General features: G+C 75.3%; 17 protein-coding genes and 1 pseudogene (2 of these 18 only partly in view). 14 read left to right on the top strand and 4 right to left on the bottom strand.

Annotated elements, in window-relative coordinates; genetic code table 11:
- From ACQKM2_RS22465 to ACQKM2_RS22410, 12 genes and pseudogenes are all read left to right on the top strand, one after another.
- Window positions 1–8,783: the 3' portion of an SDR family NAD(P)-dependent oxidoreductase gene (locus ACQKM2_RS22465; protein ID WP_427712256.1), read on the top strand. 3,367 nt of this gene lie to the left of the window's left edge; only the last 8,783 of its 12,150 coding nucleotides appear in the window; its start codon lies off the left edge, out of view; it ends in the stop codon at window positions 8,781–8,783.
- Window positions 8,783–10,018 (top strand): macrolide family glycosyltransferase, encoded by a 1,236-nt coding sequence (locus ACQKM2_RS22460; RefSeq protein ID WP_427712254.1) that lies wholly within the window; start codon window positions 8,783–8,785, stop codon window positions 10,016–10,018. The genes ACQKM2_RS22465 and ACQKM2_RS22460 overlap by 1 nt, the downstream gene beginning before the upstream one ends.
- Window positions 10,015–11,592 carry an FAD-dependent monooxygenase gene (locus ACQKM2_RS22455; protein WP_427712251.1) on the top strand — a complete coding sequence of 526 codons (1,578 nt, stop codon included), beginning with the start codon at window positions 10,015–10,017 and terminating at the stop codon, window positions 11,590–11,592. Before ACQKM2_RS22460 ends, ACQKM2_RS22455 begins: the two co-directional genes overlap by 4 nt.
- Before the next feature lie 5 nt (window positions 11,593–11,597).
- Entirely contained in the window at window positions 11,598–13,757 is a 2,160-nt protein-coding gene (gene pabB, locus ACQKM2_RS22450; protein WP_427712248.1) for an aminodeoxychorismate synthase component I, read from the top strand.
- Complete coding sequence (locus ACQKM2_RS22445; protein ID WP_427712245.1) at window positions 13,754–16,117, top strand: glycoside hydrolase family 3 protein; 2,364 nt, start codon at window positions 13,754–13,756, stop codon at window positions 16,115–16,117. The genes pabB and ACQKM2_RS22445 overlap by 4 nt, the downstream gene beginning before the upstream one ends.
- Window positions 16,114–17,304 (top strand): 4-hydroxybenzoate 3-monooxygenase, encoded by a 1,191-nt coding sequence (locus ACQKM2_RS22440; protein WP_427712244.1) that lies wholly within the window; start codon window positions 16,114–16,116, stop codon window positions 17,302–17,304. Before ACQKM2_RS22445 ends, ACQKM2_RS22440 begins: the two co-directional genes overlap by 4 nt.
- A gap of 70 nt (window positions 17,305–17,374) precedes the next feature.
- Entirely contained in the window at window positions 17,375–29,956 is a 12,582-nt protein-coding gene (locus tag ACQKM2_RS22435) for an SDR family NAD(P)-dependent oxidoreductase (protein ID WP_427712241.1), read from the top strand.
- A gap of 44 nt (window positions 29,957–30,000) precedes the next feature.
- Entirely contained in the window at window positions 30,001–34,791 is a 4,791-nt protein-coding gene (locus ACQKM2_RS22430) for a type I polyketide synthase (RefSeq protein WP_427712239.1), read from the top strand.
- Between the two features lie 53 nt (window positions 34,792–34,844).
- Window positions 34,845–39,566 (top strand): type I polyketide synthase, encoded by a 4,722-nt coding sequence (locus tag ACQKM2_RS22425; protein ID WP_427712236.1) that lies wholly within the window; start codon window positions 34,845–34,847, stop codon window positions 39,564–39,566.
- A gap of 1 nt (window position 39,567) precedes the next feature.
- Window positions 39,568–50,553: pseudogene (locus ACQKM2_RS22420) on the top strand (SDR family NAD(P)-dependent oxidoreductase); the annotation flags it as partial.
- 44 nt (window positions 50,554–50,597) lie between these two features.
- Window positions 50,598–52,022: a DHA2 family efflux MFS transporter permease subunit gene (locus tag ACQKM2_RS22415; RefSeq protein ID WP_427712233.1), complete on the top strand. Its 1,425-nt coding sequence runs from the start codon at window positions 50,598–50,600 to the stop codon at window positions 52,020–52,022.
- Window positions 52,023–52,035: 13 nt separating this feature from the next.
- Window positions 52,036–52,365 (top strand): chorismate mutase, encoded by a 330-nt coding sequence (locus ACQKM2_RS22410; protein WP_427712231.1) that lies wholly within the window; start codon window positions 52,036–52,038, stop codon window positions 52,363–52,365.
- On the opposite strand, the gene ACQKM2_RS22405 is transcribed toward ACQKM2_RS22410, so the two are convergent.
- The gene (locus ACQKM2_RS22405) at window positions 52,314–53,078 is read right to left on the bottom strand and encodes an aminotransferase class IV (protein WP_427712228.1); all 765 of its coding nucleotides are present in this window, start codon (window positions 53,076–53,078) and stop codon (window positions 52,314–52,316) included. The two genes, ACQKM2_RS22410 and ACQKM2_RS22405, sit on opposite strands and share 52 nt — an antisense overlap.
- A 141-nt stretch (window positions 53,079–53,219) precedes the next feature.
- On the opposite strand from ACQKM2_RS22405, the gene ACQKM2_RS22400 reads away from it, so the two are divergent.
- Complete coding sequence (locus ACQKM2_RS22400; protein ID WP_427712225.1) at window positions 53,220–54,710, top strand: MFS transporter; 1,491 nt, start codon at window positions 53,220–53,222, stop codon at window positions 54,708–54,710.
- 88 nt (window positions 54,711–54,798) lie between these two features.
- On the opposite strand, the gene ACQKM2_RS22395 is transcribed toward ACQKM2_RS22400, so the two are convergent.
- Both ACQKM2_RS22395 and ACQKM2_RS22390 read right to left on the bottom strand, forming a co-directional pair.
- Window positions 54,799–54,969 carry a hypothetical protein gene (locus tag ACQKM2_RS22395; RefSeq protein ID WP_427712222.1) on the bottom strand — a complete coding sequence of 57 codons (171 nt, stop codon included), beginning with the start codon at window positions 54,967–54,969 and terminating at the stop codon, window positions 54,799–54,801.
- Window positions 54,970–55,197: 228 nt separating this feature from the next.
- Window positions 55,198–56,091, bottom strand: coding sequence for an aminoglycoside phosphotransferase family protein (locus ACQKM2_RS22390; RefSeq protein ID WP_427712220.1), 894 nt, complete (start codon window positions 56,089–56,091; stop codon window positions 55,198–55,200).
- A 136-nt stretch (window positions 56,092–56,227) separates the two neighbouring features.
- On the opposite strand from ACQKM2_RS22390, the gene ACQKM2_RS22385 reads away from it, so the two are divergent.
- Window positions 56,228–57,499 carry a helix-turn-helix domain-containing protein gene (locus tag ACQKM2_RS22385; protein WP_427712217.1) on the top strand — a complete coding sequence of 424 codons (1,272 nt, stop codon included), beginning with the start codon at window positions 56,228–56,230 and terminating at the stop codon, window positions 57,497–57,499.
- A 141-nt stretch (window positions 57,500–57,640) separates the two neighbouring features.
- Here the strand turns inward: ACQKM2_RS22385 and melC2 are convergent, their stop codons facing one another.
- Window positions 57,641–57,671, bottom strand: partial view of a tyrosinase MelC2 gene (melC2, locus tag ACQKM2_RS22380; protein ID WP_427712215.1) — the 3' portion only. The gene runs 794 nt beyond the window's last position; 31 of the gene's 825 nt are visible here — the last part of the coding sequence; its start codon lies beyond the right edge, outside the window; the stop codon is at window positions 57,641–57,643.

The raw sequence follows: 57,671 nt of genomic DNA, 5'->3' as shown, positions 1-57,671 counted from the left end.
CCCTCGGCGACCCCATCGAGGCCCAGGCCCTCCTGGCCACCTACGGTCGGGACCGGGCGGAGGCCCGGCCGCTGTGGCTCGGCTCGGTCAAGTCGAACCTGGGCCACACCCAGGCCGCGGCGGGCATGGCCGGCGTCATCAAGATGGTCATGGCGATGCGCCACGGCCTCCTGCCCCGCACCCTGCACGTCGACGCCCCCACCCCGCACGTGGACTGGACGGCAGGAAGCGTCGAGCTGCTCGCCGAGGACGTCACCTGGCCGGAGACCGGCCGCCCGCGCCGCGCGGCCGTGTCCTCGTTCGGCATCAGCGGCACCAACGCCCACGTCATCCTGGAGGAAGCCCCGCGGCCCGTCACCGCGGAGGAGCCGGCACCGACGGCCCCTGCCCCCGCCCCCACGCCCGTATGGCTGCTGTCGGGCCGTGACGCGGACGCCGTCCGCGCCCAGGCGGGCCGGCTGCTGGAGCGGGTGACGGCCGACCCGGAGCCGGCCCCGGCCGACGTGGCCTTCTCGCTGGCTTCCTCGCGGGCCGCGCTGGGCAGTCGCGCGGCCGTGGTGGCCGGAGACCGTGCGGGTCTGCTGGCCGGGCTGGAAGCCCTGGCCGAGGGCCGCTCGGCGTCGGGCGTGGTCGAGGGCGCGGTGTCCGGTGGGAAGTCCGCGTTCCTGTTCTCGGGGCAGGGTGCTCAGCGTCCGGGGATGGGCCGTGGGCTGTACGAGGCGCAGCCGGTGTTCGCGGCGGCGTTCGACGAGGTGTGCGGTCACTTCGACTTCCCGCTGAAGGAGATCGTCTTCGGGGGAGGGGACGAGGTCCACCGCACCGAGTTCACCCAGCCCGCGCTGTTCGCCGTCGAGGTGGCGTTGTACCGGCTGCTGGAGTCCTACGGCGTCCGTCCGGACTTCGTGGCCGGGCATTCGATCGGTGAGATCGCCGCCGCGCACGTGGCCGGTGTGTTCTCCCTCGTGGATGCTGCGGCGCTGGTCCGCGCCCGTGGAGCGCTGATGGGTGCGCTGCCGGAGGGCGGGGCGATGGTGTCCGTCCAGGCGGCCGAGGACGAGGTCCGTCCGCTGCTGTCGGCGGATGTCGACATCGCTGCGGTCAACGGCCCGCAGTCCGTGGTGATTTCGGGTTCAGAGCAGGCCGTCCTGGCCGTGGCCGCGCAGCTGGCGGAGCAGGGCCGCAAGACCAAGCGGCTGACGGTCTCGCACGCCTTCCACTCGCCGCTGATGGAGCCGATGCTCGACGCGTTCCGCGAGGTCGCCGAATCCCTGGCCTACTCCGAGCCCGCGATCCCGGTCGTCTCCGCCCTCACCGGGGACGTGAGCTCGCCCGACTACTGGGTGCGGCACGTCCGTGAGGCCGTCCGCTTCCACGACGTGATGCGGCAGTTGGAAGCCGCCGGGGTCGACACCTACCTCGAACTCGGCCCGGACGCCGTCCTGACCGCCATGGGCCAGGCCTGCCTCGACGAACCCGCCGCCCTCCTGCCCCTCCTGCGCCGCGACCGCTCCGAGACGTTCACGCTGATGTCCGCCCTCGCGGGCGCCTTCGTCCGCGGCGTCGAGACCGAGTGGACGCGCCTCCTGCCCGGCCGCCGCGTCGACCTGCCCACGTACGCCTTCCAGCGGCAGCGCTACTGGCCCGCCGCACCCATGGCGGCCGCGGCCGGTCACGGCGACGCCGCCGACGACCTGCTCTACCGGGTGGTCTGGGAGCGGCTCGAAGACCCCTCCGACCCCTCTGCGACCGCCGCCCCCCTCGGCGGCTCCTGGCTGGTCGTCACCGACGCCGGCCACCCGGCCGCGTACGCCGACACGGTCATCGCCGCGCTGGCCGACCGGGGCGCCGACGTCGTGCCGCTGCCCCTGACCGCCGCCGAGCACGACCGGACCGCACTCGCCCGGCGGCTGGCCGAGAAGGTCCCGGCGGACGGCCTCTCCGGCGTGCTGTCCCTGCTCGACCCCGACGGCGCCGACGCCACGGCCGCCACCCTCGCCCTGCTCCAGGCCCTCGGCGACACCGGCCAGCCGGCCCCCCTGTGGGTCGCCACCCGCGGCGCGGTCTGCGTGGACGAGCGGGAGGACGGCCCCGTACGGCCCCGCCAGGCCCAGCTCTGGGGCCTGGGCCGGGTGGCCGCACTGGAAGCCCCCGCCGGCTGGGGCGGCCTCGTCGACCTGCCCGAACAGCTGGACGCCGACGCCCTGCGACGGCTCTGCGCCCTCCTCTCCGGAGCCGCCGACGAGGACGAGACCGCCCTGCGCCCCTCCGGCACCCACGCCCGCAGGCTGGTGCGGACCGGCTGGTCGGCGCCCGCCCGGGACTGGTCGCCGCGCGGCACCGTCCTGGTCACCGGCGGCACCGGAGCCCTCGGCGGCCACGTCGCCCGCCGGCTCGCCGAGGCCGGCGCCGACCACCTGCTGCTGGTCAGCCGGCGCGGCGCGGACGCCCCGGGCGCCGCGGAACTCGCCGACGGGCTGTCCGCGCTGGGCGCCCAGGTCACCCTCGCGGCCTGCGACGTCTCCGACGGGGACGCCCTCGCCGCGCTGCTCGCGGCCGTTCCCGCCGAACACCCGCTGACGGCCGTCGTACACACCGCCGGGGTCCTCGACGACGGCGTGCTCAGCGCCCTCACCCCCGCACAGCTCACCCGCGTACTCGCCGGCAAGACGGACGCCGCCCTCACCCTGGACCGGCTGACGCGCGGCCTCGACCTCGACGCGTTCGTCCTCTTCTCCTCGCTCGCCGGCGTCATCGGAGCGGCCGGACAGGCGAACTACGCCGCGGCGAACGCCGCCCTGGACGCCCTCGCCCAGCAGCGCCGCCGCGAAGGCCTGCCGGCCACCGCCGTCGCGTGGGGCGCCTGGGAAGGCGACGGCATGGCGGCGGCCGACGCCGTCGTCCGCGAGCGCATGCGCCGCACCGGCTTCCGCCCGATGAGCCCGAGCCGGGCCCTGCGCCTGCTGGAGGGCGCCATCCGCCACGGCGAGACGGCGGTCCTGGCCGCCGACATCGACTGGGACCGGTACGCGCAGGCCCACGGCCCGGCGGCACGGCGCCCCGTACTGCGGGCGCTCACCGGCACGGCGGCGCCCGCGCCGGCCACCGGCTTCGCCGCCACGCTGGCCGGCCGCGGCCCGGACGAGCAGCGCGCGGCCCTCGTCGGGCTGATCCGCGGACACGCCGCCGAACTGCTGATGCACCCGACGCCGGACGCCATCGCCCCCGAGCGGTCCTTCCGGCAGCTGGGCTTCGACTCGCTGGCCTCGGTGGAGCTGGCCGGCCGGCTCGGCGCCGTCACCGGGCTGCGCCTGCCCGCCTCCCTCGCGTTCGACTACCCCAGCCCGGTCGCGCTGGCCGAGTTCCTGCGCGGCGAGCTCGTCGGCTCGGCGCAGCAGGCCGTCGTGGCGGGCCCGGTCGCGGACGCCTCCGACCCCGTGGTGGTCGTCGGGGTGGCCTGCCGCTTCCCCGGCGGGGTGTCCTCGGCCGACGAGCTGTGGACCCTCCTCGCCGACGGCGCCGACGCGGTGGGCCCGTTCCCGCAGGACCGCGGCTGGGACCTGGCCAACCTGTTCGACGCCGACCCCGACGCGCCCGGGACCACGTACGCGACGGCCGGCGGCTTCCTGGAGGGCGTGGGCGACTTCGACGCCGGCTTCTTCGGGATCTCCCCGCGCGAGGCCCTCGCCATGGACCCCCAGCAGCGCCTGCTGCTGGAGACCTCCTGGGAGCTGTTCGAACAGGCGGGCGTCGACCCGGACTCGCTGCGCGGCAGCCGCACCGGCGTCTACATCGGCTCCAACGGCCAGGACTACACCGCCCTCGTGGCACGGTCCGCCGAAGACCTGGAGGGCTACCTCGGCACGGGTGGCGCCGCGAGCGTCGTCTCGGGCCGGATCGCGTACAGCTTCGGCTTCGAGGGGCCCGCGCTGACCGTCGACACGGCGTGCTCGTCCTCCCTCGTCGCCCTGCACCTCGCGGCGGAGGCGCTGCGGCGCGGCGAATGCGAGCTGGCGCTCGCCGGCGGCGTGACCGTCATGTCGACCCCGGACGCGTTCGTCGACTTCAGCCGCCAGCGCGGCCTGTCGCCGGACGGCCGCTGCCGGGCCTTCGCGGCGGCCGCCGACGGCACCGGCTGGTCCGAGGGCGTCGGCATGCTCCTGGTGGAGCGGCTGTCGGACGCCCGCCGCAACGGCCACGAGGTCCTCGCCGTCCTCAAGGGCTCCGCCGTCAACCAGGACGGCGCCTCCAACGGCCTGTCCGCGCCCAACGGCCCCGCCCAGCAGCGCGTCATCCGCCAGGCCCTCGCCAACGCCGGCCTGACGGCCGGACAGGTCGACGTGGTGGAGGCGCACGGCACCGGCACCCCGCTCGGCGACCCGATCGAGGCGCAGGCACTGCTGGCCACGTACGGGCAGGACCGCCCGGCGGAGCGCCCGCTGTGGCTGGGCTCCCTGAAGTCCAACCTGGGCCACACCCAGGCCGCGGCCGGCGTGGCCGGCGTGATCAAGATGGTGCTGGCGATGCGGCACGGCGTCGTACCGAAGACGCTGCACGTGGACGCCCCGACCCCGCACGTCGACTGGACGGCGGGCGAGGTGCGGCTGCTGACCGAACCGCTGGCCTGGACCCCGGCGGCGGAACCGCGCCGCGCGGCCGTGTCCTCGTTCGGCATCAGCGGCACCAACGCCCACGTCATCCTGGAGGAGGCACCGCGGCCCGTCACCGCGGAGGAGCCGGCACCGACGGCCCCCGCCCCCGCCCCCACGCCCGTATGGCTGCTGTCGGGCCGTGACGCGGACGCCGTCCGCGCCCAGGCGGGCCGGCTGCTGGAGCGGGTGACGGCCGACACCGGGGCCGACCTGACGGCCGTGGGCCGGTCCCTGGCCGTGAGCCGCAAGGCCTTCGAGCACCGCGCCGCCGTGGTCGCACAGGACCGGGACGAGACCCTGGCCGCCCTGGCCGCCCTGGCCGAAGAGGCCACCGACGCGGCCACCCCCGGCCGGACCGCGTTCCTCTTCACCGGCCAGGGAGCGCAGCGCCCGGGCATGGGCCGGGAACTGTACGACGCCCAGCCGGTGTTCGCGGCCGCCTTCGACGAGGTGTGCGGACACTTCGGCTTCCCGCTGAAGGAGATCGTCTTCGGCGAGGGCGAGGACGTCCACCGCACGGAGTTCACCCAGCCCGCGCTGTTCGCCGTCGAGGTGGCCCTCCACCGGCTGGCGGAGTCCCTGGGCCTGCGTCCCGACTTCCTGGCCGGCCACTCCGTCGGCGAGATCGCCGCCGCGCACGTCGCCGGTGTCCTCTCCCTGGCGGACGCCTCGGCACTGGTCCGCGCCCGCGGCGCCCTCATGGGCGCCCTGCCCGAGGGCGGGGCGATGGTGTCCGTCCAGGCGGCCGAGGACGAGGTCCGCCCGCTGCTGTCGGCGGATGTCGACATCGCGGCGGTCAACGGCCCGCGGTCAGTGGTGATCTCGGGTTCAGAGCAGGCCGTCCTGGCCGTGGCCGCGCAGCTGGCCGAGCAGGGCCGCAAGACCAAGCAGCTGACGGTCTCGCACGCCTTCCACTCGCCCCTCATGGAACCGATGCTCGACGCGTTCCGCGAGGTCGCCGAATCCCTGGCCTACTCCGAGCCCGTGATCCCGGTCGTCTCCACCCTCACCGGCACCCTCGCCGGCGCCGACGAGCTGACCTCGCCCGCCTACTGGGTGCGCCACGTCCGCGAGGCCGTCCGCTTCCACGACGCCGTCCGCCACCTGGAAGCCGCCGGGGTGCGCACGTACCTCGAACTCGGCCCCGACGCCGTCCTGACCGCCATGGCCCAGCAGTGCGTCACCGAGGCCGCCGCCGACGCGTCCGGCTTCGTCCCCCTGATGCGGCGCGGCAACGACCCCCGGCACACCGTCGCCGCCGCCCTGGCCGCACTGTTCGCCCGGGGCACCGACCCCGACTGGCCGGCGTACTTCGGCCCCGGCACGCGGGCACCCGAAGTGCCCGGGTACGCCTTCCGGCGGACCCGCCACTGGCCGCGCCCCCGCCCCGCCGGGGCGCACGGGGCCGCCGCGCACCCGCTGCTCACGGCCGTCCTCGACCGCGCCGACTCCGACGAGGTGGTCCTCTCCGGCCGCCTGTCGGCCCGTACGCACCCCTGGCTGGCCGACCACGTCGTGGGCGGCACGGTCATCGTGCCCGGGACCGCCTTCGTGGAGATGGCCCTGCGCGCCGGCCGGGAAGCCGGCTGCGACACCCTCGACGAGCTGACCGTCCTCGCCCCGCTGCGCCTGCCCGACACCGCCGTCGTCGACGTCCAGACGCTCCTGGCCCCCGCCGGTCCCGACGGGGAGCCCGGGTCCTGGACCGTGACCGTCCACGCACGGCCGGCCGACGCCCCCGACACGGCCTGGACCCTGCACGCGAGCGGGCTCCTCAGCGGCACCACGCCGTCCTCCGGCCCGTCCTCGGGCCCGTCCGCCGGGCCGCTCGTGTGGCCGCCGGCCGACGCCGAACCGGTCGAGGCGGGCGACACGTACGTCCGCGCCGCCGCCATGGGCTTCGACTACGGCCCGGCGTTCCAGGGCCTGAAGGCCGCCTGGCGCCGGGGCGACGAGATCTTCGCCGAGGTCGCCCTGCCCCCGGCGGACGCCGACGACGCCGCACGGTTCGCCTTCCACCCCGCGCTCTTCGACGCCGCCCTGCACACCGGCTTCATCGAGTCGCCCGGCGGGTCCGACGACTCCGGACGGCTGCCGTTCACCTGGCAGGGGATGACCCTCCACCGGGCCGGCGCCGCCACCGTACGGGTACACCTGACCCGGACCGACGCCGACACCCTGTCGCTGGAGATCACCGACGGGCTCGGCGAACCGGTCGCCTCGGTCGCCTCGCTGACCCTGCGCCGGATGCGCCCCGAGGACCTCGCGGGCGACACCGCCGCCCTGCTGGAGACCCACTGGCAGCCCCTGGACCCCGCCCCGGCCCCCACCGGCCCCTGCGTGCTCCTCGGGGACGGCCGGGCCGCAGGCACCGCCGTGCCGGCCTCCCTCGGCGGCGTACCCGTCACCGCCCACCCGGACCTGGAGGCACTGGAGCGGGCGGCCGACACCCCCGCGACGGTCCTGTACCTGCTGGACGCGTCCGAGCCCGCCGACCCGGACGACCCGGCCCGCCACGCCCGCGAGGCGTCCTGGCGGACCGCCGGCCTGCTGCGCCGGTGGACCGCGTCCCCGCTCGCGGAGACGGCCCGCCTCGTCCTGCTGGTCCCGGCGGGCGACCCGGCCGGCACCACCCGGGGAGCGGTCCGCGCACTGCTGCGCACCGCACAGGCCGAACACCCCGGGAAGTTCCTCGTCGTCGAGGTCGACGGGCAGCCGCAGTCCTGGAACGCGCTGCCGGGCGTCCTCGGCGCCGACGAGCGGGAGGCCGCCGTCCGCGACGGGCGGCTGCTCGCCCCCCGCCAGGTCCGCCGGCCCGAGACCGCGCCCGGCGCACCGGCCCCCGCCCGGCCCGCACCCGGATTCGCCGGGACCGTCCTGATCACCGGCGGCACCGGCGGCCTCGGCGCGGTCGTCGCCGAGCACCTCGTACGCCACCACGGCACCACCGACCTGCTGCTGCTCAGCCGCGGCGGCGCCACCGACCCGCGGGGCGGGGAAGTCGCCTCCGCCCTGCGCGGCCTCGGCGCCCGCGTGACCCTCGCCGCGTGCGACGTGGCCGACCGCGAAGCCCTGGCGGCCGTCCTGTCCGGCGTCTCGCCCGACCGCCCCCTGAAGGCGGTCGTCCACGCGGCGGGCGTCGTCGACGACGGGCTGCTCGCCACCCTGACGGAGGACCAGTTCGAACGGGTCATCCGGGTCAAGGCGGCCGGCGCCGTCGCGCTCCACGAACTGACCAAGGACTCCGGCCTCGACGCGTTCGTCCTGTTCTCGTCCGCGGCCGCCGTCATGGGCAGCCCCGGCCAGGCCAACTACGCCGCCGCCAACGGCTTCCTGGACGCCTTCGCCCACCACCGCCGCTCCCTCGGACTGCCCGCCCAGTCCCTCCAGTGGGGCCCCTGGGCCGAGGAACGCGGCATGGCCGGCCGGCTCGGCCCCGAGGCCGTCGCCCGGATGGCGCGCAACGGCACCGCACCCCTGGCCAACGAGGAGGCGCTCGCCCTGCTCGACGCGGCGCTGGCCCTGCCCGGCGTACCCAACCTGGTCGCCGCCCGCCCCGCGGCCGCCCCGGCCCGGACCGGGACGGCCAGGACCGCGGGCAGGCCGGCCGCCCCCGAGCGCGGCGCGTTCACCCGCAGGCTCGCCGGAGCCGACGCGGACACCCGCCGCAGGCTCCTCACCGACCTGGTGCGCACCCAGACCGGCTCCGTCCTCGGCCACGGCACGTCCGCCCACGTACCGGCGGAACGCTCCTTCCGGGAACTGGGACTGGATTCGCTGGCCGCCATCGAACTGCGCAACCGGCTCGGCGCGGAGACCGGCCTGCGGCTCTCACCGACGCTCGTCTTCGACCACCCCAGCCCGCTGGCACTGGCCGCCTTCCTGGACCTGGAACTGGCCCCCGCCCCCACTGCGGACCAGCCCGACCCGGCCGTGGTCCGCCGGCTCGACGACCTCACCGCCGGCCTGCGCACCACCGCACCCGACCCCGCCACCGCCCGCTACCTGGAGGACCGCCTGCGCGCCCTGCTCGCCGAGGTCGGCGGGCCGGTCCGGCCGCCGGCCGCGACCGACGTGGACGACGTCACCGACGAGGAGCTGTTCGACATTCTGAACGGAGAGATCGGCATCTGATGGCACACATCGCATTCTTCAGCGTGGCCGCCCACGGGCACGTGTCGCCCACCCTGGGCATCGTCGCCGAGCTGGTCTCGCGCGGCCACCGGGTCACCTACTTCACCACCGGGGCCTTCGAGGAGCAGCTCACCCGGCTCGGCGCGCAGGTGTGCCGCTACGACGTCGCCACCTCGCCCGGACAGTCGCCGCGCGCGTTCACCGAGAACGACCTGAGCGCCCTGCCCCTGTTCTTCCTGCACGGCAGCGCCGACCGGATCGCCCTCGCGGAGTCCTTCGTCGCCGCCGACCGCCCCGACCTCGTCGTGTACGACAACACGGTGCCGTTCGCCGGACGCGCCCTGGCCCGCAGATGGGGGGCGCGCGCCGTGCAGTTCTTCCCCTCCCTCGCCTCCAGCCGCTCCTGGGCGCTGATGGACGCCATGCTGGCCCGCACCGGCCGCTCCGCCTCCCACGAGGCCAACGGCGCGGAGTTCGACGCACGCCTCGCCGAGTTCCTGCACGGGGCCGGACTGGACGGGGTCCGGGCCGAGGAGTTCATGGACTTCGAGGAGGAACTCAACCTGGCCTTCCTGCCCAGGGAGTTCCAGCCCGAGGCGCACACCTTCGGCGGGCACTACCGCTTCGTCGGCCCCAGCCTGGGCGGCCGCGGGGCCGAGGGCACCTGGCGCCCCCGGGACCCGGACCGCCCGACGGTCTTCGCCTCCCTCGGCACGGTCTTCAACCGGGCCACGTCCTTCTACCGCACCTGCGTGGAGGCGTTCGCCGACAGCGGCCACCACCTGGTGCTGTCCATCGGGCAGCAGGCCGACCCGGCGGACCTCGGCACCCTGCCGCCGCACTGCGAGGTGCACCGCAGCGTCCCCCAGCTGTCCGTCCTCGGCCAGGCCGCCGCGTTCGTCACGCACGGCGGCATGGGCAGCACGATGGAAGCCCTGTCCTTCGGCACGCCGATGGTCGTCGTCCCGCAGATGGTCGAACAGGAGATCATCGCCGACCGCGTCGCCGAACTGGGCCTGGGCCTGCGCCTCGACCCGGCCGACGTCACCGCCGAACGCCTGCGGGCGGCCGTCGAAACCGTCACCGCCGACACCGGCACCGCCGCCGCGGCGGCCCGCTTCCGGCAGCTCGCCCACGACGCGGGCGGCGCCCCCGCCGCGGCCGCGGCCATCGAAGCACACCTGGCGGGCACCGGCACCGGCACCGCCGCACAGACGAAGGCGGCAGCGATATGACCGGGCAGAACGTCCTCATCGTCGGAGCGGGCGCCGTCGGCACCCTGCTCGCCTGCGACCTCCTCCAGCAGTCCGTGCCGGTGCGGATCGTCGACGCCAGACCCCCGCAGGAGGAGTACGACCCGCACTCCCGCGCCGTGATGATCTGGCCCCGCGTCCTGGAACTCCTGGAGAAGGTCGGCATCGCCGACGAACTCGTCTCCCGCGGGTTCCGGGCCGACGACGTCAGCTTCTTCTCCCGCGGACGCCGGCTCGGCACCGTACCGATGACGAAGCTGGGCGCCGCCCGCCCCTACGGCCTGGGCATCGTCCAGAGCGAGCTGGAAGTGCTGCTGCACCGCCGCCTCGCCGAACTCGGCGGCACCATCGAGTACGGGACCGAACTGACCGCGCTCGACACCTCCGGCCCGCACCCCGCAGCCACCCTGCGGCACGCCGACGGCCGCACCGAACAGGCCGGGGCCGACTGGCTGATCGGCGCCGACGGAGCCGGCAGCGTCACCCGCCGCCTCCTCGGCATCCCCTACCCCGGCGTGCCCTTCCCGCTCGGCATCGCGCTCGGCGACTTCCCCGTCACCGGGCCGCGCGTCTCCACCGTCGAGTACCACTACGCCGACAGCGGGCTGCTGCCGCTGGTCCACCTCCCCGACGGCGTCTGCCGGCTCGCCACCATCGTGGCTCCGGGGGAGACCGACTGGTCGGACCGCCCGCTGCCGGACTGGCAGCGGATGGTCGACGAGCGCACCAGCCTCCCCTACCGGCTCGGCGAACCCCTGTGGACCCGCACCTACCACCCGCGCCCCGGTGTCGCCGAACGCTTCCGCGAAGGCCGGGTCGTCCTGGTCGGCGACGCCGCCCACTCGGTGGTCCCCCTCGGCGGACAGGGCCTCAACCTCGGCCTCCAGGACGCCGTCAACCTCGGCTGGAAGCTCGCCGGCGTCGTCCACGGCGTCTGGGACGAGCGGATCGTCGACACGTACGACACCGAACGCCGCAAGGCCGTCGAGCAGGTCCGCACGGTCATCCGCACCGAGATGGAACTGTCCGGCGCCCCCACCGCACGGGACCGCCGCCTGCGGGACCTGAAGGTGGCCGCGGCCCACCGCACCGGCCTCCTGCGGCACGTCGCGGCCCCCCTGATGAGCCAGGTCGGCCTCGGCTACGCCGCCGGCGACGAACCGCTGTGGCGCTCGGTCCTGCACCGCAGGGCCCGCCCCGGGGACCGGCTGCCGTTCTTCCACCGGACCCGGCAGCACGCCGGGGCCCCCGTCCTCGACCAGCGGGACCACATCGCCCTGCTCTGGCCCGGCCGCCGGCCGGCCGCCGGCTGGCAGACCGTGGCGGACGGCGCCCGCCGCGTCCTCGGGGACCGCCTCCCCGTCCACGACCTCGCACGGCTGTCGCCGTCCGGACGCACCGCGCTCGGCCCGCTGTTCGGCAAGCAGCCGCTGATCGCCCTGGTCCGTCCCGACGGCCACCTGGCCCACCTCGCCGCCGCCCACCGGCCGGCCGAGTCCCTGGGCCACCTGGACCGGCTGGTGTCCCGGCCGCTGACCCCCTCGCGAAGCAGGTGAGCCCCATGCGGACCCTCCTCATCGACAACCACGACTCCTACACCTACAACCTGTTCCAGCTGCTGGCCGAAGTGAACGGCGAGGAACCCGTCGTCATCGCCAACGACGCGGCCGCCGTCGCCGACCTGGACCTCGACGCCTTCGACAACATCGTCATCTCGCCCGGGCCCGGCCATCCGGCCCGCTCCCGCGACTTCGGCGTCTCCCGGGACGTCCTCGTCAAGGCGAGCATCCCCGTGCTCGGCGTCTGCCTCGGCCACCAGGGGCTCGCCGTGTGGGCGGGCGGCGAGGTCGTACCCGCACCCGTACCCGTGCACGGGGAGGTCGCCCGGGTCCGGCACGACGGGGACGAGCTCTTCGCGGGGATCCCCGAGGAGTTCGGCGCCGTCCGCTACCACTCCCTGTGCGTGGCCCAGCCGCTGCCCTCCGACCTCCAGGCCACCGCCTGGTCCGAGGACGGCGTCGTCATGGCACTGCGCCACCGGCTGATGCCCCGCTGGGGCGTCCAGTTCCACCCGGAGTCCATCGAGACCGAGTACGGCCGCCGGATGCTCGCCAACTTCCGGGACCTGACCCTGGCCGACCGCGCCGAGCGCACCGGCGGCCGCCCCGCCGCCACCGCACCCGCCCGGACCGCCGCCGCCCGCACCGCGGACACGCCGGCACCGGTCCGGACCGCCGCCGGCCCGGGGGACCGCACGCACTACGCGCTGCACCTCGCCGAACTGGACACCGCGGTCGACACCGAGACCGCGTTCGCCTCGCTCTTCGCCGGATCCCCGCACGCCTTCTGGCTCGACAGCGCCCGCGTCGAGACCGGCCTGTCCCGGTTCTCCTTCCTGGGCGACGCCCGCGGCCCGCTCGCCGAGACCGTCCGCTACCGCGTCGAGGACGGCGTCGTCGAGGTCGACTCCGCCACCCCGGGCAGCCACCGCGAGTCCGTCTTCGACTACCTCCAGCGGGAACTCGCCCGCCGGGTCATCGACGCCCCGCCGCTGCCCTTCGACTTCACCGGCGGCTACGTCGGCTACTTCGGCTACGAACTCAAGGGCGACTGCGGATCCCCCAACCGGTACACGTCCCCCACCCCCGACGCCGTCTGGATCTTCGCGGACCGGTTCCTCGCCGTCGACCACCAGGAGGGCCGCACCTACCTCCTCGCCCTCAGCACCGACCCGGCCACCGCCGACGGCGCCACCCGCTGGCTCGCCGCCACAGCCGACGCCCTCGCCCGGCAGGAAACCGCCCCGGCCCCCGCACCCGCCCCCGCCGGCGGGCCCGCGGTCTCGGTGGAACCCCTGCTGGCCCGCGGCCGTGACGCCTACGTCCAGGACGTCCTGCGCAGCCAGGAGTACCTGACCGCCGGCGAGAGCTACGAGATCTGCCTGACCAACGTCGCCGAGGTCCCCGCCACCGACGACGGCTTCACCGCCTACCGCCGGCTGCGCCGCGCCAACCCCGCACCGTACGCCGCCTACCTGCGGCTCGACGGCACCGAAGTGGCCTGCTCCTCCCCGGAACGCTTCCTCAAGATCACCGCCGACCGGGTCGCCGAAGCCAAACCGATCAAGGGAACCGCCCCGCGCGGCGCCACCCCCGCCGAGGACGACCGCGCCCGCCGCGAACTCGTCGCCAGCGCCAAGACCCGCGCCGAGAACCTGATGATCGTCGACCTGATGCGCAACGACCTCGGACGCGTCTGCGAAGTCGGCTCCGTCCACGTCCCCGTCCTGATGGCCGCCGAAAGCTACGCCACCGTCCACCAGCTCGTCTCCACCATCCGCGGCACCCTCAAGGACGGCAACGACGCCATCGACTGCGTCCGCGCCTGCTTCCCCGGCGGCTCCATGACCGGCGCCCCCAAACAGCGCACCCTGGAGATCATCGAGTCCCTGGAGGGCCGCGCCCGCGGCATCTACTCCGGCGCCATCGGCTACCTCTCCTGCAACGGCACCACCGACCTCAACATCGTCATCCGGACCATGGTCCTCGCCGACGGGCACTGGCGGATCGGCGCCGGCGGCGCCGTCGTGCTCGGCTCCGACCCCCACGACGAGTACGACGAAATGCTCCTCAAGGCCGACGCCCCCGCCCGCGCGCTGCTCCCGGCCCGCCCGGACACCACCCAGCCCGCCCCCGAACGAACCGGAAGTGACCAGCGATGACCCCGCAGACCCCCGTCGACGTGACCGCCCTCGTCCAGGCCATGACCCTCGACGAGAAGCTCTCCTTCGTCCACGGCTCCGACGACCCCGAGGCCCTCGGCCAGTCCGGCTACATCCCCGGCGTCCCCCGCCTCGGCATCCCGGAACTGCGCATGACCGACGGCCCCGCCGGCGTCCGCATGAAGCGCAAGACCACCACCGCGCTGCCCGCCCCCATCGCCCTGTCCTGCACCTTCGACGACGAACTCGCCGCCCGCTACGGCGAGTACCTCGGCCACGAAGCCCGCGCCAAGCGCCAGGACGTCCTCATCGGCCCGATGATCAACGTGCTGCGCCAGCCCTTCGGCGGCCGCAACTTCGAGCTGTACGGCGAGGACCCGCTGCTCGTCACCGCCATCGGCACCGCCGTCGTCAACGGCATCCAGTCCCAGGGCGTCATCGCCATGCCCAAGCACTTCGCGGCGAACAACCAGGAAGAGAACCGGATGGCCGTCGACACCGTCGTCGACGAACGCACCCTCCGCGAGATCGAGTTCCCCGCCTTCGAGGCCGCCGTCCGGGCCGGCGCCGGCGCGTTCATGGGCGCCACCAACAGCGTCAACGGCCACCCCAGCTGCCAGAACGAGACCCTCCTCACCACCGTCCTGCGCGACGAGTGGGGCTTCGAGGGCTGGGTCATGTCCGACTGGGACGCCGTCCACGACACCGCCGCCATCGAAGCCGGCCTCGACCAGGAGATGCCCGACGGCGCCCACCTCGGCGAGCCGCTGCGCGAGGCCATCGCCGAAGGCCGCATCGACGAGGCCGTCCTGGACCGCGCCGTCGCCCGCATCGTCGGCCAGATGGCCCGCTTCGGCCTCATCGGCGACGACACCCCCCGCCCCGAGACCACCCGCGACGCCGAGCGCGGCCGGGCCCTGGCCCTCGAAGTCGCGACCGCCGGCTCCGTCCTCCTGCACAACCCCCGGGGCGTCCTGCCGCTGTCCGCCGACAAGCTCACCGAGCCCGGCCCCGCCGCACACGGCCTCGCCGTCATCGGCCGGCCCGCCACCGTCCCCAAGACCGCCGGCGTCGGCAGCGCCCTCGTCGTCCCCGAGCACGCCGCCACCCCCCTCGACGTCCTGCGCACCCGCCTCGGCGACGACGCCGTCGAATTCCGCATCGGCGAGGACCCGGCCGGCCGCCCCATCCCCGAATCGGCACTCGTCCCCGCCTTCCGCGAGGGCGAGGTCCCCGCCGGCCCCTCCACCGAGCCCGACTACTTCTACGAGGGCGAACTCACCATCGAGACGGAGGGCCGCTACCGCATCGCCGTCACCGCACTCGGCGGCTACGCGGCCATCGACCTCGAAGGCCACCCCCGCGTCTTCGCCGGCAGCTCCTTCGGCGACACCGCCGGCCTCACCGTCGACCTCCTCCCCGGCACCTACAAGCTCGTCCTCTCCGCCCTGCCGATGCCGGGCAACCCCGTCCACCTCACCCTCGGCTGGGTCACCCCCCAGCAGGCCCAGGCCGACATCGACGAAGCCGCCGAAGCCGCCCGCGGCGCCCGCGCCGCCATCGTCTTCGCCTACGACGAGCTCGCCGAACTCATCGACCGCCCCGCCCTCCCCCTGCCCGGCCTCCAGGACACCCTGATCTCCGCCGTCGCCAAGGCCAACCCCAACACCGTCGTCGTCCTCAACACCGGCTCCTCCCCGACGATGCCCTGGCTGGACGACGTCGCCGCCGTCCTCGACGTCTGGTACCCCGGCGAGGCCGGCGCCGAAGCCACCGACGCCCTCCTGTTCGGCGACGCCAACCCCAGCGGCAAGCTCACCCAGAGCTTCCCCGTCGACGCCGACCACACCTCCGTCGCCGGAGACCCCCTGCGCTACCCCGGCGTCGACGGCCGCGTTGAATACCAGGAGGGCATCTTCGTCGGCTACCGCTGGCACGACGAGCACGCCGTCGCCCCCCTCTTCCCCTTCGGCCACGGCCTCAGCTACACCACCTTCGGCTACGAGGACCTCCGCCTCACCGCCCACGGCCGCGAACTGACGGTCACCTGCACCGTCCGCAACACCGGCGACCGCGCCGGCCGCGAAACCGTCCAGGTCTACCTCGGCAGCAGCCCCGACGTCACCGCCCCCCAGGCCCCCAAGGCCCTCGCCGGCTACGCCACCGCCCACCTGGAGCCCGGCGCGACCACCACCGTGGACATCGTCCTCGACGCCCGCCGCTTCGAGTACTGGAACACCGGCACCGGCACCTGGACCGTCGCCGCCGGCCCCCGCACCGTCTCCGTCGGCCGCTCCTCCGCCGACCTCCCCCTCACCGCCACCGTCCACGTCGACCCGGCCGGAACGGTGAGCCCGTGACCCCGGCCCCCCAGCGGATCCACACCCCGGTCTGCGTCATCGGCGCGGGCCCCGCCGGCCTGCTCCTCGCCCGGCTCCTCGAACTGAACGGCATCGACTGCGTCGTCCTCGAACGCCGCGGCCGCGACCACGTCGAACGCCGCGTCCGCGCCGGCCTCCTCGAACAGGGCACCGTCGAAGCCCTCCGCCGGGCCGGCGCCGCCGAACGCCTCGACCGGGAAGGACTCGTCCACGAAGGCTTCGAACTCCGCCTCGACGGCGACGTCCACCGCCTGCCCTTCACCAAACTCACCGGCCAGTCCGTATGGATGTACGGACAGCAGGAAGTCGTCAAGGACCTCATCGCCGCCCGCACCGCCACCGGCGGCGCACTCCACTTCGACGTCGACGACGTCCGCGTCGACCGCCTCGCCGGCGACGGCGCGACCGTCACCTGCACCCTCGACGGCCGCCCCACCGAGATCACCTGCGACTTCGTCGCCGGCTGCGACGGCTTCCACGGCGTCAGCCGCACCGCCGTCCCCGCCGCCACCCTCACCACCAGCACCCACACCTACCCCTACGCCTGGCTCGGCATCCTCGCCGCCGCCCCGCCCATGACCCCCGAACTCGTCTACGCCACCGGCGAGCGCGGCTTCGCCCTCCAGAGCATGCGGTCCACCACCGTCAGCCGCCTCTACCTCCAGGTCCCGCCCGGCGAAACCGCCGACACCCGCACCGACGAGGAGATCTGGACCGAACTCGACCTCCGCCTCGCCGGCGGCACCGGAGCCCTCCCCACCGGCCCCGTCCTCGAACGCACCCTCGTCCCGCTGCGCAGCTTCCTCTGCGAACCCATGCAGCACGGACGGCTCTTCCTCCTCGGCGACGCCGCACACATCGTCCCGCCCAGCGCCGCCAAGGGACTCAACCTGGCCGTCGCCGACGCCGAACTCCTCGCCGGAGCCCTCGCCGTCTGGTACGGCACCGGACGGCGCGACGCCCTCGACGCGTACTCGCCCACCGCCCTGCGCCGCGCCTGGCTCGGCCAGGAGTTCTCCCGCTGGATGACCGACCTGCTGCACACCGGCCCCGGCGACACACCCTTCGACCGCGGCCTGCGCCGGGCCCGCTTCGACCACCTGACCGGCTCCACTGCCGCGGCGACCGACTTCGCCGAGCAGTACGTGGGCCAGTCACGACGCTGACGGCCACCCCGCCCGGTCCGCCGCCGGGGGCAGCCTCTTCGACCTGATCAAACAGGAGTTTCGGTACGTCATGACAAACGAAGAAAAGATGCTCGACCACCTCCGGTGGATGACGGCCGAACTCCACCAGACCCGGGAGCGGCTGCGGACCGCCGAAGAACCCGAACCGGTCGCGATCGTGTCGATGAGCTGCCGCTACCCCGGCGGCGTCAGCACCCCCGAAGAACTGTGGCAGCTCGTCGCCGAAGGCCGCGACGCCGTGGCCGGCTTCCCCGCCGACCGCGGCTGGGACCTCGACGCCGTCTACCACCCCGACCCCGACCACCAGGGCACCAGCTACGTCCGCGACGGCGGCTTCCTCGCCGGCGCCGCCGAATTCGACGCCGCCTTCTTCGGGATCTCCCCCCGCGAGGCCCTCGCCATGGACCCCCAGCAGCGGCTCCTCCTGGAAACCGCCTGGGAGGCCTTCGAACGCGCTGGCATCGACCCCACCTCCCTGCGCGGCAGCCGCACCGGCGTCTTCGCCGGCGTCATGCACCACGACTACGCCGCCGCCCCCCGCGACCTGCCCGAAGGCGTCGAGGTGTACCTCGGCAGCGGCAACGCCGGCAGCGTCGCCTCCGGCCGCGTCTCCTACGTCCTCGGCCTGGAAGGCCCCGCCGTCACCATCGACACGGCCTGCTCCTCCTCCCTCGTCGCCCTCCACCTCGCCGCCCAGGCCCTCCGCCAGGGCGAATGCACCATGGCCCTCGCCGGCGGCGTCACCGTCATGGCAGACCCCGCACTGTTCGTCGACTTCAGCCAGCAGCGCGGCCTCGCCCCCGACGGCCGCTGCAAGCCCTTCGCCGCCGCCGCCGACGGCACCGGCTGGGGCGAAGGCGCCGGCCTCCTCCTCCTGGAGAAGCTCTCCGACGCCCGCCAGAACGGACACCCCGTCCTCGCCGTCATCCGCGGCTCCGCCGTCAACCAGGACGGCGCCAGCAGCGGCCTCACCGTCCCCAACGGCCCCTCCCAGCAGCGCGTCATCCGCCAGGCCCTCGAACAGGCCCGCCTCACCCCCCGCGACGTCGACGCCGTCGAAGCCCACGGCACCGGCACCACCCTCGGCGACCCCATCGAAGCCCAGGCCCTCCTCGCCACCTACGGCCAGGACCGCACCCCCGACGACCGGCCCCTGCTGCTCGGATCCGTCAAGTCCAACCTCGGCCACACCCAGGCCGCCGCAGGCGTCGCCGGCGTCATCAAGATGGTCGAGGCCATGCGCCACGGCGTCCTCCCCAAGACCCTCCACGTCGACGAACCCACCCCGCACGTCGACTGGACCGCCGGAGCGGTCTCCCTCCTCACCGAGAACACCGACTGGCCCCGGACCGGAGCACCCCGCCGCGCCGCCGTCTCCTCCTTCGGCATCAGCGGCACCAACGCCCACCTGATCCTCGAACAGCCCGAACCCCACACCCCCGACGAGGAACCCCCCACCGCCCCCGCCCCCCACCCCCCGGTCGTGGCCTGGCCCCTCTCCGCCCGCGGCCCCGAAGCACTCCGCGCCCAGGCCCGCACCCTGCTCGACCACACCGCCCACGGCACCCCCCTCGCCGACACCGGCCACACCCTCGCCACCGCCCGCGCCGCCCTCACCCACCGCGCCGTCGTCCTCGGCACCACCACCGACGAACTCCACGCCGGCCTGCGGGCCCTCGCCGACGGCACCCCCGCCGACAACCTCGTCCACGGCACCACCCGACCCGACCCCCGCACCGCGTTCCTGTTCACCGGCCAGGGCGCCCAACGCCCCGGCATGGGACGCGAACTCCACGCCGCGTACCCCGTCTTCGCCGAGGCCTTCGACCAGGCCTGCACCCACCTCGACCGCTACTTCGACACCCCCGTACGCGACGTCGTCTTCGACGGCTCCCCCCTCCTCGACCGCACCGAGTACACCCAGGCCGCCCTCTTCGCCCTCGAAACGGCCCTCTACCGCCTCGCCGAGAGCCACGGCCTGCGCCCCGACTTCCTCCTCGGCCACTCGGTCGGCGAACTCGTCGCCGCACACGTGTCCGGCATGCTCCCCCTCGCCGACGCCGCCGCGCTCGTCGCCGCCCGCGGCCGGCTCATGCAGTCCCTGCCCGAAGGCGGCGCCATGGCCGCCGTCGAAGCCGCCGAGGACGAAGTCCGCGCCGCCCTCACCCCCGGCGTCGACATCGCCGCCGTCAACGGCCCCCGGTCCGTGGTCCTCTCCGGCACCGAGACCGCCGTACTCGACGCCGCCGCCCGCCTCGCCGCCGCAGGCCACCGCACCAAGCGCCTCAAGGTCAGCCACGCCTTCCACTCCCTGCTGATGGAACCCATGCTCGACCGGTTCCGCGCCGTCGTCGCCCGCCTCGACTTCCGCCCGCCCGCCATCCCCGTCGTCTCCAACGTCACCGGCCGCATCGCCACCGCCGAAGAACTCGCCACGCCCGAGTACTGGGTGCGCCACGTCCGCCAGGCCGTGCGCTTCCACGACGGCGTCCGCACCCTCGCGGACCACGGCGTCACCACCTTCGTCGAACTCGGCCCCGACGGAATCCTCACCGCCATGGGGCAGAACTGCCTCGACGAGGACTCCGGCATCCGCTGGAGCACCGCCCTGCGCCGCGACCAGCCCGAGCCGACCGCCTTCACCCGGGCCGTCGCCGAGGCCCACACCCAGGGCATCCCCGTCGACTGGGACACCGTCTTCCCCGGCGCCCGCCGCGTCGACCTCCCCACGTACGCCTTCCAGCGCGAGCGGTACTGGCTGCAGAGCGGCGGCGCCGCCGGCGACGTCACCGCAGCCGGCCTGGACGCGGCCGGACACCCCCTCCTCGGCGCGATGGTCACGGTCGCCGCCTCCGACGACCTCCTCTTCACCGGCCGCCTGTCCCTGACCGCGCAGCCCTGGCTCGCCGACCACGCGGTCGCCGGCACCGTCGTGCTGCCCGGCACCGCCCTCGTCGAACTCGCGGTCCGGGCCGGCGACCAGGTCGGCTGCGGACTCCTCGAAGAACTCACCCTGGAAGCCCCGCTGGTGCTGCCCGGGCGCGGCGCCGTCCAGATCCAGCTCGCCGTGGGCCCCGCCGACCCGGACGGCCGCCGCACGGTCACCACGTACGCCCGCCACGAGGACGGCCCCTGGACCCGGCACGCCGAAGGCGTCCTCGCCCCCACCGCCCCCACCCCCGCCGACCCCCTCCCCGGCGGAACCTGGCCCCCCGCCGGAGCCGAAGCCGTCGACCTGGACCCCTTCTACACCCGCCTCGCCGACTCCGGATTCGCCTACGGGCCGGCGTTCCAGGGGCTGCGCGCGGCCTGGCGGCTCGGCGACGAGGTGTACGCGGAGGTCGGCCTCGACCGCGACCGGCAGGAGGCCGCGGGCCGCTTCGGCCTCCACCCGGCCCTCCTCGACGCCGCCCTCCAGGCGGCCGGCGCGGGCACCCTCCTCCCCGACAGCGGCGAGGCCCGCCTGCCGTTCGCCTGGCGCGACGTCGCCCTCCACGCCACCGGCGCCCGCACCCTCCGCGTCCGGCTGACCCCGGCCGGCGAGGACGCGGTCACCCTGACCGCCACCGACGAAGCCGGCCTCCCGGTGGTCACCATCGCCTCCCTCACCCTGCGGCCCATGACCCCGGGCGGACCGACCCGGACCGCCGACACCCTGTTCGCGCTGGACTGGGTGGCGGCCCCGGCGGCCTCGGTGGCCGAGCCGCTGCCTGCGGGCGTGGTGTGCGAGGTGGACACTTCGGCCGGTGTGCGCGAGGCCCTGGGCCGGGCCCTGGAGGTGCTCCAGGACTCCCTCGCGGGGGAGGACCGCGTGGTGTTCGTGACGCGCGGTGCCGTGGGCGATGAGGTGCGTGACCTGGCGGGTGCGGCGGTGTGGGGTCTGGTGCGTTCCGCCCAGTCGGAGCACCCGGGCCGTTTCAGCCTCCTGGACCTGGAGGAGGCCGTCGACCCGACCCCGTACCTGACCTGCGCCGAGCCGCAGGCGGCGGTGCGCGGGGGAGCGGTACGCGTCCCCCGCCTGACCCGCACCCCGGCCGCGCCGGAGTCCGCGGGCCTGTCGTTCGCCGAGGGCGGCACCGTCCTGGTCACGGGCGGTACGGGAGTCCTGGGCCGGGCGGTGGCCCGCCACCTGGTCACCGAACACGGCGTCCGCGACCTCCTCCTGGCCAGCCGCTCCGGCGGCGCCGAGGACCTGGTCGCGGAACTGTCCGGTCTGGGCGCCTCGGTGACGGTCGCCGCCTGCGACGTCGCCGACCGCGAGGCCCTGGCCTCCCTGCTGGCCGCGATCCCCGCCGACCACCCCCTCACCGCCGTCATCCACACGGCCGGCGTGGTGCACGACGGAACGATCGAATCCCTCACCCCGGAGAGCATCGACACGGTCCTGCGCCCCAAGGCGGACGCCGCCCGCAACCTCCACGAACTCACCGCGGACCTCGACCTGTCGGCATTCGTGCTCTTCTCCTCCGTCGCCGGCCTTCTCGGCGCCCCCGGCCAGGGCAACTACGCAGCCGCCAACGCCTACCTGGACGCCCTCGCCCAGTACCGCCGCTCCCTCGGCCTGCCCGGGATCTCCCTGGCCTGGGGCCTGTGGGCCGAACGCAGCGGCATGACCGGCGCCCTCGACGCCGGCGACGTCGACCGCATCAACCGCGGCGGCATGACCGCCCTCGCCACCGAAGAGGCCCTCGCGCTCCTCGACACCGCCCCCGCCCTCGACCGGGCCGTGCTCTTCCCCATGCGCCTCGACCTCAAGGCGCTCCCCACCGGCCCGTCCCTGTCGCCCGCCCTGCGCGGCCTCGCAACGGCGACTCCGCTGCGCCCGACCGCCGGCGCGGCACCCCGCACCGGGGGCTCCTCCCTCGGACAGCGGCTGGCCGGCCTGCCCGAAGCCCAGCAGACGCGCACCCTCCGCGACCTCGTCGTCACCGAGGTGACCGCCGTACTCGGCCACCGCGCCCCCGGCGCCCCGGAACCGACGCAGGTGTTCAAGGACCTCGGCTTCGACTCCCTGTCCGCCGTGGAACTGCGCAACCGGCTCAGCACCGTCACCGGCCTGCGCCTGCCCGCCACCCTCATCTTCGACCAGCCGACCCCCGCCTCCCTCGTCGCCTACCTGAAGACCCGCCTCGTCGACACCGCCGACGCGTCGGCACCCGCCACGGCGGCCGCCCCGCTGCCCGCCGACGAGCCGATCGCCATCGTCGGCATGAGCTGCCGCTTCCCCGGAGGCGTCCGCTCCCCCGAGGACCTGTGGCGCCTGGTGCTCTCCGGCGGCGACGCCATCGCGGACTTCCCCGCCGACCGCGGCTGGGACATCGACTCCCTCTACCACCCCGACCCCGCCCACGCCGGAACCTCCTACGTCCGAGAGGGCGGCTTCCTCGACGGGGCCGCCGACTTCGACCCCGTGTTCTTCGGGATCTCCCCCCGCGAGGCCCTCGCCATGGACCCCCAGCAGCGCCTCCTCCTGGAGACCGCCTGGGAGACCTTCGAGAACGCCGGGATCGCCCCGACCGCGATGCGCGGAAGCCGCACCGGCGTCTTCACCGGCGTCATGTACCACGACTACGTCAACCTCCTCCACGACGAGGACGGCCTGGAGGGCTACGCGGGCAACGGCAGCGCGGGCAGCATCGCCTCCGGCCGCATCGCCTACACCCTCGGCCTCGAAGGCCCCGCGGTCACCGTCGACACGGCCTGCTCCTCCTCCCTGGTGTCGGTCCACCTCGCCGGCCAGGCGCTGCGGCAGGGCGAATGCACCATGGCCCTGGCCGGCGGCGTGACCGTCATGTCCAGCCCGAACACCTTCGTCGAGTTCAGCCGCCAGCGCGGCCTGGCCGCCGACGGCCGCTGCAAGCCCTTCGCCGCGGGCGCCGACGGCACCTCCTGGTCCGAGGGCGTCGGCATGGTCCTGCTCGAACGCCTCTCCGACGCACGGCGCAACGGGCACCAGGTGCTCGCCATCGTGCAGGGCTCGGCGGTGAACCAGGACGGCGCGTCCAACGGCATGACCGCCCCCAACGGCCCCTCGCAGCAGCGCGTCATCGAACAGGCCCTGTCCAAGGCCCGGCTGACGGCACGCCAGGTCGACGTGGTGGAAGCGCACGGCACGGGCACCACCCTCGGCGACCCCATCGAGGCCCAGGCCCTCCTGGCCACCTACGGCCAGGACCGGGCGGAGGACCGGCCGCTGCTGCTGGGCTCGGTCAAGTCGAACCTGGGCCACACCCAGGCCGCGGCCGGCATGGCCGGCGTCATCAAGATGGTCATGGCGATGCGCCACGGCGTGGTGCCGATGACCCTGCACGTGGACGAGCCGACCCCGCACGTCGACTGGTCGGCGGGCGCGGTGCGCCTGCTGACGGAGACGGTGCCGTGGCCCGAGACGGGCCACCCGCGCAGGGCCGCCGTGTCCTCGTTCGGCATCAGCGGCACCAACGCCCACACCATCCTCCAGGAGGCCCCGCAGGACCCCCCCGCCGCCGACGCCGACACCACCCCCGCCCCGGGACTCCCGGTGTGGGTGCTGTCGGGCCGTGACGCGGACGCCGTCCGCGCCCAGGCGGGCCGGCTGCTGGAGCGGGTGACGGCCGACCCGGAGCCGGACCCGGCCGACGTGGCCTTCTCGCTGGCTGCCTCACGGGCCGCGCTGGGCAGTCGCGCGGCCGTGGTGGCCGGAGACCGTACGGGCCTGCTGGCCGGGCTGGAAGCCCTGGCGGAAGGCCGCTCGGCGTCGGGCGTGGTCGAGGGCGCGGTGTCCGGTGGGAAGTCCGCGTTCCTGTTCTCGGGGCAGGGTGCGCAGCGTCCGGGGATGGGCCGGGAGCTGTACGAGGCGCAGCCGGTGTTCGCGGCGGCCTTCGACGAGGTGTGCGGTCACTTCGACTTCCCCCTGAAGGACGTGGTGTTCGGCGGCGGGGACGAGGTCCACCGCACCGAGTTCACCCAGCCCGCGCTGTTCGCCGTCGAGGTGGCGTTGTACCGGCTGGCGGAGTCCTACGGCGTCCGTCCGGACTTCGTGGCCGGGCACTCGATCGGTGAGATCGCCGCCGCGCACGTGGCGGGCGTCCTCTCCCTCGCGGATGCTGCGGCACTGGTCCGCGCCCGTGGAGCGCTGATGGGTGCGCTGCCGGAGGGCGGGGCGATGGTCTCGATCCGCGCCACGGAGGAGGAGGTCCGTCCGCTGCTGTCGGCGGATGTCGACATCGCTGCGGTCAACGGCCCCCAGTCCGTGGTGATCTCGGGTGCCGAGGACGCCGTCCTGGCCGTGGCCGCGCAGCTGGCCGAGCAGGGCCGCAAGACCAAGCGCCTGACGGTCTCGCACGCCTTCCACTCGCCACTGATGGAGCCGATGCTCGACGCGTTCCGCGAGGTCGCCGAATCCCTGGCCTACTCCGAGCCGGAGATCCCGGTCGTCTCCAACGTCACCGGCGGGCAGATCACCGAGTTCACGGCCGAGTACTGGGTCGAGCACGTCCGGGGCGCGGTCCGCTTCGCCGACGGCATCGACCACCTCGCCGCCCAGGGCGTCGCCCACTTCCTGGAGCTGGGCCCGCAGGGCGTCCTCGCCGCCATGGCGGGGGAGTCCCTCCCGGAGGGCTTCTCAGGGCTGCTGGCCCCCGTGCTGCGCAAGGACCGTCCCGAGCCGGAGGCCTTCCTCGGCGCCCTCGCCGAGGCCTGGACCCGCGGCCTCCCCGTCGACTGGCTGCCGTTCCTCTCCGGCCGCCGCGTCGACCTGCCCACGTACGCCTTCCAGCGGCAGCGCTACTGGCCCGGCACCGGCTACGCCCCCGCCGCGCAGACGGAGCCGGCGTCGCCGCTGGCGAAGCGCCTGGAGGCGGCGGACGACCCGGCGCGGGTCCTCCTCGACCTGGTCCGCGACACCATCGCCACCGTCCTCGGACACGCCGCGCAGGAGACGGCCGACCCCGAGCGGGCCTTCCGGGACTACGGCTTCGACTCGATGACCGCCGTGGAGTTCCGTACCCGCCTCGGCACCGCCACCGGGCTGCCGCTGCCCGCGACCCTGGTCTACGACCACCCGACGCCGGCCGCGCTCGTCTCCCACCTCCACGCCGAGCTCCTCGGCGGAACCGGAACCGGAGCGGCCCGGGTGCGCCGCGTGGTCGGCAGCGACGAGCCGATCGCCATCGTCGGCATGAGCTGCCGCTTCCCCGGCGACGTCGGCTCCCCCGAGGACCTGTGGCGCCTCGTGGAGTCCGGAGCCGACGCGATCTCGCCCTTCCCGCGCGACCGGGGCTGGAACATCGGGGCGCTCTACGACCCGGACCCCGAGCACCAGGGCACCACGTACACCCAGCACGGCGGGTTCCTCCGCAACGCGGCCGACTTCGACGCCGGCTTCTTCGGGATCTCCCCGCGCGAGGCCCTCGCCATGGACCCCCAGCAGCGGCTGCTGCTGGAGGTGGCGTGGGAGGCGTTCGAGCGTGCCGGCGTGACCCCGGCCGCGGCGCGCGGCAGCGGCACCGGCGTGTTCGTCGGCACCAACGGCCAGGACTACACGGCCCTGGTGTCGCAGTCAGCCGAGAGCCTGGAGGGCTACCTCGGCACGGGCGGTGCCGGCAGCGTCGCCTCCGGCCGCATCGCCTACGCCCTGGGCCTCGAAGGCCCCGCGCTGACCGTCGACACCGCGTGCTCCTCGTCGCTGGTGGCCCTGCACCTGGCGACGGAAGCCCTGCGGCGCGGCGAATGCGAACTGGCCCTCGCCGGTGGTGTGACCGTCATGTCGACCCCGCAGTCGTTCATCGACTTCAGCCGCCAGCGGGGCCTCTCGCCCGACGGCCGCTGCAAGCCGTTCGCGGCCGCCGCGGACGGCACGGGCTGGTCCGAGGGCGTCGGCATGCTCCTCGTCGAGCGGTTGTCGGACGCGCGCCGCAACGGCCACCAGGTCCTCGCGGTGATCCGCGGCAGCGCCGTCAACCAGGACGGTGCCTCCAACGGCCTGACCGCCCCCAACGGCCCGTCCCAGCAGCGCGTCATCCGCCAGGCCCTCGCCAACGCCGGTCTCACGGCCGACCAGGTCGACGCGGTCGAGGCGCACGGCACGGGCACCCCGCTCGGCGACCCGATCGAGGCCCAGGCCCTCCTCGCCACCTACGGGCAGGACCGCCCTGCGGACCGCCCGCTGCACCTGGGCTCCCTGAAGTCCAACATCGGCCACACCCAGGCCGCGGCCGGGGTCGGCGGCGTCATCAAGATGGTCATGGCGATGCGCCACGGCCTCCTGCCGCGCACCCTGCACGTGGACGAGCCCACCCCGCACGTGGACTGGGAAGCCGGTGCGGTCGCCCTCCTCACCGAGAGCACGGCCTGGCCGGAGACCGGCCGTCCGCGCCGGGCGGCCGTGTCCTCCTTCGGGATGAGCGGCACCAACGCCCACCTGGTGCTCGAACAGGGACCGCTCGACACCCCGGACCAAGCCGCGCAGACCCCTGCCGTCCCGGCGCCGTGGCTGCTGTCCGCCGCGACGGCGGAGGCACTGCGCGGGCAGGCCCGCCGCCTGCGCGACCACGTCGCGGACCGGCCGGCCTTCGACCCGGCCGAGATCGGACACGGCCTGGCCACGACCCGCGCCCTGTTCCCGCACCGGGCCGTGGTGACCGGCGCCGACCGCACCGAGTACCTGACCGCGCTCGACGCCGTGGCACGCGGCGAGGCCGACACCGACCACGTCCAGGCACCGGGCACGTCCGCGTTCCTGTTCTCGGGGCAGGGTGCGCAGCGTCCGGGGATGGGCCGTGAGCTGTACGAGGCGCAGCCGGTGTTCGCGGCGGCCTTCGACGAGGTGTGCGGTCACTTCGACTTCCCGCTGAAGGACCTGGTGTTCGGCGGCGGGGACGAGGTCCACCGCACCGAGTACACCCAGCCGGCCCTGTTCGCCGTAGAGGTGGCCCTGTACCGGCTGCTGGAGTCCTACGGCATTCGCCCGGACTTCGTGGCCGGTCACTCCATCGGTGAGATCGCCGCCGCGCACGTCGCGGGGGTTTTCTCGCTGGCCGACGCGGCCCGTCTGGTGGCGGCCCGCGGCGCTCTCATGGGCGCCCTGCCCGAGGGCGGGGCGATGGTCTCCGTCCAGGCCGGCGAGGACGAGGTCCGTCCGCTGCTGTCGGCGGACGTGGACGTCGCTGCGGTCAACGGTCCGCAGTCCGTGGTGATTTCGGGTGCCGAGGACGCCGTCCTGGCCGTGGCCGCGCAGCTGGCCGAGCAGGGCCGCAAGACCAAGCGCCTGACGGTCTCGCACGCCTTCCACTCGCCGCTGATGGAGCCGATGCTCGACGCGTTCCGCGAGGTCGCCGAATCCCTCACCTACGGCGCGCCCTCGATCCCGGTGGTCTCCGCCCTCACCGGGGAGCCGACCACGCCGGACTACTGGGTGCGCCACGTCCGCGAGGCCGTCCGCTTCCACGACGCCATGCGCCACATGGAAGCCGCCCGGGTCGACACCTACCTCGAACTCGGCCCCGACGCCGTCCTGACCGCCATGGGCCAGGCCTGCCTCGACGAACCTGCCGCCCTCCTGCCCCTCATGCGCCGCGACCGCTCCGAGACGCGCACCCTGCTCGCAGCCCTCGGCCGCGCCCACGCGCGTGGGGTAGCCCTCGACCTGCCCGCCCTCTTCGCGGGCGCACCGGAGGCCCCCGCCGACCTTCCGACGTACGCCTTCCAGCACGAGCGGTACTGGCCCCGCATCGCGGAACAGCCCGCAGCCCCCAGCTGGCTCGTACCGCGACGGGACGCCCTCGACGACCTCCTCTACCAGGTCACCTGGCAGCCGGTGGACACGGCGCAGCCCGTCGTGTCCGGCCGGTGGTTGGTGGTGTCGGCGGAGGCGGGTGCGGGTGTGCTGTCGGTGCCGGGTGGTGTCGAGGTGGTGGAGCTGGTCGCGGGTGGTCTGTCCCGTGGTGAGCTGGCCGAGGTGTTGTCGGGTGTCGGTGCGGTCGATGGTGTGGTGTCGCTGCTGGGTGTGGCGGGTTCGCTGTCGTTGGTGCAGGCGCTGGGTGATGCGGGTGTCGGTGCGCGGTTGTGGTGTGTGACGCGTGGTGCGGTGTCTACGGGTGCCGCCGATCGTGTGGTGGATCCGGTTGCTGCGCAGGTGTGGGGTCTGGGCCGGGTGGCGGCGTTGGAGTTCGGTGAGCGCTGGGGCGGTCTGGTGGACGTCCCGGAGGTCCTGGACGAGCGGGCCGCGGCTCGGCTGTGGGCCGTCCTGTCGGGCGGTACCGGCGAAGACCAGGTCGCGGTGCGTGCCGGGGGTGTGTTCGTTCGTCGTCTGGTGCGTGCGCCCTTCGCTCCGGTGCCGGGGGAGGTGTGGCGGCCTGATGGTCCGGTGCTCGTGACCGGTGGTACCGGTGCGCTGGGCGTGCGGGTGGCCCGCTGGCTGGTTTCGGCGGGCGCGAAGGACCTCGTCCTGACGAGCCGTCGGGGTCTGGATGCTCCGGGCGCCGCCGAGCTGGTCGCCGAGCTGGCCGAGTCGGGCGTGACGGCGTCGGTCGTCGCGTGTGACGTGGCTGATCGGGACGCGGTGGCGAAGCTGCTGGTCGACCACCCCGTCAACGCGGTGTTCCACGCGGCGGGAGTGCTGGACGACGGTGTGCTGGACGGTCTGACCCCCGACCGTCTGGCGGCGGTGCTGGCTCCGAAGGCGGACGCGGCGCGTCATCTGCACGAGCTGGCGGGTGAGTTGGGGTTGGACCTGTCGGCGTTCGTGTTGTTCTCGTCGTTCGCGGGGACGGTCGGAGGCGCCGGCCAGGGCAACTACGCGGCGGCGAACGCCACTTTGGACGCGTTGGCCGAGCAGCGGCGGGCCGACGGACTGCCCGCCACCTCCATCGCCTGGGGCCCGTGGGCCGACAACGGCATGGCGGCGGACGAGACCGTCGCCGAACGGATGCGCCTGGCCGGCATGACCGGCCTGCCCACCGCAACGGCCTTCGCCGCACTCGCCCGGGCCCTCGCCCACGGCGACGACACCCTGACGGTCATCGACATCGACTGGCAGCGCTTCGCGCCGGGCTTCACCTCCGCCCGGCCGAGCCCGCTCCTCGCCGGCATCCCGGAAGCCGCCCGGCCCGCCGACGAGCCCGCCCGCACGGACGCCGGCCTCGCGCAGCGACTGGCGGCACTCCCGGCGGCCGAGCGGACCGACGCCCTGCTCGACCTGGTCCGCACCCACGTGGCCGGCGTACTCGGCCACGGGTCGCCGCAGCGCGTGGGCGCCGACCAGCCGTTCAAGGGCATCGGGTTCGACTCCCTGACGGCGGTCGAGCTCCGCAACCGGCTCGGCAGGGCCACCGGCCTGGCCCTGCCCGCCACCGCCGTCTTCGACCACCCCAACCCGGCCGCGCTCGCCGCGTACCTCCTCACCGAGCTGTGCGGGGACCTCGGCGACACCGACCCGGAGGAGGACCGGATCCGCCGGGCGCTCGCCTCGATGCCGCTCTCCCGGATCAGAGAGGCCGGCCTGCTGGAAGTGCTGCTGGACCTCGCCGGACTCGAAGCGGGCGGCGGCGCGCAGGAAGCGGCGGCCGACCCGGACGACACGGCCCCGGAGGACATCGACGAGATGGACGCCGACGCCCTGATCCGTCTCGCCATGGACAACACGGACTCCTGACGGTCCGGGAAGTGTGGAGCTGACACATGGTTACGCCCGAAGCAGTGACATCCGGCACGGTGACGCCGCAGACGCCCGAAGCGAAGCTCGTGGCCGCGCTCCGGACCTCCCTCAAGGAGGCCGAGCGGCTGCGCGAACAGAACCGGCGGCTCACCGAGGCGGCCCGGGAGCCCATCGCGATCGTCGCGATGAGCTGCCGGTTCCCCGGCGGAGTCCGCTCGCCCGAGGGGCTGTGGGACCTGGTCGCCGCCGGCCGTGACGCGGTGTCGCCGTTCCCCACCGACCGGGGCTGGGACCTGGAGGAACTGTTCGACGAGGACCCGGACCGGCCCGGTTCCTCGTACGTCCGCGAGGGCGCGTTCGTCCACGACGCCGCCGACTTCGACGCCGGCTTCTTCGCCATCTCGCCGCGCGAGGCCCTCGCCATGGACCCCCAGCAGCGGCTGCTGCTGGAGACCTCCTGGGAGGCCTTCGAACGCGCCGGGATCGCCCCGGACACCCTGCGCGGCAGCCGGACCGGCGTCTTCGTCGGAACCAACGGCGGCGACTACGGCACCGTCCTCGTCGGCGGCCCCGAGGACGTCGACGGCTACCTCGCGACCGGGAACGCCACCAGCGTGCTGTCCGGCCGGATCTCGTACGAGTTCGGCTTCGAGGGACCCGCCGTCACCGTCGACACCGCCTGCTCGTCCTCCCTCGTCGCCCTGCACCTCGCCGCACAGGCGCTGCGCCAGCAGGAGTGCACGCTCGCGCTCGCGGCCGGGGTGACCGTCATGGCCAGCCCGACCACCTTCACCGAGTTCAGCCGCCAGCGGGGCCTGGCCCCGGACGGCCGCTGCAAGCCCTTCGCGGCGGCCGCGGACGGCACCGGCTGGGGCGAGGGCGCAGGAGTGCTCGTACTGGAGCGGCTCTCCGACGCCCGCCGGGCCGGCCACCAGGTCCTCGCGGTGATCCGCGGCTCCGCCGTCAACCAGGACGGTGCCTCCAACGGCCTGACCGCCCCCAACGGCCCGTCCCAGCGGCGCGTGCTCCGCCAGGCCCTCGCCAACGCCCGCCTGACGGCCGACCAGGTCGACGCGGTCGAGGCGCACGGCACCGGCACCACCCTCGGCGACCCCATCGAAGCCCAGGCCCTGCTGGCCACGTACGGCCAGAACCGCCCGGCGGACCGGCCCCTCCACCTGGGGTCGGTGAAGTCCAACATCGGCCACACGCAGGCCGCCGCCGGCGTGGCCGGCGTCATCAAGATGGTCGGGGCGATCCGCAACGGCGTCCTCCCCAAGACCCTCCACGTCGACGAGCCCACGCCCCAGGTCGACTGGTCGGCCGGCTCGGTGCGGCTGCTGACGGAGAACCTCGACTGGCACACGCCCGACGGGCAGCCGCGCCGCGCCGGCGTGTCCTCGTTCGGCATGAGCGGCACCAACGCCCACGTCATCCTGGAGGAACCCGCCCCGGCCACCGAACCCGCCCCGGCCGCCCCGGCTGCCGCGCCCTCCGCCCCTGCGGCCCTCCCCTGGACGCTGTCCGGCAAGTCGGCCGACGCACTGCGCGCGCAGGCCCGGGAACTGCGTACGTTCCTCTCGGCCCGACCCGGTCACGCACCGGCTGACATCGGCCGCTCGCTCGCCCTCTCCCGGGCCTCCTTCGACCACCGCGCCGTGCTCGTCGCCGACCACCCCGACGCCTTCGACGCCGCACTGTCGGCGCTGGCCGACGGCACGGCGGCCGCGGGCCTGGTCGAGGGCCAGGCACCCGACGGCCGCACCAAGGTCGTCTTCGTCTTCCCCGGCCAGGGCTCCCAGTGGACCGGCATGGCCACCGAACTGCTCGCCACCAGCCCCGTCTTCGCCGACCGCATGGACCAGTGCGAGCAAGCCCTGTCCGCGTTCGTGGACTGGTCGCTGCGCGAGGTGCTCACCGACGAGACCGCCCTCGCCCGCGTCGACGTGGTCCAGCCCGCCCTGTGGGCCGTGATGGTGTCCCTCGCCGCCCTGTGGCGTTCGTACGGAGTGGAACCGGCCGCCGTCCTCGGACACTCCCAGGGCGAGATCGCCGCGGCCTGCGTCGCGGGCGGCCTCTCCCTCGAAGACGGCGCACGCGTGGTGGCCCTGCGCAGCAAGGCCCTCCTCGCCCTCTCCGGCCGCGGCGGCATGGTGTCCGTCCCCCTGCCCCGCGAGGAGGTCGCGGCCGGCCTCGACGAGCGGCTGTCCATCGCCGCCGAGAACGGCCCCCGCTCGGTCGTCGTCTCGGGCGACCCCGAGGCGCTCGACGCACTGCTCGCCGAGACCGAGGGCGCCCGCCGGATCGCCGTCGACTACGCCTCCCACTCCGCCCACGTGGAGGAGATCCGCGACGAACTCCTCACCGTCCTCGCCGGGCTCTCCCCGCGCCCGTCGGAGGTGCCCTTCTTCTCCACGGTCACCGGGAACTGGCAGGACACCGCCGCACTGGACGCCGAGTACTGGTACCGGAACGCCCGCCGGACCGTGCGCTTCGAGGAATCCACCCGCGCCCTGCGCGAGCAGGGCTTCGGGGTGTTCGTCGAGAGCAGCCCGCACCCGGTGCTGATCCAGGGCCTCGGGGACCGCGCCGTCGGATCGCTGCGCCGCCGGGACGGCGGACCGGCACGGTTCCTGCTGTCGCTGGCCGAGGCCCACGTGCGCGGCGTCGCCGTCGACTGGTCGCCCGCCTTCCCGGACGCCGGCCCGGCCCACGTCGACCTGCCGACCTACGCCTTCCAGCGCCGACGGTACTGGCCGCGCCCCGGCACCGGCCGCACGGCCGGGTCCGACCCGGCGGAGTCGGCGTTCTGGGAGGCCGTCGAACGCGCCGACCTGCCGGCCCTGTCCGGCGAACTCGGTGCCGAAGGGCCCGCGCTGGACGCCCTGCAGACCGCCCTGCCCGTCCTGACCGCCTGGCGGGCGGGACGCCGGCAGCGGTCCACCCTCGACTCCTGGCGCTACCGGGCGGCCTGGGAACCCACGACCGCGGACGCCCCCGGCCACCTCTCCGGCCGGTGGTTGGTGGTGTCGGCGGAGGCGGGCGCGGGTGTGCTGCCGGCGCCGGGTGTCGAGGTGGTGGAGCTGGTCGCGGGTGGTCTTTCCCGTGGTGAGCTGGCCATGGCCCTGTCGGGTGTCGGTGCGGTCGATGGTGTGGTGTCGCTGCTGGGTGTGGCGGGTTCGCTGTCGCTGGTGCAGGCGCTGGGTGACGCGGGCATCGCGGCCCGGTTGTGGTGTGTGACGCGTGGTGCGGTGTCGACGGGTGCCGCCGACCGTGTGGTGGATCCGGTTGCTGCGCAGGTGTGGGGTCTGGGCCGGGTGGCGGCGCTGGAGTTCGGTGAGCGCTGGGGCGGTCTGGTGGACGTCCCGGAGGTCCTGGACGAGCGGGCCTCTGCCCGGCTGTGGGCCGTCCTGTCGGGCGGTACCGGCGAAGACCAGGTCGCGGTGCGTGCCGGGGGTGTGTTCGTTCGTCGTCTGGTGCGTGCGCCCTTCGTCCCGGTGGCCGGTGAGGGGTGGCGGCCTGATGGTCCGGTGCTGGTGACCGGTGGTACGGGTGCGCTGGGCGTTCGGGTGGCGCGCTGGCTTGCTTCGGCGGGCGCGAAGGACCTCGTCCTGACCAGCCGCAGGGGCCTGGATGCCCCGGGCGCCGCCGAGCTGGTCGCCGAGCTGGCCGAGGCAGGTGTCAGCGCTGTGGTTGCTTCCTGTGACGTGGCCGACCGGGACGCGGTGGCGAAGCTGCTGGCGGACCACCCGGTGTCGGCGGTGTTCCACGCTGCCGGTGTGCTGGACGACGGCATGCTCGACGGGCTGACTACGGAGCGCCTGGCCACGGTACTCGGCCCCAAGGCAGACGCGGCACGCCACCTGCACGAGCTGGCGGGTGAGTTGGGCCTGGACCTGTCGGCGTTCGTGTTGTTCTCGTCGTTCGCGGGGACGGTCGGAGGCGCCGGCCAGGGCAACTACGCGGCGGCGAACGCCACTTTGGACGCGTTGGCCGAGCAGCGGCGGGCCGACGGACTGCCCGCCACCTCCATCGCCTGGGGAGCCTGGGCGGACAGCGGCCTCGCCACCGGCTCCGACGCCGTCACCGCCCGCATGCGCCGCGGCGGCCTCCTGCCGATGGCCCCCGACCTGGCCGTCACCGCGCTCCAGCAGGCACTGGACCGCGACGAGACCACCCTCGTGGTCGCCGACGTCGACTGGGAGCGCTTCACGGCGGCGTTCGTCACCGGCCGCCCCAGCCCGCTCCTGACGGGCGTGCCCGAGGTACGGGCCGTACTCGCGGCCCTGGAGGACGGCCGGACCGCCGGCACCTCCCTGCGGGACACCCTCCCCGGCCTGCCCGCCGAGGCGCAGGAACGGGCCCTCCTCGACCTGGTCCGGACCCACGTGGCCGCCGTCCTCGGACACGGCACCCCGCACGAGGTCGCCCCCGGCCGGGCCTTCCGCGAGGCGGGGTTCGACTCCCTCACGGCGGTCGAGCTCCGCAACCGGCTGAGCACCGCCACCGGCCTGGCCCTGCCCGCCACCGTGGTCTTCGACCACCCCAACCCGGCCGCGCTCGCCGGCCACCTGCGCTCCGAGCTGTGCGGGAACACCGCCGCGGACGGCCCGTCCGCACTGGAGGAGTTCGCCCGGTTCGAACGCGCACTGACCCGGGTCGAGCCCGGCACCGGCGACCACACCAAGATCATGCAGCGGCTCGAGGCGCTGCTGGCGCAAGGCCGGGACGCCGCAGGCCACCCGGATCGCGCCGCCGCCGCCGACCAGTACGAGGCGGCGACCGACGACGAACTGTTCGGCCTGCTCGGCGAGAAGTTCGGCATCTCATGAGCGATGCCGCCCGCCCCGATGCCGCCCGCCCCTCCGCCAGGGAGAACCCTCACGTGTCCAACGAAGAAAGACTCCGCCACTTCCTCAAGCGCGTCTCGGCCGAGCTGGAGCAGACCCAGGAACGCCTGCGCGAGAGCGAGAACCGGGACGGCGAGCCGATCGCCGTCGTGGCCATGAGCTGCCGCTTCCCCGGCGGGGTCCAGAGCCCCGAGGACCTGTGGCGGCTGCTCGTCTCGGGCGGCGACGCCCTGTCCGGCTTCCCCACCGACCGCGGCTGGGACCTCGCCGGCCTGCTCTCCGACGACCCGGAGCAGTCCGGTGCCTCCCACGCCCGCCAGGCCGGCTTCCTCGACGGCGCGGGCGACTTCGACGCCGCCTTCTTCGGGATCTCGCCGCGCGAGGCCCTCGCCATGGACCCCCAGCAGCGACTGCTGCTGGAAACCTCCTGGGAGGCCCTCGAACGCGCCGGGATCGCCCCCGACACCCTGCGCGGCAGCCGGACCGGCGTCTTCATCGGCACCAACGGGCAGGACTACACCCCCGTGGCCGTCCACTCCGCCGACGACCTCGCCGGGCACATCATGACCGGCAACGCCGCCAGCGTGCTGTCCGGCCGCCTCTCCTACGTCTACGGCCTCCAGGGGCCCGCCGTCACCGTCGACACCGCCTGCTCCGCGTCCCTCGTCGCCCTCCACCTGGCGGCCCAGGCCCTGCGGCGCGGCGAGTGCGAGCTGGCCCTCACCGGCGGGGCCACCGTCATGTCGACACCCACCCTGTTCGCCGAGTTCAGCCGCCAGGGCGGCCTGGCCCGCGACGGCCGCTGCAAGGCCTTCGCCGCCGCCGCGGACGGCACCGGCTGGGGCGAGGGCGCGGGCATGCTCGTACTGGAGCGGCTCTCCGACGCCCGCCGGGCCGGCCACCAGGTCCTCGCGGTGATCCGCGGCTCCGCCGTCAACCAGGACGGTGCCTCCAACGGCCTGACCGCCCCCAACGGCCCCGCCCAGCAGCGCGTCATCGAACTGGCCCTCGCCAACGCCCGCCTGACGGCCGACCAGGTCGACGCCGTCGAGGCCCACGGCACCGGCACCACCCTCGGCGACCCCATCGAAGCGCAGGCCCTGATCGCGGCCTACGGGCAGAACCGCCCGGCCGACAGGCCGCTGCGCCTCGGCTCGGTGAAGTCGAACATCGGCCACACCCAGGCCGCCGCCGGCGTGGCCGGCGTCATCAAGATGATCGAGGCGATCCGCAACGGCGTCCTGCCGCGCACCCTCCACGTCGACGAGCCCACGCCCCAGGTCGACTGGTCGGCCGGCTCGGTGCGGCTGCTGACGGAGAACCTCGACTGGCACACGCCCGACGGCCGGCCCCGCCGCGCCGGCGTGTCCTCGTTCGGCATCAGCGGCACCAACGCCCACGTCCTCCTGGAAGAGCACACGCCCGACGCCGAGCCGGCCGCGCACGACGACCGGAGCCCCGAAGCCCCCGCCGCCCGGCCGGCCGTCCTCGCGGTGCTCTCCGCCCGCGAGGACGAGGCGCTGCGCGAACAGGCCGCCCGCCTCCACGCCCACCTGGAGGCCCGCCCCCACCTGTCCCCCCGGGACGTCGCCCACTCCCTCGCCACCACCCGCGCCACCCTCGACCGCCGCGCCGCCGTCGTCGCCGACGGCCGCGACACCCTCCTGAAGGGCCTCGCGGCACTCGCCGACGGCACCCCGGACCCCGGCGTCCGGCACGCCGGCGCCACCCCCGGCGGGCTGGCGTTCCTGTTCACCGGCCAGGGCGCCCAGCGCCCCGGCATGGGCGACGGGCTGCGCGCGGCGTTCCCGGTCTTCGCCCAGGCCTTCGACGAGGCCTGCACCGCCCTCGACGCACACCTGGACCGCCCGCTGCGGCAGGTGGTGAGCGGCCGGGCGGAGCTCCTCGACCGGACCCGCTACACCCAGGCCGGGCTGTTCGCCCTGGAAGTGGCCCTGTACCGGCTCTTCGAATCCTGGGGCGTACGCCCCGACTTCCTCCTCGGCCACTCGGTCGGCGAGCTGGCCGCCGCCCACGTCGCCGGCGTGCTCACCCTCCCCGACGCCGCCACCCTGGTCGCCGCCCGCGGCCGGCTCATGGACGCGCTGCCCGAAGGCGGGGCGATGGTCTCCGTCGAGGCCGCCGAGGACGAGGTACGCGCCCTGCTGACGGCCGGCGCCGACATCGCCGCCGTGAACGGCCCCCGCGCGGTGGTCGTCTCCGGCCCCGAGGACGCCGTCACCCGGACCGCCGGCCTCCTGGAGGCGGCGGGCCACCGCACCAAGCGCCTCAACGTCAGCCACGCCTTCCACTCGTCGCTGATGGAGCCGATGCTCGCCGAGTTCGGCCGCGTCGCACGCACGCTCACCTTCCACCGGCCGTCCCTCCCGATCGTCTCCAACGTCACCGGACGCACCGCCGACCCGGCCGAACTCGCCACGCCCGAATACTGGGTCCGGCACGTGCGCGCCGCCGTCCGCTTCCACGACGGCATGCGCCACCTGGAGGCCCAGGGCGTACGCCGCTTCGTCGAGCTGGGCCCCTCCGGCGTGCTGACCGCCGCCGGCCGGGCCTGCGTCACCGGCCCCGACGCCGTCCTCGTCCCGGTCCTGCGCCGCGACCGGCCCGAACCGGAGACCGCCGCCGCCGCCCTCGGCGAGCTGTTCGTGCACGGCACCACCCCCGACTGGACCGGGGTATACGCCGGGCAGCCCGTACACCGGGTGGCCCTGCCGACCACCGCGTTCCGCCGCACCCGCTACTGGCCCCGCCCCGGCGACACCACCGGCCGGCCCGCAGCCGCCGCCCAGGACCCCGCCGCCGACCTCCAGTACCGCATCGAATGGCAGCCCCTCGCCGCCCCCGCCACCGCCGTCCCCGCCGGGACCTGGCTGGTCGCCGGCCCCTGCCCGCGGGAACTCGACCTGGTCACCGGGGCGCTCGCCGCCCGCGGCGCCACCACCGCCCGCCTCGACCTCACCCCCGGCACCGGCCACGACCGCGACGCCCTGACCCTCCGCCTGCTCACCGCCCTGCCCGCCGCCGACGGCTGCGCGGGCGTCCTGCTCCTGCCCGCCGAGGCCGGCGACCCCGGCCTGGACGCGGCCCTCCGCCTGCACCAGGCCCTCGGCGACGCCGGAATCACCGCACCGCTGTGGTGCGCCACCCGCGGCGCGGTCTCCACCGGCCCCGGCGACCGGCCCGCCGACCCCGGCCAGGCACAGGTCTGGGGCCTCGGCCGGGCCGCCGCCCTGGAAACCCCCGCCCGCTGGGGAGGACTCGTCGACCTCCCCCCGGATCCCGACGCCCCCGCCCTCGACCGGCTCGGCGCCCTCCTGCTGGCCGCCGCCCCCGCCGGCACCGGCGCCGAGGACCAGCTGGCGATCCGCCCCACCGGCATCCTCGCCCGCCGGCTGGTCCGCGTGCGCAGGACCTCCGCCGCCGCCGAACCCTGGCGCCCCTCCGGCACCGTCCTCGTCACCGGCGGCACCGGCGCCCTCGGCGGCCACATCGCCCGCTGGCTCGCCGCGTCCGGCGCCGAACACCTCGTCCTCACCAGCCGCCGCGGCGACCGGGCGCCCGGCGCACGCGAACTCGCCGCCGAACTCACCGCCACGGGCACCCGCGTGACCATCGAGGCCTGCGACGCCGCCGACCGGAACGCCCTCGCGGCGGTCCTCGACGCGATCCCCGCCGACCTCCCCCTGACCGCGGTCGTCCACACCGCCGGCATCCTCGACGACGGCGTCATCGAGTCCCTCACCCCCGAACGGTTCGCGGCGGTCCTGCGCCCCAAGGCCGACGCAGCCCGCAACCTCCACGAACTCACCGCCGGCCTCGACCTGTCGGCGTTCGTCCTCTTCTCCTCCTTCGCCGGCGCGGTCGGCGGCGCCGGACAAGCCAACTACGCCGCCGCCAACGCCTTCCTGGACTCCCTCGCCGACCAGCGCCGCGCCGACGGACTGCCCGCCACCGCCATCGCCTGGGGCGCCTGGGCCGAAGGCGGCATGGCCGAGGACGAAGCCGCCGTCGGCGAACGCCTGCGCCGCCACGGCATCCGCCCGATGCTGCCCCCGCACGCCATCGCCGGACTCCGGCAGGCCCTGGACCACGGCGACGCCTGCCTGGCGGTCGCCGACATCGACTGGACCCTGTTCGCACCCGGCTTCACCACCGTCCGGCCCAGCCCCCTGCTCACCGGGATCGAGGAAGCCCGCCCCCGCACCACCGCCGAACCCGACTGGCGCGAGCACATCACCCGGCTCCCCGACGCCGAACGCGCCGCCGCCCTCCTGGACCTCGTACGCACCCAGGCGGCGGCCGTCCTCGGACACGGCGGCCCCGAGGCCGTCACCCCGACCCAGCCCTTCCGGGAACTCGGCTTCGACTCCCTCACCGCCGTCGACCTGCGCAACGTCCTCGGCGCCCGCACCGGGCTGAACCTGGCCACGACCGTCGTCTTCGACCACCCCAGCCCCCAGGCCCTCGCCGAGCACCTCGACGCCGAACTCGGCGGCACCGCCGCAGCCCGCCTCCTCGCCGACCTCGACCGCGTCGAGGACGCCCTCGCCGTCCTCGACGCCCCCGACGTACGGGCGGAGGTCGTGACCCGGCTCCAGAACCTGCTGGCCCGCGCCGGCACCGCACCCGGGCCCGGCACCGGCCCGGACGACGCAACGGGTGCCGACACCCGACCGACCTTGGACACGGCGGACGACCTCTTCGCCTACATCGACCAGAAATACGGGACCCGCTGACATGGTGAACGAGACCAAGCTCCTGGAATACCTCAAGCGGGTCACGGCCGACCTGGACGAGGCCAACCGCCGCCTGAAGGACGCCGAGGACCTCAGCCACGAGCCGATCGCGATCGTCGGCATGGGCTGCCGCTTCCCCGGCGGCGTCCACTCCGCCGAACAGCTGTGGACCCTCCTCGCCGACGGCACCGACGCCCTCGCCCCCTTCCCCGACGACCGCGGCTGGGACCTTCCCGCGCTCTACGACCCGGACCCCGACCGGGCCGGCACCAGCTACGTCCGCGAGGGCGGCTTCCTCGACGGAGCCGCCGACTTCGACCCCGCCTTCTTCGGCATCAGCCCGCGCGAAGCCCGCGCCATGGACCCCCAGCAGCGCCTGCTCCTGGAAGTCGCCTGGGAGGCCCTGGAACGCTCCGGCCTCGACCCCGCCGCCCTGCGCGGCAGCCGCGCCGGCGTCTTCGTCGGCACCAACGGCCAGGACTACGGCACCCTGTTCGGCTCCACCCCCGAAGAGGGCCTCGAAGGCTACATAGGCACCGGCAACGCGGCGAGCGTCCTCTCCGGCCGCCTGTCCTACGTCCTCGGCCTCGAAGGCCCCGCGGTCACCGTCGACACCGCCTGCTCCTCCTCCCTGGTGTCCCTGCACCTGGCCGCCGAGGCGCTGCGCCGCGGCGAATGCGCCCTGGCCCTCGCCGGCGGCGCCACCGTCATGGCCACCCCCCGCGTCTTCGTCGAGTTCAGCCGGCAGCGCGGACTCGCCGCCGACGGCCGCTGCAAGCCCTTCGCCGCCGCCGCGGACGGCACCGGCTGGGGCGAGGGCGCGGGCCTCCTCGTCCTCGAACGGCTCTCCGACGCCCGGCGGGCCGGCCGCCCCGTCCTCGCGGTCCTGCGCGGCTCGGCCGTCAACCAGGACGGCGCCTCCAACGGGCTCACCGCCCCCAACGGCACCGCCCAGCAGCGCGTCATCCGCCAGGCCCTCGCCAACGCCCGGCTCGCCCCGCAGGACGTGGACGCGGTCGAGGCCCACGGCACCGGCACCACCCTCGGCGACCCCATCGAAGCCCACGCCCTGCTCGCCACGTACGGCCGGGGGCGCACCGCCGAGCGGCCGCTGTGGCTCGGCTCCGTCAAGTCGAACCTGGGCCACACCCAGGCCGCGGCGGGCGTCGCCGGCGTCATGAAGATGGTCCTCGCCATCCAGCACGGCACCCTGCCCCGGACCCTCCACGTGGACGAGCCGACACCGCACGCGGACTGGTCGGCGGGCGGCGTACGCCTGCTGACCGAACCCACGCCCTGGCCCGAGACGGGAGAACCGCGCCGCGCCGGCGTGTCGGCCTTCGGCGTCAGCGGCACCAACGCCCACCTGATCGTCGAGCAGGCCGCCCACGAGGACGCCCGCCCGGCCCGGGACCGGACGCCCGAGCCGCACACGCCCCGCACCGCCGCCGCGCCGTGGCTGCTGTCGGCCCACACCCCCGAGGCACTGCGCGCACGGGCCGCCCAGCTCCGCGCGTACGCCCAGGACCACCCGGAGCTCGACCCCGCCGACCTGGCCCACTCCCTCTCCCTGCCGACGCCCTTCACCCACCGGGGCGTGGTCCCGGGCGCCGACCGGGACGCACTCGTCGAGGGCCTCGCCTCCGGCGGGAAGTACGCGTTCCTCTTCTCCGGCCAGGGTGCGCAGCGTCCGGGGATGGGGCGTGGGCTGTACGAGGCGCAGCCGGTGTTCGCGGCGGCGTTCGACGAGGTGTGCGGTCACTTCGACTTCCCGCTGAAGGAGATCGTCTTCGGGGGAGGGGACGAGGTCCACCGCACCGAGTTCACCCAGCCCGCCCTGTTCGCGGTCGAGGTGGCGTTGTACCGGCTGGCGGAGTCGTTCGGTCTGCGCCCGGACTTCGTGGCCGGGCACTCGATCGGCGAGATCGCCGCAGCCCACGTCGCGGGGGTCCTGTCCCTCGCCGACGCGGCCCGCCTGGTCGCGGCCCGTGGCGCCCTCATGGGCGCCCTGCCCGAGGGCGGGGCGATGGTCTCTATCCGTGCCACCGAGGAGGAGGTCCGTCCGCTGCTGTCGGCGGATGTCGACATCGCGGCGGTCAACGGCCCGCGGTCCGTGGTGATTTCGGGTGCCGAGGATGCCGTCCTGGCCGTGGCCGCGCAGCTGGCCGAGCAGGGCCGCAAGACCAAGCGCCTGACGGTCTCGCACGCCTTCCACTCGCCCCTCATGGAGCCGATGCTGGAGGCGTTCCGCGAGGTCGCCGCCACCCTCACCCACGGCACCCCGGCCGTCCCGGTGGTCTCCAACGTCACCGGCGAGGAGATCACCGAGTTCACGGCCGACTACTGGGTCCGGCACGTCCGCGCCGCCGTCCGCTTCGGCGACGGCGTGGCCCACCTCGCAGCCCAGGGCGTCGCCCACTTCCTCGAACTCGGCCCGCAGGGCGTCCTCGCCGCCATGGCGGGGGAGTCCCTCCCGGACGACTTCTCGGGACTCCTCACCCCCGTCCTGCGCAAGGACCGCCCCGAGCCGGAGGCCTTCCTCGGCGCCCTCGCCGAGGCCTGGACCCGCGGCCTCCCCGTCGACTGGCTGCCGTTCCTCTCCGGCCGCCGCGTCGACCTGCCCACCTACCCCTTCCAGCGGCAGCGCTACTGGCCCGAGACGACCGCCCTCGGCGACGTGGCCGCCGCCGGCCTGGGTGCGGCCGACCACCCCCTGCTCGGCGCCATGGTGACCCTGGCCGAGGCGGACCAGGTGCTGTTCACCGGCAGCCTCTCCCTGCGGACCCACCCCTGGCTCGCCGACCACGCCGTCCTGGGCACCGTGTTCGTCCCCGGCACCGCCTTCGTGGAGCTGGCCGTACGCGCCGGCGACCAGGTCGGCTGCGCCCGCCTCGACGAACTCACCATCGAGGCGCCGCTGGTCCTCCCCGAACAGGGCGCGGTCCAGCTCCAGGTCGGCGTCGGGCCCCTCGACGCGGACGGCCGCCGCTCCCTGACCTTCCACTCCCGCCACACCGACGAGCCGTGGACCCGGCACGCCACCGGCACCCTGACGGCCGGCCCCTTCCCGGCAGCCACCCCGCCCGCCGACGCCGACCTGGGCGAATGGCCCCCCGCGGGCGCCGAGCCGGTGTCCGTGGAGGGCCTCTACGACCACCTCGTCGACGTCGGCTTCGGCTACGGCCCCGCCTTCCAGGGACTGCGGGCCGCATGGCGCCGCGGCGACGACGTGTTCGCCGAGGTACGGCTGCCGCAGGAGACCGAAGCCGCCCGCTTCGGCCTGCACCCCGCCCTGCTGGACGCCGCCCTGCACGCCGTCGGGCTCGGAGACTTCGTCGCCGACGGCGCCGCGAGCCTCCCGTTCTCCTGGCGCGGCGTGACCCTCCACGCCGCCGGCGCCCCGGCGCTGCGCGTACGGCTGTCTCCGGCCGGCCCCGACACCGTGTCCCTGGACGCCGCCGACCAGACGGGCGCCCCCGTGGCCACCGTCGAGGCGCTCGCCCTGCGCCCGGCCGCCGCCCAGCGCACGCACCGGCACCGCGACTCCCTCTTCCGCGTCGACTGGGCCGCCCTGCCCCAGCCCGCCCCCGCCGCCCCCGGCAAGCCCGCCGGCGCGCCGCCGTGCTGGATCGCCTCCGCCGCCGACCTGGCCGCGCTGGACACCGTCCCCGACGCCGTGTTCGTCCGCTGCCCCCGCACCGGCGACGACCTCGTCCCCTCCGCCCACACCGGTGCGCACCGCGTCCTGGAACTCCTCCAGGCCTGGCTCGCCGACCCCCGGTGCGGCTCCTCGCAGCTGGTCCTGGTGACCAGCGGCGCCCTGGCCGTCCGGCAGGGCGAGCCGGTCCAGGACCTCGGCCAGGCGCCGCTGTGGGGCCTGGTCCGGTCGGCGCAGGCCGAGAACCCGGGCAGCTTCCGCCTGATCGACGTCACCGGCCCGGACGACACCGCGCACGACACCGCCGCACTGCACGCCCTCCTGGCCCTGGACGAGCCGCAACTCGCCCTCCGCGACGGCACCCCGTACGCCCCCCGGCTGGCCCGCGTCCCCGCCCCCGCCGAGCCCCGGGAGTGGAACCCCGACGGCACCGTCCTGATCACCGGCGGCACCGGCGGCCTCGGCGCCCTGCTGGCCCGCCACCTGGTGGCCGAACACGGCGTACGCCACCTCGTGCTGGCCGGCCGGCGAGGCCCGGCCGCCGAGGGCGCCGCCGAACTCGCCGCCGCGCTCACCGGCGCGGGCGCCCACGTACGGATCGAGGCCTGCGACGTCGGCGACCGCGCCGACCTGGCGCGGCTGCTCGCCCGGATCACCGCCGAGCGGCCGCTGACGGCGGTCGTGCACGCGGCCGGCGTCCTCGACGACGGCGTGATCGGCTCGCTGGCACCCGACCGGCTGGACACCGTACTGCGCCCCAAGCTCGACGCGGCCTGGCACCTGCACGAGCTGACCCGGGAGGCCGACCTCGCGGCGTTCGTGCTGTTCTCCTCGGCCGCCGGCGTCTTCGGCGCCCCCGGCCAGGCCGGCTACGCCGCCGCGAACGCCTTCCTCGACGCGCTCGCCCAGCACCGCACCGCCCAGGGCCGGGCCGCGGTGTCCCTGGCCTGGGGCCTGTGGGCGGAGGGCGGCGGCATGGGCGGCCGCCTCGCCGACAACGACACCCGGCGCATCACCGGCTCCGGCGTCGCCGCGCTGTCCGCCGCCGACGGCCTGGAACTCTTCGACCTGGCGGGCGGTCTCGACGAACCCCTGCTCGTCCCCGCCCGCCTCGACCTCAACCCGCCCGCGGGCGCCGCCCGGAACGCCACGCCCCCGGCACTGCTGCGCGGCCTCGTCCGCGGCCCGGCCCGCAGGACGGCCGCGTCCGGCCCGGCCACCCCCCGCACCCAGTGGACCGAACGGCAGCTCACCGACCTGGTCCGCAGCCACGTCAGCGCAGTACTGGGCCACGCCGACGCGCAGGCAGTCGACCTCGGCCGGACGTTCACCGAGCTGGGCTTCGACTCCCTCACCGCCGTCGAACTCCGCAACCGGCTCACCACCGAGACGGGCCTGCGGCTCTCGGCCACCCTCATCTTCGACTACCCCACCCCGGCCGCCCTCGTGGAGCACCTGCGCGCCGGCCTGACCGAGGCCCCGGCCACCCCCGCCACCGCCCCGGCCGCCGCCACCCCCGGCGCCGGCACCGACGACGACCCCATCGCGATCGTCGGCATGAGCTGCCGCTACCCCGGCGGAGTGCGCTCGCCGGAGGACCTGTGGAGGCTGGTGGCCGCGGGCGGCGACGGCATCGCGGCCTTCCCGACCGACCGCGGCTGGGACCTCGACGGCCTCTTCGACGACGACCCCGACGCGGCCGGCCGCTCGTACGTCAGCGAAGGCGGCTTCCTCTACGACGCCGCCGAGTTCGACGCCGGATTCTTCGGGATCTCCCCCCGCGAGGCCCTCGCCATGGACCCGCAGCAGCGGCTCCTCCTGGAAACCGCCTGGGAGGCCTTCGAACGCGCCGGCATCGACCCGACGTCCGTGCGCGGCACCGCCACCGGCGTGTTCGCCGGCGTCATGTACCACGACTACGCCTCCCGCCTGGGCGAGGTCCCCGAGGGCATCGACGGATACCTCAGCACCGGCAACGCCGGCAGCGTCCTGTCCGGCCGCATCTCCTACGTCCTCGGCCTGGAGGGCCCGGCCGTCACCGTCGACACCGCCTGCTCCTCCTCCCTCGTCGCCCTCCACCTGGCCGCCCAGGCCCTGCGGTCCGGCGAGTGCACGATGGCCCTGGCCGGCGGCGCGACCGTGATGGCCACCCCCAACACGTTCGTGGAGTTCTCCCGGCAGCGCGGCCTGTCCTTCGACGGCCGCTGCAAGTCCTTCGCCGCGGCCGCCGACGGCACCGGCTGGGGCGAGGGCGCGGGCATGCTCCTGCTGGAGCGGCTCTCCGACGCCCGCCGCAGCGGCCACCAGGTCCTGGCCGTCATCCGCGGCTCCGCCGTCAACCAGGACGGCGCGTCCAACGGCCTCACCGCCCCCAACGGCCCCTCCCAGCAGCGCGTCATCCGCCAGGCCCTGGGCAACGCCGGCCTGGGCGTCCAGGACGTCGACGCAGTCGAGGCCCACGGCACCGGCACCAAGCTCGGCGACCCGATCGAGGCGCAGGCCGTCCTCGCCACGTACGGGCAGGACCGCCCCGGGGACCAGCCGCTGTGGCTGGGCTCCCTCAAGTCCAACATCGGCCACACCCAGGCCGCCTCCGGCGTCGGCGGCGTCATCAAGATGGTCGAGGCGATGCGCCACGGCGTCCTGCCCCGCACCCTCCACGTCGACGAGCCCACCCCGCACGTCGACTGGACGGCCGGCGCCGTACGCCTGCTGACCGAACCCGTGCCGTGGCCCGAGACCGGACGGGCCCGCCGCTCCGGCGTGTCCTCGTTCGGCGTCAGCGGCACCAACGCCCACGTCATCGTGGAACAGGCCCCCCTCGACGAGGCCGCCGCCGAGGCCGCCGCCGAGCCCGCCCCCCGGCCGGCCCCCGCACCGGGCACGGCACTGCCGTGGGTGCTGTCCGCCAAGTCCGACGGGGCCCTGCGCGACCAGGCCCGCAACCTCCTCGCCGCCCTGGACGGCCTGACCGCCCCGGCATCCCCCGAGGAAGACCCCCGCCACACCCTCGCCGACATCGGCGGCTCCCTCGCGTCCGCCCGCGCCGCCCTGGAACACCGGGCCGCCGTGGTCGCCGACGACCCCGCCGCCTTCGCCGAAGGACTGACCGCCCTGGCCGCCGGCGAGCCCTCCCCGAGCCTGCTGCGGGGATCGTCGCGCACCGCCGCCAAAGCCGTGTTCGTCTTCCCCGGCCAGGGCTCCCAGTGGGCGGGCATGGCCCACGAACTGCTCGGCTCCGCACCGGTGTTCGCCGACCGGCTGGCCGCCTGCGAAAGGGCCCTCGCGCCCCACGTCGACTGGTCGCTGCGCGAAGCCCTCACCGACGAGGCCGCCCTGACCCGGGTCGACGTGGTCCAGCCCGCCCTGTGGGCGGTGATGGTCTCCCTCGCCGCGCTGTGGCGCTCCCACGGGGTCGAACCGGCCGCCGTCGTCGGCCACTCGCAGGGCGAGATCGCCGCCGCCTGCGTCGCCGGAGCGCTCACCCTCGACGACGCGGCCCGCGTCGTCGCCCTGCGCAGCAAGGCACTCCTGGCCCTCTCCGGCCGCGGCGGCATGGTCTCCCTTCCGCTGTCCCGCGAGGAGGCCGCCGCCCACCTGGGGGACCGGCTCTCGCTCGCCGCCGTCAACGGCCCCCGCTCCGTGGTGGTCTCCGGCGACCCCGAGGCCTGCGAAGCGGTGCTCGCCGCCGTCGAGGGCGCCCGCCGGATCCCCGTGGACTACGCCTCCCACTCCGCCCACGTCGAGGAGATCCGCACGGACGTCCTGGACGCCCTCGCCGGGATCACCCCCCGCCCGGCCGACATCCCGTTCCTGTCCACGGTCGACGCCGCCTGGCTCGACGGCACCGAACTCGACGAGCGGTACTGGTACCGCAACCTCCGCCAGAGCGTCCTGCTCGCCGACGTCACCGAAACCCTCGTCCACGCGGGCCACGGCGTGTTCATCGAGGTCAGCCCGCACCCCGTCCTCGTCCACGGCCTGCCCGACACCGCGCTGGGCACCCTGCGCCGCGGCGACGGCGGCCCCGCCCGCTTCACCGCCGCCCTCGCCGAGGCGCACGTCCACGGAGTGCCCGTCGACTGGGACACCGTCTTCCCCGGCGCCCGCCGCGTCGACCTGCCCACGTACGCCTTCCAGCGCGAGCGGTACTGGCTGGACGGCACCGACGCCGCGGGCGACATGGCCTCCGCGGGCCTGGACGCCGCCGGGCACCCCCTCCTCGGCGCGATGGTGACCGTCGCCGCCACCGACGAGCACCTCTTCACCGGCCGCCTGTCCCTGGCCGCGCAGCCCTGGCTCGCCGACCACGCGGTGGCCGGCACGGTCCTGCTGCCCGGCACCGCCTTCGTGGAACTGGCCCTGCACGCGGGCCTCCACACCGGCCACGCCCACCTGGAGGAACTGACCCTGGAAGCCCCGCTGGTGCTGCCCGGGCGCGGCGCCGTCCAGATCCAGCTCGCCGTGGGCCCCGCCGACCCGGACGGCCGCCGCACGGTCACCACGTACGCCCGCTCCGCCCAGGCGGACGGCGAACCCTGGACCCGGCACGCCACCGGTGTCCTCACCGCCACCCCGGCACCCGCCACCACCGGCGGCGGCGAATGGCCGCCGGCCGGCGCCGAACCCCTGGACCTGACCGGCTTCTACGACCGGCTCACCGACTCCGGGCTCGGCTACGGGCCGGCGTTCCAGGGGCTGCGCGCGGCCTGGCGGCTCGGCGACGAGGTGTACGCGGAGGTCGGCCTCGACCGCGACCGGCAGGAGGCCGCGGGCCGCTTCGGCCTCCACCCGGCCCTCCTCGACGCCGCCCTGCACGCCGTGGGCCTCGGCTCCTTCCTCGACGGCCCCGGCGTCCGCCTCCCGTTCTCCTGGAACGGGGTCAGCCTGCACACGGCCGGCGCACGCGACCTGCGGGTCCGGGTGAGCCCCGCCGGCGGGGACGCGGTCTCCCTCGCCGTCACCGACGCGGCCGGCCTGCCGGTGGCGACCGTCGACTCCCTGGCCCTGCGCCCCGTCGCCACCGAACACCTCGCCCACCGCGACACCCTGTTCGCGCTGGACTGGGTGGCGGTCCCGGTGGCCTCGGGGGCCTCGGTGGCCGAGCCGCTGCCTGCGGGCGTGGTGTGCGAGGTGGACACTTCGGCCGGTGTGCGCGAGGCCCTGGGCCGGGCCCTGGAGGTGCTCCAGGACTCCCTCGCGGGGGAGGACCGCGTGGTGTTCGTGACGCGCGGTGCCGTGGGCGATGAGGTGCGTGACCTGGCGGGTGCGGCGGTGTGGGGTCTGGTGCGTTCGGCGCAGTCGGAGCACCCGGGCCGTTTCAGCCTCCTGGACCTGGAGGAGGCCGTCGACCCGACCCCGTACCTGACCTGCGCCGAGCCGCAGGCGGCGGTGCGCGGGGGAGCGGTACGCGTCCCCCGCCTGACCCGCACCCCGGCCGCGCCGGAGTCCGCGGGCCTGTCGTTCGCCGAGGGCGGCACCGTCCTCGTCACCGGTGGCACCGGAACCCTGGGCCGGGCGGTGGCCCGCCACCTGGTCACCGAACACGGCGTCCGCGACCTCCTCCTGGCCAGCCGCTCCGGCGGCGCCGAGGACCTGGTTACGGAACTGTCCGGTCTGGGCGCCTCGGTGACGGTCGCCGCCTGCGACGTCGCCGACCGCGAGGCCCTGGCCTCGCTCCTGGCCGACCACCCCCTCACCGCCGTCATCCACACCGCGGGCGTCCTGGACGACGGCGTGATCGAGTCCCTCACCCCGGAACGCTTCGACGCGGTCCTGCGCCCCAAGGCGGACGCCGCCCGCAACCTCCACGAGCTCACCGCGGACCTCGACCTGTCGGCGTTCGTCCTGTTCTCGTCCGCCTCGGGCCTGCTCGGCGCCCCGGGCCAGGGCAACTACGCGGCCGCCAACGCCTACCTGGACGCCCTCGCCCAGTACCGCCGCTCCCTCGGCCTGCCCGGGATCTCCCTGGCCTGGGGCCTGTGGGCCGAACGCAGCGGCATGACGGACGCCCTCGACGCCGGCGACGTCGACCGCATCAACCGCGGCGGCGTGGGCGCCCTCGCCACGGAAGAGGCCCTCGCGCTCCTCGACACCGCCCCCGCCCTCGACCGGGCCCTCGCGGTGCCGATCCGCCTGGACCTGCCCGCGCTGCGCACCCGCGCCCGCCACGAGCCGCTCCCGCCCCTGCTGCACGGCCTGGTGCCGGCCCCGCTCCGGCGGACGGCGGGCACCCCGGCCGCCGTACCCGCCATCGACCCGGAGGACCTCCTCGCCCTCGTACGGGCGCACACCGCCACCGTCCTCGGCCACAGCTCCGCCGACCGGATCGAACCGGACCGGAAGTTCCTGGAGATGGGCTTCGACTCACTGACCTCGGTGCGCCTGCGCGGCAGCCTCAACACCGCGACCGGCCTGAGGCTGTCCGCCACGGCCGTCTTCGACCACCCGACCCCCGCCGACCTCGCCGACCACATGCGCGGCGAACTCGCGGCGGCCCGGACCCCGCAGGCGCCGGAACCGGCGAGCCCGCCCGCGACGGCGCAGCCCCTCGCCGCGCTCTACCGGCAGGCCTGCGCGGACGGCAAGGTCAAGGAGGCCACCGACCTGCTCGTCGCGGCCTCCCTGCTGCGCCCCTCCTTCACCACGGACGGCACGGACGGCGCCCCGGCACCGGTCACCCTGTCCGGCGGCACCGGCGGCACCGGCGGGCCGGGCGGCGCCGGCGGCCCGGCACTGATCTGCCTGCCCTCGGTCACCGCACTCTCCAGCCCCCACCAGTTCGCCCGCTTCGCCGCGCCCTTCCGCGAGCACCGGGACGTCCACGTCCTCCCGCTCCCCGGCTACGGCGAGGGCGAGCCGCTGCCCGCCACCGCCGACGCCCTCGTCGCGCACCTGGCCGCCGAGGTGCTGCGCCTCGCGGACGGCGCACCGTTCGCCCTGGCCGGGTACTCCTCGGGCGGCTGGCTCGCCCAGGAGGTCACCGTCCACCTCGAACGCGGGGGCGCCGCCCCCGCCGCCCTGGTGCTGCTCGACACGTTCCTGCCGGGCGACGCGGCCCAGCCCGCGTTCCGTTCCCGGATGACCGACGCCATGTTCGAACGGGAGGACGCCTTCGGCTGGATGACCGACCTCAGGCTGACGGCCATGGGCGGCTACTTCCGGCTCTTCCCGGCCTGGCGGCCCACCGCCACCGCCGTACCGACGCTGCTCGTCAGAGCGGGCCGCTCCCTGGTCGACGGCGGCGGCCACCAGGCGTCCTGGCCGCTGCCCCACACTGCGGTGGACGTACCGGGCGACCACTTCACGATGATGGAGGACGACGCCCGGGCCGCGGCCGCCGCCGTCGACCACTGGCTGACGGAGGCCGCGGCATGACGACCGGCACCGCTCCGGCACCCCGCACCGGCCTCGGCCGGGACGTCTGGAAGGCCGCCACCGTCGTGATCGTGGGAGCGACGATGTCGTTCCTGGACTCGACGATCGTCAACGTCGCGCTCAGCGCGCTCGGTACGGACTTCCGGGCCCCGCTGAACACCGTCCAGTGGGTGGTCACCGCCTACCTCCTCGCGGTGGCCGCGGTCATCCCGGTCTCCGGCTGGGCGGCCCGCCGCTTCGGCGCCCGCCGCACCTACGTGGCCGCCGTCGTCCTGTTCACCCTGGGCTCCGCGCTCTGCGCGGCCGCCCAGGACGCCGGACAGCTCATCGCCTTCCGTGCGGTCCAGGGCCTCGGCGGCGGGCTGATCATGCCCGTCGGGCAGATGATCCTGGCCCGCACGGCCGGGCCGAAGAACATGTCCCGGGTCATGGCGACGGTGGGCGTGCCCATCGTGCTGGCCCCGGTCTTCGGCCCGTTCATCGGCGGGCTCCTGCTGCACTACACCGACTGGAGGTGGATCTTCCTGGTCAACCTGCCCGTGGGTGCCGCCGCCGTCCTGTGCGCCGTGTGCCTGCTGCCGGCCGACCGCCCGGAGGCGGCCCCGCCGCTGGACGTCCCGGGCCTGGCCGCGATCTCCACCGGCATGGCCGTCCTCACGTACGGCCTGGGCAGCACCGACACCGGGTCCCTCACGGTGCCCCTGCTCTGCGTCGCCGTCGGCACCGCCCTCCTCGTCCTCTTCACGATCCGCACCCTCAACACCGCCCACCCGCTCTTCGACGTCCGCCTCTACCGCGACCGGGTCTTCCGCGCCGCGTCCCTCACCACGTTCTTCCTGTCCATGGGCATGTACGCGGGCATGGTGCTGATGCCGCTGTACTTCCAGGACGTCCGGCACGAGGACCCGGTCGCCACCGGCATGCTGCTGGTGCCGTCGAGCATCGGCGCGGCGGCGGCCACCTGGCTCTCGGGCCGGGCCGCCGAACGCCTCGGCACCGGCCGCACGGCCCTCGCCGGCGCCGGCCTCAGCCTGGTCGCGGCGGTGCCGTTCGTGTTCGTCGGCACCGACACGTCCTACGCGCTGATCGGGACGGCCATGACCGTCTCGGGATTCGGCGCCGGCCTGTCCGTCATGCCCGCCATGACCACCGCGTTCCGCAGCCTCGACCCGCAGAAGATCAGCGACGCCGCACCGCAGCTGAGCATCCTGCAACGGCTGGGCGGCTCGCTCGCGACGGCGGTGCTCGTCACCGTCCTGCAGAGCGGCCTCGACGGTGCCGACGACCGCCCGCACGACGAGGCGTCCGCCTTCGCCGTCACCTTCGGATGGTCCCTGGCCCTCGCCGCCGCGGCCGCGCTGTCCGCCGTCCTGCTGGCCCGGGCACAGCGCCGCCCGGCCGCCCCCGAACCCACCCGCTGAGGGGAAAAACCGCATGCCCGTCGGAACAGAACCCGCCCCCACGGAGACGACCGCCCTCCTCACCCAACTCAATGAAGAGGTTTTGCTCCACCAGGTCGACGCCATCGACGACCGGATCATCGCCCTGGTCGCCGACCGCGTCGCCCTCGTCAACGAGATCCAGCGCGACCGGACCGCCGCCGGCGGCCCCGGCACCCGCCTGTCCCGGGAAACGCAGGTCATCGCCCGGTACGGCAACAGCCTCGGCCGCCCCGGCGTCGACCTGGCCCTGCTCCTGCTGAACCTGTGCCGCTACCGCGGCAGGGGTTCGGCGGCCGCCGCCCAGGCGGCCCGCCACTCCTGAACCCGCGGTGAGGGGCCGGCGGCCACGTCGGCCCCCACCCACCCGGTGACCGGCCGCAGCCCGTGCAGGGCGTTGGTGACCCACACCTCGCGCCCGTCCAGCTGCTCCGGCCGCACCCGGCCCGGCCGCACCGCGATGCCCAGGGCGGTGGCGCGCCGCACCACCCACGCCGCGGTCACCCCCGCCAGGACCGGCAGCCCGGGATCGACCACGCACAGCACGTCCCCGTCCCACCACACCAGGTTCGCCGTGGCGGTCTCCAGGACCGAGCCGTCGTCGCCGACGAGCAGCGCGTCGTCCGCGCCCGCCGCCACGGCCCGGGACCGCAGCGCCCCCAGCACCGCCAGGTCCGGCCCCTTGCGCCGGGGCGTACGCCGGGGATCCGCACCCCCGGCCCACAGCCGTACCGCCTCCGTCCGCGCGGGCGCGGTCCGCACCCGCAGCTGCAGCCGGCCGCCCACCAGCTCCACCCGGGGGAACCAGCACCCCCGCCGGGGCAGCGCCCGGGCGACGGCCTCCGGGAAACCCTCCAGTGCGGGCCCGCCCGCCTCGGCCACGGCCGCGCCGAACCGCCGCCAGTGCGCGGGCAGTTCGCGCACCCGCCCCTCCTCCACGAGCCAGGAGTCGGCCGCCGCCAACTCCCCGGCCGCCTCGCCCTCGACGAGCCCTCCGGGCCCGTACAGGAGGACCCGCTCCCCACCTTCACCTGTCATGCCCTGGAGCATAGATCGCCGCACGCCCTCTTGCGTACACCGTACCCATTGTGCGTACAGTGTGCGCAGCACTGAACGGTGTACGCGCCGAGTGGGCCTCGTCAACGGGACGCACCGACGAAGAACGAAAGGGAAAGACCCATGGAAAGCAGGAACCCCCGCCGCTGGTGGATCCTGATCGTGCTGTGCCTGAGCTCACTGGTCCTGGTCGTCGACTCCATGGCCCTGACGGTCGCGGTGCCGTCCATGACCACGGACCTCGGCGCGAGCGCGCAGGACACCCAGTGGATCCTGGACTCCTACATCCTGGTCTTCGCCGGCCTCCTGCTCACCTCCGGCAGCCTCGGCGACCGCTTCGGCCGCCGCCTGATCATGCTCGTCGGGCTGGTCCTCTTCGGCGCGGCCTCCCTGGCCGCGACCTACTGCTCCAGCCCCGGCGAGGTGATCGCCGTACGCGTCGCGATGGGCGTCGGCGGCGCGCTGATCATGCCGTCCACCCTCTCCATCCTCATCACCGTCTTCGACGAGGACGAGCGGCCCAAGGCGATGGCGGCCTGGGGCTCGGTCTCCATGCTCGGCCTGGTGGGCAGCCCGGTCCTCGGCGGCGTCCTGATCGACCACTTCTCCTGGCAGTCGATCTTCTTCATCAACGTCCCGGTCGTCGTCCTCGCCGTGATCGCCGCCCTCACCCTGATGCCCGAGTCCAAGGGCCCCTGGCAGAAGCCCGACCCGCTGGGCGCCGTCCTCTCGGCCGTCGGTATGACCGCCCTGGTCTGGTGGATCATCGAGATCCCCAAGCACGGCGCCTTCGAGGGCCGCTCCTCGCTCACCCTGGTCGTCGCCCTGGCCTGCCTCGCCGGCTTCGTGATCTGGGAGAACGTCACCCCGTCCCCGATGGTCCCGCTGGTCCTCTTCAAGAACCGCAACTTCAGCGGCGGTTCGCTCTCCCTGACCCTCGTCCAGATCGGCAACGGCGGCCTGCTGCTGGTCCTGACCCAGTACCTGCAGTTCGTCCTCGGCTACTCGCCCCTCAAGGCCGGCCTGGCCTTCGTCCCCCTCGCCGTCGCCGCCCTCGTCGGCAACGGAGTGGGCGCCGGCCTCGCCTCCAAGATCGGCAACCGCCCCCTGATCGTCGTCGGCATGATCGTGATGGCCGCCTCCTTCGCCCTCCTCACCACCGCCTCCCCCGACAGCGGCTTCACCGTCCCGGCGGTCGCCCTGGGCCTGCTCGGCCTCGGCGCGGGTGCCGCCATGCCGGCCGCCGTCGGCGCCCTGATGGCCACCATCCCCGAGGAGAAGGCGGGCGTCGGCTCGGCCCTCAACGACACCATCGGACAGGCCGGCAGCGCCCTCGGCATCGCGATCCTCGGCTCGCTGCTCGCCTCCGGCTTCGCCGCCGAGATGCCCGCCGGATCGCCCGAGGAGGCCAAGCACTCCATCGCCGGAGCCCTGGCCGTCGCCGCCGGGGACCAGGGCATGGTGCGCACGGCCCGCGAGGCCTTCGTCACCTCGATGTCGACGACCTTCACCATCAGCGCCGCCGCCATCCTCGCCGCCGCGGTCCTCGCCGTCCTGGTCATGCGCGACCAGAAGAAGCCCGAACCCGCCACCCCCGAACCCGCCACCGCCTGACCCCGCCCCACCCGGAGAGGCCCGCACCCCCAATGGGGGCGCGGGCCTCTCCGCGCTCCGCGCAACGGGCTCCGCGCAGCGGGTCGGCTCAGCGGCCGTGGTGGTCGGCCGGCGCCTCGGCCGCGGCACGGTGGCCGACCGCGGCCAGTACCGGATTGGCGACCCGGTACTCGTGCTCGGCGGTCAGCCCGAACCGCAGCGCCCAGCCCCGCCCCCGGGCCCACGTCGCGTCCTCCACCCCCGCCTCCGCGCGGAACACGTTCCTCCCCCTCCAGCCGGCGGTACACCGACCACCCGTACCCGAAGCCCTCACCCGGCACGCCCCGGCCCAGCGGAACCGGAACCGCCAGCGGCAGCCACCGCTGCTCCCGGTCGACCTGGTGCGCCGCGCCCGGGATCCGGGGGGAGCCTGACACGGCACACAGGCCCGGTCAACACCGCCTGACACAGCGCTTGCCAAACTTGGCAAACCAGGGCGGGCCGCCGGTCACCGGCCCGCCGCGTCCGCCAGCACCTCACGGATCACGTGGCGGGCGTTCGCGGAGATCACCGCATTGGTGCGGCGGTAGTACGGCAGCTGGATCAACGCCATGGACAACGCCCACCCCCGGCCCCGCGCCCAGGCGGCCCCGTCCGCGCCAACCCGCTCCCGGAACACCCGCCGCGCCGGGGCCGGCAGCAGGTTCCACGCCGGGACCAGGTCGACGGCCGGCTCCCCGAGCCCCACCGTCCCGAAGTCGAGCACCGCCGCCAGCCGGCCCCCCGCCGTCAGCAGGTTGCTCGGCATCAGGTCGGAGTGCGACCAGCACGCCGGCCCCTCCCACGCCGGAGCGGCCAGGGCCTCCTCCCAGGCGGCCAGGGCCGCGCCCGCGTCGAACGGCTCGTCGGTGCGCCGCAGCTCCTCGACCGCCGCCCGGGTCTCCGCGTCGGCCTCCGCCAGCGGCGCGCGCCGGTGCGCCGGCGGCCCGCCGTCCAGGCCGACCCCGCGCAGGGCCGTGACGAACGCCGCGAGATCGGCGGCCAGCCCCTCGGCGGCGCCGCCCACCCGCCCCTCGACCGGCACCTCGCCCGCGATCCACCCGTGGACCGCCCACCGCCAGGGGAAGCCCTCGCCCGGTTCGCCCGTCCCCACCACCGCCGGCACGGGCGCGGGCAGCAGCGGGGCCAGCCTCGGCAGCCAGAGCGCCTCCCGGTCCACCGTCCCGGCGCCGCCCGCGGTCAGCGGGAGCCGCACGCTCAGCCCGTCCCCCACCCGGAAGATCGCGTTCACCGTCCCGCCGGACTCCACGCGCCGCACCGGCAGCCCGGCGTACCGAGGGAACTGCGCCCGCAGCAGCGCGCGTACCAGGTCCTCGTCCACATCGACTTCGTCAGCATGCATCTTGACCATGGGGCACAGCAGACCCTTGGCAAGAAGGGTTGTCAAATGTTTGCCAACCGTCGGCGGCGCCGGATAGGCTCCCCGCACAGCGCCGGGCGCACCGACGGCCGACTTCCCCAGGGAACGGGACCACCCCATGACAGACGAGCCGTCCTTCGGACCGCGCCTGAAGGCACTGAGACTGCAACGGGGCCTCTCCCAGACCGCCCTGGCCGGCGGGGAGATCTCCACGGGCTACCTGTCGCGCCTGGAATCCGGCGCGCGGCAGCCCACCGAGCGGGTCATCGACCACCTCGCCCGGCAGCTCGGAGTCGACCGCCGGGCCTTCGAGGCCCCGCCGGCCGCCGGCAGCCCGCTGGCGCGGAGCCTGGCCATCGCCGCCTCGTGCGACGCCGGCGACGCCGGCGACGACGGCGACGACGGCGACGGCGACGGGGACGAAGCCGTCGCGGGCCTCACCACCGCCCTCGCCGCCTGCCCGGACGAGGCACCGCTGCTGCGCTGGCAGGCCCTGTGGCTGATCGCCCGCCACCGGCACCGCCGCGGCGACCGGGCCGGGGAGCGGTCGGGCCTGGAGGAGATGACCGGGATCGCGGACGACCTCGGCCTCCCCGAACTGCGGTGCCGCACCAGGACCCGGCTCGCCCGCTGCCTGCGCGCCGGCGGCGAGGTCGCCCGCGCCCTCGAACTGGCCGTCGAAGCCCACCGGACGGCACGCGAGGCCGGGCTCGGCGTCACCGACACCGGGACCGCCCTGCTGGCGCTGGTCTCCGCCGAGGCCGAGGCCGGACGGCTGCCCGAAGCCCGCGCGCACGCGGAGGAACTGGTCGCCCTCGTGGCCGGCCGCTCCGACGCGCTGCGGGCCGAGGCGCTCTGGTCGGCGGCCACCGTCAGCTCCCGCCAGGGCGACGACGACGCCGCCCACGCCTACCTCCACCAGGCACTGGAGGCCCTGGACAGCCGCGTCGACCCCGTGCTGTGGGCGCGGCTGCGGCTGGCCGCAGCCTCCCTCTGCCTGCGGTCCCGGCCCGCCCTCACCGAGCGGGCCGCCGCATGCCTGGAACAGGCCGGAGCGGCGCTCTCCCTCGTCGGCACGCCCGTGCAACAGCAGGAACTGCTCGTGCTGCGGGCCCAGCTCGCGTTCGAGGAGGGCCGGTACGAGGACGCCCGCGCGGCCCACGACCGGCTGGACCGCGGACAGCTCGTCCTGGCCTTCCGCGACCGGATCAGGCTGGAGACCCTCGACGGCCTGCTCCTGATCGCCGAAGGCCGCCCCGAGGAGGGCCGGGCCCTCCTCAAGAGCCTGGCCGAGGAGGCCCGGCGCGCCTCCAGCCACGACCTGGCCGCCGAAACCTGGCGCCTCCTGGCCGAGACCCTGGAAGACGCCGGACCCCCCGGCCCGGCCTGACGGCCCCGGACCCTCGGCGCACGACCCGGCGGACCGCGCCCAGCACGTCGCCCGCGAGCCGCACCACCGGCCGGACCACAGGGAGCACCGGGATCACGGGACCACCGGGATCACGGGACCACCAGGATCACGGACGGCCCGTCACGGCTTGTCGAAGGTGTAGAACTTCCGG

Origin of the sequence: Streptomyces sp. NPDC004126 (assembly GCF_050275515.1) — a bacterium.
Lineage (GTDB): Bacteria > Actinomycetota > Actinomycetes > Streptomycetales > Streptomycetaceae > Streptomyces.
This window is presented reverse-complemented; position numbering and strand designations above follow the sequence as displayed.

Coding starts and splice junctions, on each gene's coding strand:
- ACQKM2_RS22435 (WP_427712241.1), top strand. CDS start 17,375: ATGACAAACGAAGAAAAGATGCTCGACCACCTCCGGTGGATGACGGCC.
- ACQKM2_RS22400 (WP_427712225.1), top strand. CDS start 53,220: ATGGAAAGCAGGAACCCCCGCCGCTGGTGGATCCTGATCGTGCTGTGC.
- pabB (WP_427712248.1), top strand. CDS start 11,598: ATGCGGACCCTCCTCATCGACAACCACGACTCCTACACCTACAACCTG.
- ACQKM2_RS22385 (WP_427712217.1), top strand. CDS start 56,228: ATGACAGACGAGCCGTCCTTCGGACCGCGCCTGAAGGCACTGAGACTG.
- ACQKM2_RS22410 (WP_427712231.1), top strand. CDS start 52,036: ATGCCCGTCGGAACAGAACCCGCCCCCACGGAGACGACCGCCCTCCTC.
- ACQKM2_RS22415 (WP_427712233.1), top strand. CDS start 50,598: ATGACGACCGGCACCGCTCCGGCACCCCGCACCGGCCTCGGCCGGGAC.
- ACQKM2_RS22455 (WP_427712251.1), top strand. CDS start 10,015: ATGACCGGGCAGAACGTCCTCATCGTCGGAGCGGGCGCCGTCGGCACC.
- ACQKM2_RS22460 (WP_427712254.1), top strand. CDS start 8,783: ATGGCACACATCGCATTCTTCAGCGTGGCCGCCCACGGGCACGTGTCG.
- ACQKM2_RS22445 (WP_427712245.1), top strand. CDS start 13,754: ATGACCCCGCAGACCCCCGTCGACGTGACCGCCCTCGTCCAGGCCATG.
- ACQKM2_RS22390 (WP_427712220.1), bottom strand. CDS start 56,091: ATGCATGCTGACGAAGTCGATGTGGACGAGGACCTGGTACGCGCGCTG.
- ACQKM2_RS22405 (WP_427712228.1), bottom strand. CDS start 53,078: ATGACAGGTGAAGGTGGGGAGCGGGTCCTCCTGTACGGGCCCGGAGGG.